This window comes from Neoroseomonas marina (assembly GCF_012927745.1).
GTDB classification, from domain to species: Bacteria; Pseudomonadota; Alphaproteobacteria; order Acetobacterales; family Acetobacteraceae; genus Neoroseomonas; species Neoroseomonas marina.
In genome coordinates this window covers 273,049-328,373 of sequence record NZ_JABBKX010000001.1, presented here as the reverse complement: position 1 = coordinate 328,373, position 55,325 = coordinate 273,049, and the positions used below count along the sequence as shown (strand labels likewise).

At 71.9% G+C, this 55,325-nt stretch carries 54 protein-coding genes and 1 tRNA gene (2 of these 55 only partly in view); 31 read left to right on the top strand and 24 right to left on the bottom strand.

Going from position 1 to position 55,325, the window contains the following annotated elements:
* Together GWK16_RS01635 and hydA are read left to right on the top strand one after the other, a co-directional pair.
* A protein-coding gene (locus GWK16_RS01635; RefSeq protein WP_170052226.1) for a cytochrome P450 crosses the window boundary here: on the top strand, positions 1-1,224 show its 3' portion. 129 nt of this gene lie to the left of the window's left edge; 1,224 of the gene's 1,353 nt are visible here — the last part of the coding sequence; its start codon lies off the left edge, out of view; it ends in the stop codon at positions 1,222-1,224.
* Positions 1,225-1,285: 61 nt separating this feature from the next.
* Positions 1,286-2,770, top strand: a complete 1,485-nt coding sequence (gene hydA / locus GWK16_RS01630) for a dihydropyrimidinase (protein ID WP_170052225.1) — start codon at positions 1,286-1,288, stop codon at positions 2,768-2,770.
* A 6-nt stretch (positions 2,771-2,776) separates the two neighbouring features.
* Here hydA and GWK16_RS01625 read toward each other — a convergent pair whose 3' ends face one another.
* From GWK16_RS01625 to GWK16_RS01610, 4 genes are all read right to left on the bottom strand, one after another.
* On the bottom strand, positions 2,777-3,322 hold the full coding sequence (locus GWK16_RS01625; RefSeq protein WP_170052224.1) for a glucosaminidase domain-containing protein: 546 nt from the start codon (positions 3,320-3,322) through the stop codon (positions 2,777-2,779).
* 141 nt (positions 3,323-3,463) lie between these two features.
* Positions 3,464-4,213 (bottom strand): hypothetical protein, encoded by a 750-nt coding sequence (locus GWK16_RS01620; RefSeq protein ID WP_170052223.1) that lies wholly within the window; start codon positions 4,211-4,213, stop codon positions 3,464-3,466.
* The gene (locus tag GWK16_RS01615; protein WP_170052222.1) at positions 4,210-5,364 is read right to left on the bottom strand and encodes an aminotransferase; all 1,155 of its coding nucleotides are present in this window, start codon (positions 5,362-5,364) and stop codon (positions 4,210-4,212) included. The genes GWK16_RS01620 and GWK16_RS01615 overlap by 4 nt, the downstream gene beginning before the upstream one ends.
* Before the next feature lie 34 nt (positions 5,365-5,398).
* The gene (locus tag GWK16_RS01610) at positions 5,399-6,052 is read right to left on the bottom strand and encodes a DNA-3-methyladenine glycosylase 2 family protein (protein ID WP_170052221.1); all 654 of its coding nucleotides are present in this window, start codon (positions 6,050-6,052) and stop codon (positions 5,399-5,401) included.
* 321 nt (positions 6,053-6,373) lie between these two features.
* Here GWK16_RS01610 and GWK16_RS01605 point away from each other — a divergent pair, with 321 nt between their 5' ends.
* On the top strand, positions 6,374-7,090 hold the full coding sequence (locus GWK16_RS01605; protein ID WP_170052220.1) for a response regulator: 717 nt from the start codon (positions 6,374-6,376) through the stop codon (positions 7,088-7,090).
* Positions 7,083-8,432: an ATP-binding protein gene (locus GWK16_RS01600; protein WP_338144370.1), complete on the top strand. Its 1,350-nt coding sequence runs from the start codon at positions 7,083-7,085 to the stop codon at positions 8,430-8,432. Before GWK16_RS01605 ends, GWK16_RS01600 begins: the two co-directional genes overlap by 8 nt.
* A 3-nt stretch (positions 8,433-8,435) precedes the next feature.
* Here the strand turns inward: GWK16_RS01600 and GWK16_RS01595 are convergent, their stop codons facing one another.
* The 3 genes from GWK16_RS01595 to GWK16_RS01585 are packed head-to-tail and all read right to left on the bottom strand — an operon-like array spanning position 8,436 to position 11,456.
* Positions 8,436-10,286 (bottom strand): TadE/TadG family type IV pilus assembly protein, encoded by a 1,851-nt coding sequence (locus GWK16_RS01595; RefSeq protein WP_170052219.1) that lies wholly within the window; start codon positions 10,284-10,286, stop codon positions 8,436-8,438.
* Positions 10,283-10,900 carry a TadE/TadG family type IV pilus assembly protein gene (locus GWK16_RS01590; RefSeq protein WP_170052218.1) on the bottom strand — a complete coding sequence of 206 codons (618 nt, stop codon included), beginning with the start codon at positions 10,898-10,900 and terminating at the stop codon, positions 10,283-10,285. The genes GWK16_RS01595 and GWK16_RS01590 overlap by 4 nt, the downstream gene beginning before the upstream one ends.
* Complete coding sequence (locus GWK16_RS01585) at positions 10,887-11,456, bottom strand: TadE/TadG family type IV pilus assembly protein (protein ID WP_170052217.1); 570 nt, start codon at positions 11,454-11,456, stop codon at positions 10,887-10,889. Before GWK16_RS01585 ends, GWK16_RS01590 begins: the two co-directional genes overlap by 14 nt.
* A gap of 201 nt (positions 11,457-11,657) precedes the next feature.
* On the opposite strand from GWK16_RS01585, the gene GWK16_RS01580 reads away from it, so the two are divergent.
* Entirely contained in the window at positions 11,658-12,221 is a 564-nt protein-coding gene (locus GWK16_RS01580; RefSeq protein ID WP_170052216.1) for a LemA family protein, read from the top strand.
* 7 nt (positions 12,222-12,228) lie between these two features.
* Entirely contained in the window at positions 12,229-13,401 is a 1,173-nt protein-coding gene (locus GWK16_RS01575) for a M48 family metallopeptidase (RefSeq protein WP_170052215.1), read from the top strand.
* Here GWK16_RS01575 and GWK16_RS01570 read toward each other — a convergent pair.
* The 3 genes from GWK16_RS01570 to GWK16_RS01560 form a co-directional block, all read right to left on the bottom strand.
* Complete coding sequence (locus GWK16_RS01570; protein WP_170052214.1) at positions 13,398-14,042, bottom strand: aspartate/glutamate racemase family protein; 645 nt, start codon at positions 14,040-14,042, stop codon at positions 13,398-13,400. The two genes, GWK16_RS01575 and GWK16_RS01570, sit on opposite strands and share 4 nt — an antisense overlap.
* A complete protein-coding gene (locus GWK16_RS01565; RefSeq protein ID WP_170052213.1) occupies positions 14,039-14,491 on the bottom strand; it encodes a hypothetical protein in 453 nt (150 codons plus the stop codon). The genes GWK16_RS01570 and GWK16_RS01565 overlap by 4 nt, the downstream gene beginning before the upstream one ends.
* Positions 14,492-14,563: 72 nt before the next feature.
* Positions 14,564-15,793 (bottom strand): MFS transporter, encoded by a 1,230-nt coding sequence (locus GWK16_RS01560; RefSeq protein ID WP_170052212.1) that lies wholly within the window; start codon positions 15,791-15,793, stop codon positions 14,564-14,566.
* A 138-nt stretch (positions 15,794-15,931) separates the two neighbouring features.
* Between GWK16_RS01560 and GWK16_RS01555 the strand changes: the two genes are divergently transcribed.
* The 4 genes from GWK16_RS01555 (at position 15,932) to GWK16_RS01540 (ending at position 18,147) form a co-directional block, all read left to right on the top strand.
* Positions 15,932-16,007: transfer RNA gene (locus tag GWK16_RS01555), tRNA-His, on the top strand.
* Between the two features lie 73 nt (positions 16,008-16,080).
* Positions 16,081-16,866, top strand: coding sequence for an SDR family NAD(P)-dependent oxidoreductase (locus GWK16_RS01550; RefSeq protein ID WP_170052211.1), 786 nt, complete (start codon positions 16,081-16,083; stop codon positions 16,864-16,866).
* Positions 16,867-16,969: 103 nt separating this feature from the next.
* Complete coding sequence (locus GWK16_RS01545) at positions 16,970-17,287, top strand: hypothetical protein (protein WP_170052210.1); 318 nt, start codon at positions 16,970-16,972, stop codon at positions 17,285-17,287.
* Positions 17,288-17,337: 50 nt separating this feature from the next.
* Entirely contained in the window at positions 17,338-18,147 is an 810-nt protein-coding gene (locus tag GWK16_RS01540) for an aspartate dehydrogenase (RefSeq protein WP_170052209.1), read from the top strand.
* Between the two features lie 85 nt (positions 18,148-18,232).
* On the opposite strand, the gene GWK16_RS01535 is transcribed toward GWK16_RS01540, so the two are convergent.
* The 3 genes from GWK16_RS01535 to GWK16_RS01525 are packed head-to-tail and all read right to left on the bottom strand — an operon-like array spanning position 18,233 to position 21,499.
* The gene (locus GWK16_RS01535; protein WP_170052208.1) at positions 18,233-20,593 is read right to left on the bottom strand and encodes a heavy metal translocating P-type ATPase; all 2,361 of its coding nucleotides are present in this window, start codon (positions 20,591-20,593) and stop codon (positions 18,233-18,235) included.
* A gap of 33 nt (positions 20,594-20,626) precedes the next feature.
* The gene (locus GWK16_RS01530) at positions 20,627-20,821 is read right to left on the bottom strand and encodes a DUF2933 domain-containing protein (RefSeq protein WP_170052207.1); all 195 of its coding nucleotides are present in this window, start codon (positions 20,819-20,821) and stop codon (positions 20,627-20,629) included.
* Between the two features lie 9 nt (positions 20,822-20,830).
* Positions 20,831-21,499, bottom strand: a complete 669-nt coding sequence (locus GWK16_RS01525) for a Spy/CpxP family protein refolding chaperone (protein ID WP_170052206.1) — start codon at positions 21,497-21,499, stop codon at positions 20,831-20,833.
* A 176-nt stretch (positions 21,500-21,675) separates the two neighbouring features.
* Here GWK16_RS01525 and GWK16_RS01520 point away from each other — a divergent pair, with 176 nt between their 5' ends.
* Positions 21,676-22,740 (top strand): DMT family transporter, encoded by a 1,065-nt coding sequence (locus GWK16_RS01520; protein WP_170052205.1) that lies wholly within the window; start codon positions 21,676-21,678, stop codon positions 22,738-22,740.
* A 47-nt stretch (positions 22,741-22,787) separates the two neighbouring features.
* Here the strand turns inward: GWK16_RS01520 and GWK16_RS01515 are convergent, their stop codons facing one another.
* The 7 genes from GWK16_RS01515 to GWK16_RS01485 all read right to left on the bottom strand — a co-directional run bounded on the left by GWK16_RS01515 (position 22,788) and on the right by GWK16_RS01485 (position 32,851).
* Positions 22,788-23,255 carry a DUF411 domain-containing protein gene (locus tag GWK16_RS01515; RefSeq protein WP_170052204.1) on the bottom strand — a complete coding sequence of 156 codons (468 nt, stop codon included), beginning with the start codon at positions 23,253-23,255 and terminating at the stop codon, positions 22,788-22,790.
* A 20-nt stretch (positions 23,256-23,275) separates the two neighbouring features.
* Positions 23,276-24,613: an ATP-binding protein gene (locus GWK16_RS01510; RefSeq protein WP_338144368.1), complete on the bottom strand. Its 1,338-nt coding sequence runs from the start codon at positions 24,611-24,613 to the stop codon at positions 23,276-23,278.
* On the bottom strand, positions 24,610-25,395 hold the full coding sequence (locus GWK16_RS01505) for a response regulator transcription factor (RefSeq protein WP_408903899.1): 786 nt from the start codon (positions 25,393-25,395) through the stop codon (positions 24,610-24,612). Before GWK16_RS01505 ends, GWK16_RS01510 begins: the two co-directional genes overlap by 4 nt.
* Before the next feature lie 13 nt (positions 25,396-25,408).
* Positions 25,409-25,798, bottom strand: a complete 390-nt coding sequence (locus GWK16_RS01500; RefSeq protein WP_170052203.1) for a hypothetical protein — start codon at positions 25,796-25,798, stop codon at positions 25,409-25,411.
* Between the two features lie 17 nt (positions 25,799-25,815).
* Positions 25,816-28,929, bottom strand: a complete 3,114-nt coding sequence (locus GWK16_RS01495) for an efflux RND transporter permease subunit (RefSeq protein ID WP_170052202.1) — start codon at positions 28,927-28,929, stop codon at positions 25,816-25,818.
* Between the two features lie 4 nt (positions 28,930-28,933).
* On the bottom strand, positions 28,934-30,628 hold the full coding sequence (locus GWK16_RS01490) for an HlyD family efflux transporter periplasmic adaptor subunit (RefSeq protein WP_170052201.1): 1,695 nt from the start codon (positions 30,626-30,628) through the stop codon (positions 28,934-28,936).
* Between the two features lie 618 nt (positions 30,629-31,246).
* The gene (locus GWK16_RS01485; protein WP_170052200.1) at positions 31,247-32,851 is read right to left on the bottom strand and encodes an alkaline phosphatase D family protein; all 1,605 of its coding nucleotides are present in this window, start codon (positions 32,849-32,851) and stop codon (positions 31,247-31,249) included.
* Positions 32,852-33,001: 150 nt separating this feature from the next.
* On the opposite strand from GWK16_RS01485, the gene GWK16_RS01480 reads away from it, so the two are divergent.
* From GWK16_RS01480 to GWK16_RS25665, 18 genes are all read left to right on the top strand, one after another.
* A complete protein-coding gene (locus GWK16_RS01480) occupies positions 33,002-33,976 on the top strand; it encodes a Bug family tripartite tricarboxylate transporter substrate binding protein (protein ID WP_170052199.1) in 975 nt (324 codons plus the stop codon).
* A 186-nt stretch (positions 33,977-34,162) separates the two neighbouring features.
* A complete protein-coding gene (gene rpsB / locus GWK16_RS01475; RefSeq protein WP_170052198.1) occupies positions 34,163-34,948 on the top strand; it encodes a 30S ribosomal protein S2 in 786 nt (261 codons plus the stop codon).
* 67 nt (positions 34,949-35,015) lie between these two features.
* Positions 35,016-35,954, top strand: a complete 939-nt coding sequence (gene tsf / locus GWK16_RS01470; RefSeq protein WP_170052197.1) for a translation elongation factor Ts — start codon at positions 35,016-35,018, stop codon at positions 35,952-35,954.
* Positions 35,955-36,067: 113 nt separating this feature from the next.
* On the top strand, positions 36,068-36,796 hold the full coding sequence (gene pyrH / locus GWK16_RS01465; protein WP_170052196.1) for a UMP kinase: 729 nt from the start codon (positions 36,068-36,070) through the stop codon (positions 36,794-36,796).
* 13 nt (positions 36,797-36,809) lie between these two features.
* Entirely contained in the window at positions 36,810-37,376 is a 567-nt protein-coding gene (frr, locus tag GWK16_RS01460; RefSeq protein WP_168041122.1) for a ribosome recycling factor, read from the top strand.
* A gap of 144 nt (positions 37,377-37,520) precedes the next feature.
* Positions 37,521-38,192, top strand: coding sequence for a polyprenyl diphosphate synthase (uppS, locus tag GWK16_RS01455; RefSeq protein ID WP_170052853.1), 672 nt, complete (start codon positions 37,521-37,523; stop codon positions 38,190-38,192).
* Positions 38,193-38,263: 71 nt separating this feature from the next.
* Positions 38,264-39,046, top strand: a complete 783-nt coding sequence (locus tag GWK16_RS01450; protein ID WP_338144366.1) for a phosphatidate cytidylyltransferase — start codon at positions 38,264-38,266, stop codon at positions 39,044-39,046.
* A complete protein-coding gene (dxr, locus tag GWK16_RS01445) occupies positions 39,043-40,224 on the top strand; it encodes a 1-deoxy-D-xylulose-5-phosphate reductoisomerase (protein ID WP_170052195.1) in 1,182 nt (393 codons plus the stop codon). Before GWK16_RS01450 ends, dxr begins: the two co-directional genes overlap by 4 nt.
* A gap of 29 nt (positions 40,225-40,253) precedes the next feature.
* Complete coding sequence (gene rseP / locus GWK16_RS01440) at positions 40,254-41,354, top strand: RIP metalloprotease RseP (RefSeq protein WP_211187022.1); 1,101 nt, start codon at positions 40,254-40,256, stop codon at positions 41,352-41,354.
* A 105-nt stretch (positions 41,355-41,459) separates the two neighbouring features.
* On the top strand, positions 41,460-43,772 hold the full coding sequence (gene bamA / locus GWK16_RS01435; protein ID WP_170052194.1) for an outer membrane protein assembly factor BamA: 2,313 nt from the start codon (positions 41,460-41,462) through the stop codon (positions 43,770-43,772).
* Between the two features lie 18 nt (positions 43,773-43,790).
* A complete protein-coding gene (locus tag GWK16_RS01430) occupies positions 43,791-44,552 on the top strand; it encodes an OmpH family outer membrane protein (RefSeq protein ID WP_170052193.1) in 762 nt (253 codons plus the stop codon).
* Positions 44,553-44,556: 4 nt separating this feature from the next.
* On the top strand, positions 44,557-45,603 hold the full coding sequence (gene lpxD / locus GWK16_RS01425) for a UDP-3-O-(3-hydroxymyristoyl)glucosamine N-acyltransferase (protein ID WP_170052192.1): 1,047 nt from the start codon (positions 44,557-44,559) through the stop codon (positions 45,601-45,603).
* Positions 45,600-46,070, top strand: a complete 471-nt coding sequence (gene fabZ, locus GWK16_RS01420; protein WP_170052191.1) for a 3-hydroxyacyl-ACP dehydratase FabZ — start codon at positions 45,600-45,602, stop codon at positions 46,068-46,070. Before lpxD ends, fabZ begins: the two co-directional genes overlap by 4 nt.
* A 2-nt stretch (positions 46,071-46,072) precedes the next feature.
* Positions 46,073-46,915 (top strand): acyl-ACP--UDP-N-acetylglucosamine O-acyltransferase, encoded by an 843-nt coding sequence (lpxA, locus tag GWK16_RS01415; protein WP_170052190.1) that lies wholly within the window; start codon positions 46,073-46,075, stop codon positions 46,913-46,915.
* Positions 46,912-47,766: a UDP-2,3-diacylglucosamine diphosphatase LpxI domain-containing protein gene (locus GWK16_RS01410; protein WP_170052189.1), complete on the top strand. Its 855-nt coding sequence runs from the start codon at positions 46,912-46,914 to the stop codon at positions 47,764-47,766. The genes lpxA and GWK16_RS01410 overlap by 4 nt, the downstream gene beginning before the upstream one ends.
* Positions 47,763-48,164, top strand: coding sequence for a lactoylglutathione lyase (gene gloA / locus GWK16_RS01405; RefSeq protein WP_170052188.1), 402 nt, complete (start codon positions 47,763-47,765; stop codon positions 48,162-48,164). The genes GWK16_RS01410 and gloA overlap by 4 nt, the downstream gene beginning before the upstream one ends.
* A gap of 12 nt (positions 48,165-48,176) precedes the next feature.
* Positions 48,177-49,565, top strand: a complete 1,389-nt coding sequence (locus GWK16_RS01400; protein ID WP_170052187.1) for a YcjX family protein — start codon at positions 48,177-48,179, stop codon at positions 49,563-49,565.
* Positions 49,562-50,431, top strand: a complete 870-nt coding sequence (locus tag GWK16_RS25665) for a DUF697 domain-containing protein (protein ID WP_170052186.1) — start codon at positions 49,562-49,564, stop codon at positions 50,429-50,431. The genes GWK16_RS01400 and GWK16_RS25665 overlap by 4 nt, the downstream gene beginning before the upstream one ends.
* 80 nt (positions 50,432-50,511) lie before the next feature.
* Here GWK16_RS25665 and GWK16_RS01390 read toward each other — a convergent pair whose 3' ends face one another.
* A complete protein-coding gene (locus tag GWK16_RS01390) occupies positions 50,512-51,495 on the bottom strand; it encodes a Bug family tripartite tricarboxylate transporter substrate binding protein (RefSeq protein ID WP_170052185.1) in 984 nt (327 codons plus the stop codon).
* A 27-nt stretch (positions 51,496-51,522) separates the two neighbouring features.
* On the bottom strand, positions 51,523-51,912 hold the full coding sequence (locus tag GWK16_RS01385) for a flagellar FliJ family protein (protein ID WP_170052184.1): 390 nt from the start codon (positions 51,910-51,912) through the stop codon (positions 51,523-51,525).
* 113 nt (positions 51,913-52,025) lie between these two features.
* On the opposite strand from GWK16_RS01385, the gene GWK16_RS01380 reads away from it, so the two are divergent.
* Positions 52,026-53,117 (top strand): isocitrate/isopropylmalate dehydrogenase family protein, encoded by a 1,092-nt coding sequence (locus GWK16_RS01380; protein WP_170052183.1) that lies wholly within the window; start codon positions 52,026-52,028, stop codon positions 53,115-53,117.
* Positions 53,118-53,124: 7 nt separating this feature from the next.
* On the opposite strand, the gene GWK16_RS01375 is transcribed toward GWK16_RS01380, so the two are convergent.
* Together GWK16_RS01375 and GWK16_RS01370 are read right to left on the bottom strand one after the other, a co-directional pair.
* Positions 53,125-53,601: a hypothetical protein gene (locus GWK16_RS01375; RefSeq protein ID WP_170052182.1), complete on the bottom strand. Its 477-nt coding sequence runs from the start codon at positions 53,599-53,601 to the stop codon at positions 53,125-53,127.
* A gap of 7 nt (positions 53,602-53,608) precedes the next feature.
* Positions 53,609-54,415: an SDR family NAD(P)-dependent oxidoreductase gene (locus tag GWK16_RS01370; RefSeq protein ID WP_170052181.1), complete on the bottom strand. Its 807-nt coding sequence runs from the start codon at positions 54,413-54,415 to the stop codon at positions 53,609-53,611.
* 115 nt (positions 54,416-54,530) lie between these two features.
* Here GWK16_RS01370 and GWK16_RS01365 point away from each other — a divergent pair, with 115 nt between their 5' ends.
* Positions 54,531-55,325 carry the 5' portion of a flavin-dependent oxidoreductase gene (locus GWK16_RS01365; protein WP_170052180.1) on the top strand. 453 nt of this gene lie beyond the right edge of the window, so 795 of the gene's 1,248 nt are visible here — the first part of the coding sequence; its start codon is at positions 54,531-54,533; its stop codon lies off the right edge, out of view.

Genomic DNA, 55,325 nt, shown 5'->3' with positions numbered 1-55,325 from the left:
CGCCAGGTCTTCACCTCGCGCCTGCCGGGCCGGTTGATCCTGGTCGCGAACGCGCCCGAGGTGGTGCGCGAGGTGTTCGTCACCAAGCACGAGACCTACCAGCGCAAATCCCGCTTCCTCGAGGATGCGCTGCGGCCCGTCATCGGCGGTTCCTGCTTCATCGCCTGGGGCGACGAATGGGCGGAACGACGCGAAGCGGTCTCGCCGCCGATCCACCCCTCGGGCCTCGCGCAGTTCCATTCCTGCTTCGTGCAGGCAGCGGAGGAAACGGCCGAGGAACTCGCCGGCGCCGAGGGGCCGGTGGATGTCGCCGCCGCCTTCGCCGCGGGCATCAGCCGCGTGCTCCTGCTGGCCGTCTTCGGCCCGGGCGCGCCGCGCGAGGAGGCCAGGATCATCGCGGAGACCTTCACCGCCTACCAGGATGCGGCGGAGGTGGTGGACGTGCTCGGGCTGATGGGCCTGCCGGACGTCGTCGGCTGGCTGACGCGCCGACGCGCGGGACGGCTGGCCGTGGCGCTGCGCGGGCGCGTCGCCCGGCTGATCGAGGCGGCGGGGCCGGAAGGCGGCACGCCGTTGCTTGCCGCCCTTCGCGACGCCCGGCGCCCGGACGGGTCGCGCGTGCTGACCGGCGAACGGCTGCTGGACGAGGTGGTGATGTTCCTCCTCGCCGGCGCCGAAGGGGCCGCGATCACCCTGACCTGGACGGCGATGCTCGCCGCGCTGCACAGGGAGACGGCGGAGCGCATGGCCGCCGAACTGCCGGATGTCGCGCCGGCCCATGCGGACCTCGCGAACTTCGCCTTCACCCGGGCCGTGATCCAGGAGGCGATGCGCCTCTACCCGCCGGTCGCCGTCTTTGCCCGCCAGGCCGTGAAGCCCGACCGCATCCGCCGCTGGGAGCTGGACGCGGGCGACATCGTCCTCGCCGTGCCCTGGCTGCTGCATCGGCACGAGGCCTTGTGGGAGGCGCCCCACGCCTTCCGCCCCGAGCGCTTCCTCGGCGACGCCGCGCGCCAGCGGCCCCGCTTCGCCTACCTGCCCTTCGGCATCGGACCGCGGATCTGCGCGGGGGCGGCCTTCGGCATGGCGGAGGTGTCGGTCTTCGCGGCGATCCTGTTCCGCCGCTTCCGCTTCGCCCTCGCGCCGGGCTTCGTGCCGCGGCCGAACTGCCGGCTCGCGTTGCGGCCCAAGGGTGGGATGCGGCTGGTCGTCACGCCGCGCTGACGCTGGACGCCCCCGCCGCATCGCAGCACTCTTCGCAGCGCGGCGGATGGGAGTGCAGGTGATGGCGGAATTCGACCTCGCGGTGCGCGGCGGCCAGGTGGCGACGGGCTTCGGCACGGTGCGCTGCGATGTCGGCGTGAAGGACGGGCGGATCGTCGCGCTGGCCGAACGCATCGCCGACGCCGCGCAGGTGGTCGATGCCGGCGGCCTGCTGGTGTTGCCCGGGGGTGTCGACAGCCATTGTCACATCGAGGAACCCGCTCGCGGCGGCTATGTCGGCGCCGGCGAGGGCGAGCCGCCGCTGACGGTCAACGAGGAGACCTTCGCGACCGCATCCGCCTCGGCGTTCGCGGGCGGCACGACCTCGGTCGTCTGCTTCATCCCGCAATGGAAGGGCTTCGGCGTCTGGGACCGCTACGTCGACTATCGGGCGCGCGCGGCGAAGGGGATGCTCGACCATTCCTTCCACCAGATCATCTCCGACCCGACCGACGCGGTGATGGATGAGGAAGTCCCGCGCGTGGTCGCCGAGGGCGTGCGCAGCCTCAAGGTCTTCCTTACCTACGAGCCGCTGCACCTGTCGGACGCCCAGTATCTCCGCGTGCTGACCAAGGCGCGGGAACTGGGCTGCCTGGTGACGGTGCATTGCGAGAACTACGCCGCGATCTCCTGGCGCACCGAGGAATTGCTGAAGCACGGCATGACGGCGCCGAAATACCACGCCTGGTCGCGCCCGCCGGTCGTCGAGCGCGAGGCGACGCATCGCGCCATCGCGCTGGCGGAACTGGTGGACCAGCCGATCCAGGTCTTCCACGTCTCCTGCGCCGAGGCGGCCGAGGAGATCGCCCGCGCCCAGGCGCGCGGGGTGAAGGTGTGGGGCGAGACCTGTCCCCAATACATCGCGCTCACCGCCGCCGACATGGACCGCCCGGGCTTCGAGGGGGCGAAGTTCATGTGCAGCCCGTCCCCGCGCACGACCGAGGAGCATGCGCGGATCTGGGAGATGATCCGCCGCGGCACGCTCGACGTCGTCTCCTCGGACCATTGCGCGTTCTCGTTCGCGGGCGACAAGGGCAAGGGGCAGAACGGCCGGTCGGCGCCCTTCCGCGACATCCCGAACGGCATTCCGGGCTTCGCCGCGCGGCTGCCCATCATGTTCAGCGAGGGCGTGTCGAAGGGCCGGATCAGCCTCGACGACTTCGTGCGGCTGACCAGCACCAACCCGGCGCGGCTGATGGGCCTCGCGCCGCGCAAGGGCATGATCGCGGTGGGATCCGACGCGGATCTGGCATTGTGGGATCCGGCGAAGAAGGTGACGATCACCAACGCGCTGATGCAGCACGCGATCGACTACACGCCCTATGAGGGGCTCGAGGTCACGGGCTGGCCGGTCACGACGATCCGGCGCGGCGAGGTGGTGATGCGCGAGGGCAAGGTGCAGGCCGAACCCGGCACCGGCCGTTTCCTGCCGCGTGCGCCCTACGACTTCATCCGTCCGCGCGGCGTTGTCCCGAACGGCTTCGATCCCGCGCCGGCGCCGCGCTGAATCGCATCAGGCGATCGTGCCGCTGTCGAAGCGGCGAAGATTCTCCTGGTCGATGATCTTCAGGACCGTCTTCGGATACTCGACCGCGTTGCCGGCGCCGAACAGGCAGCGGGTCGCCATGACCTTGGCGAAGGCGGCGGGGTCGTTCGCCGTGGCCTTCAGCGCCGCCTTGCCGCTGGCCGATTTCAGCATGGGGTGGTTCTCGATCAGGCCGCGGAAGATCGCGAAGGCGCCCTTGAGCGTGGGCGCGATGCAGAAGCGGTCCTGCACGATCGGCCCGTCCTTGATCGCCTGGGTCGGCAGGTAGACCCACTCGGTCCCGCGCACCTTGCATCCCGGCAGGTCCCACCCGTCCTTGTAGGGCGCGGTGATGCCGAACAGGATGTTGTAGTCGCGGTAATGGGCCGAGGTGCCGAAGCCGCTCTCGAGGCAGGCCATGCCGATGACGCCGGAGACCGGCAGGCTCATGGACATGATGTCGTAGCCGCATTCCTTGTAGAGCTGTTCCGCGAAGGCGCGGCGGACATGCGGGGGCGGCGCTTCCTTGGCCATGGGCTCTGCTCCGGTTGCCGGGACGGGCGATCGTTACGGAGCAGCATGCCATCTCCGCTGTCTGCTGCATCACCTTCCGCGCGGATGGCGTGGCAATGATCGCCAGGGGCCCTTTCGGCCGTGGGCGGGACGGCCGGCCGGTCAGCTGTCGGTCAGGACGTCGTAGATCCCCAGGGCGTCGAGATCGCCGTGGGTGACCTGCCGTCGCGGTTCGGCCGCGAGCCAGGCAAGGGTGCGTGCGCGCACCTCCTCGACACGACGCCGCGGCGCGGGGGCGTCCGGCACTCCGGACGGCGCGGTCATCACCCCGCGCCCGGACCAGCCCAGCGTGGTCGTCCAGGCGAGCCGCTGACTGCGCGGCCCGCCGCGATGAGGCGGACAATTCTCCTCCTGTCGCCGCCAGGTCTGGGCAAGGCGCAGCCCCTCGGCCTCGGCCGTGGCGCCGACGGCGAGCCAGGACCCGCCGCCGCACGGGCCGGTCATGCGGTAGTGCAGCGTCTCGAGCGCGAGGATGCGCGCGACGCCGTCGTCATCCTGGCCGATCACCGCCTGGAGTTCCTGGTAGGTGCCGGTCCCGGTGGAGCCTTCGAAGGCGGCAAGCACCACGTCGCGCCCGCGCAGCGTCCTCACCGCGAAGACGCGGGCGTAGCCATACCAGGAGGTGACGTCGAAGACCTCGGGCGGCGCGCCGGCGCCCTCGAACCGGATGGCGAGGGACTGGCCGCGCTCGGTGATGCGCGCCTGCAGGCGGACGGGCGCGGCACCGGGCCGCAGGCGGACCTGGCGCGGCGTCGCGATCCGCGGTGGCTGGCGGCCCGGTTCCGTCGCCGCCTCCGCGCGCGCGGACAGCAACAGGACGGGCGCGGCGAGGAGACTGCGGCGCGTCGTCACAGCCGGGACGGGACCTGCGCGATCACCTCCTCCGAGGCATTCGCGAAGGCGAGGCGCAGGTAACGCTCCTGCCCCGGCCCGAAGAAGGGGCCGGGCAGGCCGAGCAGGCCCCGCTCGACGGCCAGGCGCTCGGCGGTGGCGACGGCCTCGGGCGCGTCCTCGGGCAGGCGGAGATAGGCGAAGTAGGCGCCGAGCGCGTCGAGCCGCCAACCCGGCAACTGCCCGGCGGCGCGGCGGAAGGCCTCGGCGCGGCCGGCCATGATGGCGCGGTTGCCGACGCGCCAATCCCGCAGCGCCTCCACGCCCCAGGCGAGCGCCGTCTGCGCGGCGCGCGGGGCGCAGATCTGCATGGTGTCGAGCGCCTTCATCAGTTCGCAGCGGAAGGCGGGCCCGGAGGCAATGGCCGCGACCCGGTGCCCCGGCACGCAATAGGCCTTCGAGAAGGAATAGAGCTGCACGACGTTGTCCCGCCAGGCGGGGTCCTGGAACAGCGCGTGGGGCGGGGATTGCTCGGGGGAGAGGAAGTCGCGGTAGGTCTCGTCGAGCACCAGCCAGGCGCCGTGGCGGCGGGCAAGGTCCGCGAAACGCGCGATGATCTCGGGCGGATACACCGCCCCGGTCGGGTTGTTCGGCGTGACGAGCACGATGGCGCGCACGCCCTCCATCAGTCCGGCGGCGCGGTCGGGGTCGGGCACGAAGCCGTCCTCGGCGCGGCAGTCCAGCGGCACGCACGGGATGCCGAGCGCGGTCAGCGCCATGCGGTGGTTGAAGTACCAGGGGGAGGGCAGCATCACCGCCTCGCCCTGCCCGGCGAGGGTCGTCATCGCCATGGTGAAGGCCAGGTTGCCGCCCGAGGTGATGGCAATGTCGTCCGTGCCGATCTTGGCCCCGTAGAAGCGCGACATGTCCTCGGCCAGCGCCGCGCGCAGCGCCGGTTCCCCGTCGATCGGGCCATAGGAGGCGGTGGCGCGGCTGCCCGCGCTCTCGGCCAGCTTCGCGAGCAGGTCGGGATGCGGCGGATAACCGGGCACGGCCTGGGTCAGATCCAGCACCGGCCCGGCCGCGCCGGCATAGCGCGCGGCCCAAGCGCGGACGGAGGGTATGGGCGGGGTCTGCGTCGCGCGGATGCGCGGAGAAAGGGCGAAATCCATGGCGCGGCAAGGAACCACCGGGGCGCGCCGGCGTCTACGGCGCCTCCCCGGCGGGGCGGCCGGTGACGTGCCGCCAATGGTGCCAGAGCAGCCGTGCGGCGAGCGACCGCCAGGGCGCCCAGGCCAGCGCCATCTCCGCCAGCACCTTGGGCTTGGGGCGTTCGGGCAGGGATTTCAGGTCCGTGAGGCCGGCGGCGAGGGCGAGGTCCCCGGCCGGAAACACGTCCCGGCGTTCCTGCCCGAACAGCAGGTGGACCTGCGCCGTCCAGGGGCCGAGGCCGGGAATGGCGGCGATGGCGGCGACCGCCGCCTCGTCCGGCATGGCGCGCAGCAGGGTGAAGTCGAGCCGGCCATCCGCCACCGCTGCCGCCAGGGCGCGGACATGCAGCACCTTGTTGCGCGACAATCCGGCCCCGCGCAGCGCCTCCTCACTGAGCGCCAGCAGCCCCGCGGGTTCCAGCGCGCCGGGCAGGGCGGACAGCCGCCCCCAGATCGCCGCGGCCGCCTGGTTGGAGATCATCTGCCCGCAGATCGCCCGCAGCAGGCCGGGGAAGCCGGGATCCCGCCGCCGCCAGGGCAGCGGCCCGGCGCGCCCCTCGATCCCCGCGAAATCGGGGTCGAGCACGAGGAGGGCGGCGATGCCCTCCCGCGCCCAGTCGGGCGGGGCGTCCATGGCGGGAGAAGTCACGAAGCCGTCCTTGCTGTCCGTCGCGCTGCGGCGACGAGCGCCGACGCATAGATGACGCGGGCGCTGCCGGACGGAAAGAGGAGGGGGGAGGCGACGGGAACCAGGGGGAAGTCGGGGGTGGCCCCCGCCGCCTCGGAGGACCAGCGCCCGCTGGGGATGGGGGCAGGCGATGATCGTGAACAGGACATGGTGCGGTGACGGGCGGAACCCAGGCCGCGAGACGGCGATATTGCAACGCCCCGCAACGCAGGCGGTCCCCGCAACAAGACGAAACACGGATGCACCGTGAATGCCGGCGCCGATCCTCTATTGTAACAGGCCATGGAACCCGCTCCGCACATCCTCGTGGTCGATGACGACCGCGAGATCCGAGACCTCCTGTCCCGATTCCTGGAGAAACAGGGGATGCGCGTCACCGCCGCGCGGGACGCGAGGGAGGCCCGGAAGGCGTGGCCGCTCGGCCGCTACCACCTGGTCGTGCTGGACCTGATGATGCCCGGCGAACCGGGTCTCGACTTCGCGCGATGGCTGCGGTCGCAATCCGACGTGCCGATCGTGATCCTGACGGCGATGGGGGAGGAGACGGACCGTATCGTCGGCCTCGAGCTCGGCGCCGACGACTATGTCGCCAAGCCCTTCAATCCGCGGGAATTGCTGGCGCGCATCCGCGCCGTGCTGCGCCGCGCAAGCGGCGAGGGCGCCGCCAAGGAGCCGCCCGCCAAGGTGATCCGTTTCGCCGGCTGGACGCTGGAACCGGGCCGGCGACGCCTGCTCAACCCCGACGGCGCCGAGGTTTCGCTGACGGGGGGCGAGTACGAATTGCTGCTGGTCCTGGTCGAACGCCCCAACCGCGTCCTGACGCGCGACATGCTGATGGACCTGCTGCGCGGCCGCCAGGCCGGGCCCTTCGACCGGGCGATCGACGTCGCGGTGTCCCGCCTGCGGCGCAAGCTCGAGGATGACGGGCGCAACCCCACGCTGATCAAGACCGTCCGCGGCGGCGGCTACGTCCTCGCGGCGACGGTCGAGCGTGGCTGAGACCCGCCGGCGCATCGGCCTGCCCGCGACGCTGGGCGGCCGGACGGCCTTCTGGCTGATCCTCGCCCTGATGGCCGTGCAGGCGGCCGGGTTGACCATCCACGCGCTCGACCGCGTCGACCTGCAGCGATTCATCCAGGCGCGGGAGATCGCCGGCCGGGCGTTCGGGGCGTGGCGGGCGGCGGTGCTCGCGCCGCCGGAGCGGCGGGAGCAGGCGCTGGCCGACCTCGACCTGCCCGAAGGCCTGACGCTGTCGGTCGATCCGCAGCCCATCGTGCGGCAGGGCGCGCCGCCGCCGCCGCCCGAGATCATGCGGCTGTTCCGGCTCGACCTGTTGGGTGCCGGCCCGCAGCGGCTGCGCCCGCGGGAGGTGCGGCTCGGCCCGCCGGATGTGCCCGGTGGGTTCAATGCGTCCTTGCGCCTGCCCGACGGCGAATGGCTGAACATCCGCGTCAGCCTGCCGCCGCCCCGGCCGTGGCATTCGGCGACCTTCCTTGCGGCCTTCGTGGTGATGACGGGGGCGGCAGCGCTGCTGATCCTCTGGGCGGTGGCCCGGCTGATGCGCCCGGTCCGCCTTCTGGCCGCCGCCGCGGACCGGCTGGGACGCGACGTGAATGCCGCGCCGCTCGAGGAGACGGGACCCGAGGAAGTCCGCACCGCAGCGCACGCCTTCAACGAGATGGCCGCGCGCATCCGGCGCTTCGTGGCCGACCGGACCCAGATGCTCGCGGCCATCGGGCACGACCTGCGCACGCCGATCACCCGTCTGCGGCTGCGCGCGGAGTTCATGGATGACGACGAGCAGCGCCGGAAGATGCTCGCCGACCTCGACGAGATGGAGCAGATGATCGCCGCGACGCTCGCCTTCGCGCGGGACGACGCGGCCGCCGAGCCGGCCTCCCCGATCGACCTCGCCGCGCTGTGCCGGACGGTGGCGGACGAGGCGGCGGATGCGCGGCCCGAACTGGCCGAGGCGATCTGCTACTCCGGCCCCGAGCGGCTGGTGCTGCGCGCGCGGCCGGTCGCGTTGAAGCGGGCGATCGCGAACCTGGTGACCAATGCGCTGGCCTATGGCGGGGCGGCACGGCTCACGCTCTCGCCCCCCGAGGGCGGCGTGGTGCGCCTGGCGGTGGACGACGACGGCCCCGGCATCCCGGAGGCCGAGATGGAGAACGTCTTCGCGCCCTTCCGCCGGCTGGAAGGCAGTCGCAACCGGGAGACCGGCGGCACCGGGCTCGGGCTGACCATCACGCGCAACATTCTGCGCGCGCATGGCGGGGACGTGACGCTGCGCAACCGTCCGGGCGGCGGGCTGACCGTCGTGGCCAGCCTGCCGACCTGAGGGCTACTCCACGAGGCGCAGCGCGACGAGCTGGTTCGCGATCTCGCGGAAGGCGTTCGGGATGTCCTCGGCGACGCGTGCCCGGATGTAGGTCCGGCTGCTGCTCGCGCAGGTCGCGAGCATGGTGTCGATCGCGCTGCCCTGCGTCACCTCGAGGCCCACGACGTAGAGCGTGATGCCCTGCGCCTTCATCGCGCCGCAGATCGCGGCGAAGCGCTGGTCGAGCCGCGCATCGGCATTCGCCTGTTGCTGGCTGCTGCCGCTGGTCGTCTCGGCGATGTCGGCGGCCGGTTGCGCGACGTTCTGCGCGTTGAAGTCCATGACGTTGGTGTTGTAGTCGGTGCGGCGGCCATAGGCGTTGTACATCAGGTCAGTGTACCAGTTCGTGCCGCGTGCCGAATCCCGGACCGTCCCGCTGTTGTACTGGTAGGGCGGCTGCCAGTTGTTGTCGCCGTCGGTCAGGATGACCGCGACCTTCATCATGTTGCGCGTGCCGTAGTTCACCGGCAGCGCGCCGAGCTCGCCGCTGGTGGCGATGCCGTCCCAGCGGTTCCGCCAATCCGGGCTGAGGTTGTACCAGAGGCCCTGCATGCCGGTGACGACCGTGGTGCCGCCGCTCTTGGCCGGTGCGACGATGGCGTCGACCCGCTGCTGGATCGTCCTGCGGCTCGCCGTCAGCGGGAGCACGGGGGTCAGGGCGCAGAGCATGTTCGGACCGGCCGCGGATTCCTGCGTGAAGCCGTTCGCGCCGAAGCCCTCGTTCCGCAGATACGCGAACATGGGATTGTAGGCGGCATTGCCTGACGAGGTGGACAGCGTGCGGATACGCGTGGGGTTCAGGGTGTCCGACAGGTCGCGCCAATCATTCGCGCCGCGGCAGAAGCGGACGTTGTAGGTCGTGCGCGAATTGGTGCTCGTGTTGGCATAGAGGCTGATGGCGACGGGACCATAGGCATTGCCGCTCGTGCACAGGCCCTCGCCGTTGTACGCCGCCGCCCCGGTCACGCCCTGCCAGAACGCCGCGTTGCGGGCGAGGTTCGCGACCGTGTTGCTCACGTCCCCGCTCACCCAGCCGACCTGACGATAGGTCGTGTCCCAGTAGTAGGGCGGGAAGCGGGTCTCGTCCGAGGTCGGTGCGGTGTCCGTGACGTCGTGGCCGCCGCGACGGGCCTCGACGCAGCCGGCCCATTGGTTGCCGAAGCCGTTCCAGCTTGCCGGCAGGCCGCTGCCGCTGAGCAGCGAGGCATTCGCGGTGCCGATGTTGATGGTGCGCGCGAAGGGTACGACCGACACCCACATGTTCCGCTTGGTGTCCTCGGTGCCGTAGAGGATGTCGAGGAGCGCGGTCGTTCCTTCCTGCGCGAGCTCGAGCTTGGTCATTCCGCTCGAGCCGCGTTCTCTCATCGAGGAGGTCTGGTCGATCGCGATCGCAAGTTCGAGGCCGGTGCCCTCCCGCTCGGCGAGCGACGTCTCCACGAGCGGGGTCGTGTTGCGGGAGATGATGCCGAACAGCGTCGTCGGCACGTCGGCGCGCGCCGTGACGCGGATGCGCGTGGTGCCGATCGGGGTGATCTCGACGGTGGTGTTCGGCGTCGCGAGCATGTGGCTGCGCGCCGACCGACCGTTCATCGTGTAGTTGGCCCAGAAGATCGCGCGGGTATCCGCATCGCGCGTGGTGCTGGTCATGGTGCGCGCGGCGACGAGGCTCGCCGCGTCGACCGACGTCTTGAGCCTGGCACTCACCAGCCAGACGCGCGTGAGGTCGACGGCCAGTCCGGCGAAGCCGATCACCGGCACCATGACGACGGCCGAAAGCGCGGCGACCGCGCCCCGGCGGCTGCGAGGTCCGGTCATGCTGTGCAATCCGCATTGTTCGGGTTGGCGACGGTCGCGGGGTCGGTCTGCAGGATCGTGGGGTCGGGCGCGCGCGACAGGAACAGCGTCGTGCCGTTGAGCACGTTCGGCAGCACGGTGCCGATCAGCCCCGCGCTCAGGATCCAGGGCTGGACGACGGCGTAGACCTCGGTCACGAACAGCGTCTGGCCGGTGGGGACGACGAAGCCTTCGGCGATCGTCGCGGCGCCGGGCACCGTGGTCGCGACCGAACTCGCGATCGTCGTGTTGCCCGTGCGCTTGCGCCACAGCGCGCGGTTCGCGTTGTTGTTGCGCCCGACCGCGGTGACGATCACCGCGCCGCCCGTTCCGCTGTTCACGTCGACCACGCCGCCGGCGATGCGCGTCGCATGGTTCCAGAACTGGTTGACGTCGCCCGGATCCGTGATGCGGCGACATTGCGAGACGATCTGGCCGAGCTGGACAGCCACCGTTTCGACGCGGAGCTGCGCGCGGAAGTACCGGACGATGTCGGTCGTCGCCAGCGCGATGAGGAAGAAGATCGGCGCCAGGAGGACGAGCTCGAGCGCCGCCGCGCCGCGGCGGTCCTGCAGGACCTGCTCAGCAGGGTACATTGTCGAACGGCTCGTTCTTGACCATCAGGAAGGCTCGGTGCGTGAAGCCGTCGGTGCCCCAGAGCAGCCTGGCGATGCCCCCGGTCACGAAGGGCTGCCGGTAGGTGATGGAGTAGGAGACGATCTGCCCGCCGGCGCCGGCGCCGCTCGTCCCGCTGCCCGAACCAGCCCCGTTCACCCCGGTCCAGGCGGCGGTCGTGATCGTCAGGTCCGAATTGTCGCGGATCAGCCAGCCGGTGGACCGGGTGATGAGCCACCGGATGTTGTTCGACCGGCAGGTCGGCAGGTTCTGGCCCTGGCCCTGGGTCTGCCAGGCGGGCGGCGTGTTGGCGCCGGTCATGCCATAGCGGCTGGCGCGCAGCGCCGCGTGGTCGAGCCCCGCGCCGGTGGCGAGCTGCCAGGCGGCTTCCATCACGCCCATCAGCAGGACGAGGAGCGGGAAGGCGATGATCGCGAACTGCGCCGCCGCGGTGCCGCGGCGCCGGGCATCGCGGCGGGCACGGCGGACGGCGGCGACAGGACCGCGCGACGGAGGTCGCAGGCAGGCGGGGTTCATGCAGAAATCCGGCAGAAGGACCGAAATTGAGACCTGCCGGCAAAAACGCACGCGGGTGGAATGATGGCGAGTCAACGACTCGTGCAGCGTTACAAATCGCTGTGATGTGCGGCGCCGCACGCACCGGTGATGGCGGGGGTGCCGCGGTCCCCGCCGGCCCGCTAGTCTGGCGCGCGAGCGGATCGAAAGGGGTGCGTTTCCATGGAATGGGTGATCCTCGGGATCGTCGTGCTGGTGGTTGTATGGCTGGTCGTCGTCTACAACCGGCTGGTCGCCCTGCGGCAGGTGACGGGCCAGTCCTGGTCCGATGTCGACGTGCAGCTCAAGCAGCGGCACGACCTGATTCCCAACCTCGTGGAGACGGTGAAGGGCTACGCGACGCACGAGAAGTCGACGCTCGACGCCGTGATCCAGGCCCGCAACTCGGCGGTCACCGCCCAGGCGCAGGGGCCGGCCGCGGCGGGCCCGGCGGAAGGCGCGCTCGGCGCCGCGCTCGGCCGGCTGTTCGCGCTGTCCGAGGCCTACCCGGACCTCAAGGCCAACCAGAACTTCATCGCCCTGCAGGGCGAACTCTCGGACATCGAGAACAAGATCGCCGCGGCGCGGCGCTTCTACAATTCGTCCGTCGCGGAATACAACGCGATGACGGAAAGCGTCCCGGCGGTCTTCTTCGCCAAGTCGATGGGCTTCCAGCAGCGCGGCTTCTTCGAACTGCCCGAGGCCGAAGCGGCCGCGGTGCAGGCCGCGCCGCAGGTCCGGTTCTAGGCCCGCCATGCAGGCCTTCGGCCTGCGGACGCATGCGTGGAACACGGCCTGGCGGTCGATGCTGCTGCTGGCCGGGTTCCCGATGCTGCTCGCCCTCACCATGCTCGGCGTCGGGCTGTTCTTCGGGTCCGAGCAGCACGACCTCGCCCGCGCCTTCCGCAACGCGCTGTCCAACCTGCCGGGGCTCTACGTCGTCGGCTGCGGCATCTCGATCATCTGGTTCGCGATCGCCTGGCAGGCGCATGACCGCATCCTCGACTGGGCGACCGGCGCGCATCCCGTGACGCGGCAGGAGGAGCCGCGGCTGTGGAACCTGCTCGAGAACCTCTGCATATCGCGCGGGATGAAGATGCCGCGCCTCGCCATCATCGAGACGCAGGCGATGAACGCCTTCGCGTCAGGGTTGTCGCGCGAGACAGGGTCGGTGACCGTCACGCGCGGCCTCATGCAGGGGCTCGACGACCGGGAGTTGCGCGCGGTGCTCGCGCATGAGCTCGCGCATATCCGCAACGGCGATGCGCGGCTTGGCCTCGTCGCCGCGGTCTTCGTCGGGATCATCTCCCTCGGCTTCGACATGATGACGCGCACGCGGCGCGTCGCGCGGCACGACCGACGCACCTCGGACGACGATGGCGGCGGCTGGCGCGTGCGCACGGATTCGCGAAACGGCGGCTTCGCCGCGCTGGTCGGCGTGCTGATCATCGCCCTTGCCTGGGGCCTCGCGGCCGTCCTGCGCATGGCGTTGTCGCGGAACCGTGAGTATCTCGCCGACGCGGGCGCCGTGGAGCTGACCTCCGACCCCGATGCGATGATCTCCGCGCTGCGGAAGGTGGAGGGCAACGCCGACATGCCCGAGGTCTCGCCCCAGGTCCGCGCCCTGTTCCTCGAGGACGCGGCCGACAACGCCCTGTCCTCCCTGATGGCGACGCATCCGCCGATCGGCGACCGCGTGGCGGCGCTGGTGCGCTATGCGGGCGGGCGCGATCCCGGCCCGCTGGCCGTCGAGGCGCCTGCGGCCGCGGATGTCCCGGCCTGGGCGCAGCAGGAGGCTTCGGACGCGACGGTCAACCTGCCGGCCGCGCAGTCGGGCGGCGCGACGCCGTGGTGGCAGGGTCCCGCGCAGCCGGGACCGCCGCCGCCGGGCGGCGGTGCGCGGTCGCCCTGGGGGCCGCGGACCTAGGCGCCGAGCAGCCGCTTCAGCTTGAGCACCGCGCTGTCCGGCGTCGTCAGCACCGGCTTGCCGGTGGCGCGTTCCACATGCTGCTTCGCGCGCGCCAGGCTGAACTGGCCGAGCGCGACGGCATCGCAATCCGCAAGATCCCGCGCGGCTTCCTCCGCGAGGCGGTCATGCGTTTCGAGATCGCCCGCATCGAGGGCGGCGAGCGCGCCCTCCGCGACCTTCGGCACCACGGTGATGCCGGGCGGGAATTCCGGCGTCATGGACGGGATCGTGCCGGGGAAGGTGACCAGCAGGCCGATGCGCGTGCCGACCTTCACCGCCTCCTCGATCATCGCCTCGTTCGGCTTGAGCACGGGCAGCGGCGCGAGGTCGCGCGCGCAGGCCTCGATCGGCGGGCCGAAGGCCGAGCAGGTGAAGAGGATGCCGTCCGCCCCGGTGCCGGCGGCGTAGCGCGCGAGCGTCAGGAAGCGCTCGGTCATCCGCGGGGTCAGCTTCCCCTCCCGCGCCAGGTCGGCGGAGAGGCTGTCGTCCAGCAGGTTCATCAGCACCTGGCCCGGCCAGAGCCGGGCAAAGGCGGCTTCGATCGGTGGCGGCGAGTGGCGGAGCGCGTGGATCAGCGCGATGCGCCTCTGGCCGCTCACCGGTTCGGCGTCCCGCAGCGGCGCAGGGGCGAGGGCATCTCGCGGCAGCCGGGGAAGGTGATCTCGTCCGGTCCGACGCGCTGGACGATCAGTTCATCCAGCCCGCCCGGGCAGCCGAAGCCGAAATCGGCCGGCAGGCGGGAGGACATGCCGCCGGGGGCCGCCGGCGTGAAGCGGAAGGAGGCCGTGTCCTCCCGCGTCGCGACCGTCTCGATCAGCCGCTGCCGGTACGACGGATCGAGCAGCGCGGTCCGCATCACCACGTCGCGGGTGAAGATCACCGTCGGTTGGCCGAGGCAACGGGCGCCCTCGGTGTCGGCGGGGGGGAAGATGCCCCCGGTCCAGGACCCGAACAGCCATTCATGCGGGGCGGGCGGGCGTTCCTGCGCCGAGGCGCCGACGGCCAGCAGCGGCGCGGCGAGGAGGAGGCAACGGGCAAGGCGTCGCATGGTTCGGGGATTCCCTCTGCAGGCGTGTCCGGCCCGGTATGGCCCCGGGTGGTGGCCCGGGGCAAGCGGGGGTCAGGCGGTGGCCGGCGCCGTCCGCGGCCCGTCGCGCACCGGCAGGTGCACCATGGCCGCGAAGGCAGCCGCCGCGATGCCGATCGACCACATGAGGTCGTAGGACCCGGTCAGGTCGTAGACGAGCCCACCCAGATAGGCGCCGGTGAAGCCGCCGACCTGGTGGCCGAGGAAGACCAGGCCGAAGATCGTCGCGAGCCAGCGCGTGCCCCAGTTCCGCGCGCAGAGCGCGACGGTGGGCGGCACGGTGGACAGCCAGAGGATCCCCATCAGGGCCGAGAACAGCATGACGGTGAAGGTGGTCTTCTCGACCATCATGAAGCCGACCATCAGCACGCCGCGCAGGGCGTAGATCGCGACCAGCAATTCCCGCCGCCGCCACTTCTGCGTCAGCTCGCCCGAGATCAGCGAACCGGCGATGTTGAACAGCCCGATCAGCGAGATCGCGCCCGCCCCGACATAAAGCGGGAGCCCGCAGGAATGCACGAAGCCGGGCAGATGCACCGTCAGGAAGGACACGTGCAGCCCGCAGACGAAGAAGCCGAAGAACAGGCACCAGAAGGAGGAATCGCGGAAGGCGCGCGACAGGACCGCGCCGGCGGATTCGTCCGCGCCTTCGGCAGCCTTCGCCGGAACGGGTGCCGGCCGGTCCGACAACGGCAGCGCCAGCGGGACCATCAGCAGCGCCGCCGCGGCCATGGCGAACAGCGCGCCCTGCCAGCCGAAGCCCGCGATGCCCATCCCCGCCAGCGGCACCACCAGGAACTGCCCCGCCGATGAGCCCGCCGTGCCGAGGCCGACGGCCCGACCGCGCTGATCCTCGGGCAGAAGCCGCGTCAGGCTCGCGATGATGGTCGGCATGCCGGCGGCCGAAACGGCCGCGCCCATCACGATGCCGGCGAAGAAGGTGAAGAGCGGCAGGCCCTCGGACAGCGCCATGCCGACGATCCCCGCCGCGTAGAGCAGCGCGCCGCCGATGATGACGATCCGTCCGCCGAAGCGGTCCGCGAGCTGCCCCATGATCGGCTGGGTGACGCCGTTCAGCAGCACCTGCAGCGCGATGGCGAAGGCGAAACCCGAGGCGGTCCAGGCATGCGCCTCGGTCATCGGGGCCAGGAACAGGCCGAAGGATTGGCGCAACCCCATGGCCAGCATCGCGCCCGCGACGGCGCAGGCCATCAGGATCCCGACAGGCAGCGCCGCGCGGGAGGCGGCGGTGGACAGGCTCATGGGAGACTCCCGACTTTGCCGGGCAGCATGTCGTCCCGGCACCGGTACGGACAAGCGCCCGGCGGCCAGGGCAGCCATGCATCGGCGCGGGCGGTTGACGGCGGAGGGGTGCCGGCCGTATCTCCCGCGCCTCCGGTGGCGGCCATAGCTCAGTTGGTAGAGCGCCAGGTTGTGGTCCTGGATGTCACGGGTTCGAGTCCCGTTGGTCGCCCCACCCTGTCCTTTCCCCTTCCTTGCGCGCTGCGCGGTTCCCGGCAGGATGGCCGGCACCGAGAGGGGGATCATCCATGCAGATATCGCTGAACGGCCGCGCCGCGCTGATCACGGGCGGGTCCAAGGGACTCGGCCTCGCCATGGCCAAGGCCTTCGCCCAGGCCGGGGGCAACGTCGCCCTGGTCGCGCGCGGGGCGGAATCCCTCGCCCAGGCCGAGGCCGAGATCCGCGAGGCGGCCCCGACCGCCAAGGTCGCCGCCATCGCCGCCGACATCCGCACCGCCCAGGGCTGCGAACAGGCCCATGCCGGCGCGGTGCGCGCGCTCGGCCAGGTGGACATCCTGGTGAACAACGCCGGCACCTCCCAGCGCGGGCCCTTCCTCGAGGTGACGGACGCGCTCTGGCAGGACGACCTGGACCTCAAGCTGTTCGCCGCGGTGCGGCTCTGCCGCCTGGCGCTGCCCGGGATGCGGGACCGCAAATGGGGCCGCATCATCAATGTGCTCAACATCGGGGCCAAGGCGCCCAAGGCGACCAGCACGCCGACCTCCGTCAGCCGCGCCGCGGGCATGGCGCTGACCAAGGCGCTCGCCAACGAATTCGCGCCCCACAACGTGCTGGTGAACGCGATGCTGGTCGGCATCATCGAAAGCGACCAGTGGGTGCGCCGTCACGCCGCGGACAAGCGCAACATCACCTGGGAGGAATGGAAGGCCGAGCAGGGCAAGCCGGTCCCCCTGGGGCGCATCGGCAAGGCGGAGGAATTCGCCGCCATGGCGCTGCTGCTGGCCTCGGACATGGGCGGCTACGTGACCGGGACGGCGATCAACGTGGACGGCGGCGCGAGCCCCGTCGTCTGACGGCACCCAACGCCGCGGTGCCGGGCCGGCCCATCGGGTCTAGGCTGGCCGGCCTGAGCGTAGGCGCGGCGCCGGGTCGCGCCCTGACCGGGAAGGGCGCGACATGCTGGAACTCCTGGCCTTCGTCTGCGGGGTGGTCCTGATCGTCTGGATGCCCATCGAGGCCGGGCGGGTCGTGCGCGGCTGGGTCCGCCCGCGGCACCGGGGCACGCCCGAGGAATTCCGACGCAATCATCGTCGGCAGCAGACGCTCTTCATCTGGCTCGGGATCGTTCTGGGCCTGGCCAATATCGCGCTGGCCCTGGTGCTGGATGAAGACCGCGCGCGCAGCGTGGTGAAGCTGGCGCTGGGCGCGGTCTGGATCGGCGTCGGGATTTCCGCCTGGTTCGCGCGACGGCGCGTCGACGCCGCGGCGCGCTGACTTCCCCTCCCGCCTGTGCTACCCGCCGCGGCGATCATGCGGAGGGACACATGGCCAAGGAACTGACGGTCGGCATCGCGGGGCTCGGGGCGATCGGGCTGCATCTCGCGCGGCAGCTCGATGCCGGCGTGCAGGGGCTGCGTCTCGCGGCCGTCAGCGCGCGGGACCTCAAGAAGGCGCAGGCGAACATCGCGGGCTTCAAGGCACCGCCGATGGTGGTCCCGAACGCCGAACTCGCCGCCTGCGACATCGTGGTCGAGGCCGCGCCGGCCGCCGCCTTCGAGGAGATCGCGTCCGCCGCCATCGAGGCCGGGAAGATCTTCGTCCCGTCTTCGGTCGGCGCGCTGCTGCCGCGGATGCACCTGGTCGAGCGCGCGAAGCAGACCGGCGCGCGCATCATCGTGCCGACCGGCGCGCTGCTCGGCCTCGATGCCGTGCGCGCGGCCGCCGAGGGCGCGGTTGAGAGCGTGACCATCGAGACGCGCAAGCCGCCACGGGGGCTCGAGGGCGCGCCCTACCTCAAGCAGCACAACATCGACGTCGGCGCGATCACGACCGCGACGCGCGTCTTCAAGGGCAATGCCTTCGACGCGGCGCAGGGCTTCCCGGCGAATGTGAACGTCGCGGCGGCGCTGGCGCTCGCCGGCATCGGGCCGGAACGCACGATGGTCGAGATCTGGGCGGATCCGGGCGTGACGCGTAACACGCACACCATCCGCGTCGAGGCCGCCGCCGCGCGCCTGACGATGACGATCGAGAACGTGCCGTCGGAGGAGAACCCGCGGACGGGGAAGATCACGCCGCTGTCGATCGTGGCATGCCTGCGGGGCCTGACGAGCACGCTGAAGGTCGGGTCGTAAGGCGGCGGGAGAAGGGGCTTCTCCCGCTCCCCGTTTGTCGAACCTGCGGTCGCGGAAGGTCCGCGCGCGACGACGTCGGAACACTCTAGAGAAGGCGGGCTCGCCTCAACCGCAACGCATTCCCCACGACGCTGACCGAAGACAGGGCCATGGCCGCCGCGGCGATCGGCGGGGACAGCAGGATGCCGAAGAACGGGTACAGCAGCCCCGCGGCAAGGGGCACGCCCGCGGCATTGTAGGCGAAGGCGAAAAACAGGTTCTCCCTGATGTTCCGCATGACCGCACGCGACAGCCGCCGCGCGCGCAGGATGCCGGTCAGGTCGCCGCCGAGGAGCGTCACACCGGCGCTCTCCATCGCGACATCGGTGCCGGTCCCCATGGCTATGCCAACTTCGGCGGCCGCGAGCGCCGGCGCGTCGTTCACCCCGTCCCCCGCCATGGCGACGCGGCGCCCCTCCGATTTCAGGCGTTCCACGATGCGCTGCTTGTCCTCGGGCAGCACTTCCGCTTCGACTTCGCCGATACCGAGGCGGTGGGCCACCGCCCGCGCCGTCGTGCGGTTGTCGCCGGTCAGCATGACGACCCGAACCCCCTCCGCCGCGAGACCCGCAAGAGCGACGGGCGTGCTCTCCTTCACCGGGTCGGCGACGGCAATGAGGCCGGCGGCCTTGCCAGCCACGGCGACGAAGAACACCGTCGCGCCTTCTCCGCGCAGCCGCTCGGCCTCGCCCGCCAGGGCCGCGGCGTCGATCCCGGCTTCCGACATCAGCCGCGCATTGCCGACAGCGACGGCCCGGCCGTCGATCATGCCCGTCACGCCGCGGCCTGTGGGGGCGTCGAACGCCTCGACCCCGGGCAGCCGCAGGCCGCGCGCCTCGGCCGCCTTCACCACCGCCTCGGCGAGCGGATGCTGGCTCGGCCGTTCGAGCCCCGCGGCAAGGCGCAGGAGGTCCGCCTCGTCCATGCCCGCCACCGGGACGATGGCGACGACCTCCGGCCGTCCGCGCGTCAGGGTCCCCGTCTTGTCCACGACCAGCGTATCGATGCGTTCGAGCCGCTCGAGCGCCTCGGCGTTCTTGATCAGCACGCCCGCCTGCGCACCGCGCCCCACCCCGACCATGATGGACATCGGCGTGGCGAGGCCGAGCGCGCAGGGGCAGGCGATGATCAGCACCGTGACCGCGGCAACGATCGCATAGGCTGCGCGCGGCTCCGGTCCCCAGGCCAGCCAGCCGACCGCGGCGAGGACCGCGATCGCCACCACGCTCGGCACGAACCAGGCCGAAACCTCGTCGGCGAGCCGCTGGATCGGCGCGCGCGACCGCTGCGCCTGCGCCACCATCCGCACGATCTGCGCGAGGACGGTGTCCTGGCCGATGCGGTCGGCGCGCATGACGAAGGCGCCCTGGCCGTTCAGCGTTCCGCCGGTGACGCGGGCACCGGCTGCCTTGGCGACCGGCACGGGCTCGCCGGTGACCATGCTCTCATCGACGTTGCTGCCACCATCCAGGACTTCGCCGTCGAGCGGCACCTTGTCGCCGGGGCGCACGCGCAACCGATCGCCCACCGCGACGGCGGCGAGCGGCACCTCCTCCTCCGCGCCGTCGTCCCGGATGCGGCGTGCCACCGGCGGTGCCAGGTCGAGCAGCGCGCGGATGGCGCCGCCGGTCCGCTCCCGCGCGCGCAACTCGAGCACCTGTCCCAGCAGGACCAGGACGACGATCACCGCGGCGGCCTCGAAATAGACGGCGACGGAGCCATCCGCGCCGCGGAAGGTCGGCGGGAAGACCTGCGGCGCCGCCGTCGCGACGACGCTGAACACCCAGGCCACGCCCGTGCCGAGCGCGATGAGCGTGAACATGTTGAGGCTGCGGGTGACGACCGAGCGCCAGCCCCGGGCGAAGAACGGCCATCCCGCCCAGAGCACGACGGGTGTGGCGAGCAGCAGTTGCAGCCAGTTCGATGCGCCGCGCTCCAGCAGGTGATCGAGGCCGAGCAGATGCCCACCCATCTCGAGCACCACCACGGGCAGGGTCAGCGCGAGGCCGATCCAGAACCGTCGCGTGAAGTCGCGCAACTCCGGGTTCGGCGCCTCGTCGCCCGTCGCCACTTCGGGCTCCAGCGCCATGCCGCAGATCGGGCAGTTGCCCGGCCCGGCCTGCCGGATCTGCGGGTGCATCGGGCAGGTGTAGATCGTGCCGGGTGCCACGGCGTCGGCCTTCAGCGGCGTCGCTGCGCCGTGCACGTAACGGTCCGGTCCGGCGACGAACTTCGCGCGGCATCCGGCCGAGCAGAAATGATAGGCGTGGCCCGCATGTTCCGCGTGGTGCGGCGTGGCGCGGGCATCCACCTCCATGCCGCACACCGGGTCCTTCACCATCGAGGGTGCCGGAACTGCCGGCTGGTGGTGGTGGCCGTGATGGGCGTTGGCCGGCTCATCGCTCATGGCGGCTGCTCTCCAATCCGGGGTCTGCGGCACTCATCCGCCGTGGCGATGCCCGCGATGCATCAGCAGATGCATCAGCGGGCAGGCGAGCAGTACCAGGTAGGGCAGCGCGCCGAGTACGTGCCCGAAATCTTCCCGCAGCACATGGAAGATGCCAAGCAGCGCGATGCCGATCGCCGTGGCGCCGGTGGCCGTTCGCCACCACGATACCTGCGTGCGCCCATTCATCGCGTCGCCTCAGGGCATGCCCATGCGCATGCCGCGGAGATGCTCGCCCATCAGCTCGTCGGCGGTGCGCTTCTGCTCGTCGTTCAGCGCCGCATAGAGTGGTGCGAGGGCCATGGAGACCGCGCGCATCGCGTCGAGCTCGGCCGAACGCAGGGCGATGCGCCGCTCCAGCAGCTGCGGTGCCGTGGCGGGCTGGTCGGCACCCTGCATCGCCCGCGCGAAGGTCTCGCGCAGCCGCTGCGCCTGCGCGCGCACGGCCTCGGCGAAGGCATTCCATTGCGGCATCTGGGCGTCCGTGATCCGCAGCTCCGCCCGCAGGAAGGCGAGGGATCCCTCGATGCGATGGAAGGGCGCCATTCCGCCGCGGTGCATGCCCTCCATGCCTGGCATGCCGGCGCCCATGGGCCCCGCCTGGCCGCCCGCACGGCCGAGCATCATGGGCATCGTCTGGGCCGGGCCGCCCTGCATCATCATGCCGCCCGGGCGTCCCACGGCGGGCGCAGCAGGCGCGGCCGGCGCGGATGGCGGCGAGGCCTGCGCGGTCTGCTCGCCGCCGGGATGATGCGCCGCGTGGTCGTCGCTGTCCTGGCCCGGCGCCTGGGCGAAGGCCCCGCCGGCCATCGACAGGGCCAGGGCCAGTGCGGCGCCGCCGATGGTGGAGCGATGCTGGGTGCTCATTCTGTCCTCCGGTTCCTCGAACCTGCCGTGCCCGGGCCGTGGCGACGGGCGTCAGGCGGCTGGCCGCCGCGTCCGCGGGAGATCATGCGCTCGGCCGTCCTGCGGCAGCGTCAGCGGCTGATGACAAAGTGTGTCGGGGTGGAGGCGGCGCCGGCGGCGGCGCCGTAGTATGCCGCATGACCCGCACCGGCATCCTGCTCGCGCTGGCCTCCGCTGTCCTCTTCGGCGCCAGCACACCCTTCGCGAAGCTCCTGCTCGGCACCGTGGATCCGTGGATGATGGCCGCGCTGCTGTACCTCGCCTCCGGCATCGGCCTCGCGGTCGTCCATGGATCGCGCACTCTGCTCCGCATCCCGGCGGCGGAAGCCCCGCTCCGGCGCGCCGACGTACCGTGGATGGCCCTCGTGATCCTGTCGGGCGGCATCGGCGGTCCGGTTCTCCTGATGCTCGGCCTCAGTCAGACCGATGCTGCCAGCGCATCGCTGCTTCTCAACCTTGAAGGGCTGGCAACCATGGGCATCGCCTGGCTGGCATTCCGCGAGAACGTCGATCGGCGACTGCTGATCGGTGCGTTCGCGATCCTTGCGGGGGCGGTTGTTCTGTCCTGGCAGGGGGGTGCCACGCTTGACGCCGGCGCTGCGCTGATCGCCGCGGCGTGCCTCTGCTGGGGGATCGACAACAACCTGACGCGCAAGCTGTCCTCGGCCGACCCGGTGCAGATCGCCATGGTCAAGGGGTTGGTCGCCGGCGTGGTGAACCTCATCCTGGCCCTCATCGGCGGCGCTGCCCTGCCGCCCCCGGGGGTCCTCGCCTCGGCCGGTATCGTCGGCTTTCTCGGCTATGGGGTGAGCATCGCGCTCTTCGTGTTGGCGCTGCGCCACCTGGGCACGGCGCGCACCGGGGCGTACTTCTCGCTCGCACCCTTTGTCGGCGCGGCGCTGGCCGTCGTCATGCTGGGCGAACCGCTCTCCGGGCGCCTGCTGTTGGCCGGCGTGCTGATGGGCATCGGCCTCTGGCTGCACCTGTCGGAGCGCCACGACCACCTCCATACGCACGACGCCATGGAGCACGAGCACCGGCATCGCCACGACGAGCACCATCGGCACGTCCACGGCCCGGACGATCCACCCGGCGAGCCGCACACGCACTGGCATCGGCATGAGCCCATGACCCATCGGCACGCCCACTACCCGGATCTGCACCACCGGCACGGGCACGATGCGGGGCAGGCACGCGGCTGACGCCGGATCGCCCGCCTTGCGGTGGGCGGCCGTGTGGCACCGGGCCGTCAGGCGGGCTCGGAGCCTCGGAAGCGCATGAAGGTTCGATGCGCCCCTTCGCCGAAGGCGATCACCTCATAGGCGTCCGGCGGCTGGCCCGGTATCTCCATCCCGGGCGTGCCGACCGGCATGGCCGGCACGGCGATGCCACGGACCCCCGGCGGCCGCGTCGCCAGCAGGCGGCGCAGCGCGACGGCGGGCACATGCCCTTCGAGCACGAAGCCCGCCACCCGGGCCGCGTGGCAGGAAAGCAGGTCGGGTGGCGTGCCGAGCATGCGACGGGCGGGCGCGACCGAGCCGACCACATTGTCCTGCACCGCAAAGCCTTCCTGCCGCATATGGTTGACCCAGCCGCCACAGCAGCCGCAGGTCGCATCGCGCCAGACCTCGATCCGGCGCCCTTCGCCGGCCTTCGCCGCGGGCGTCAGGAACAGGCCCCCTGCACCCGCCAGCAGCAGCATCCTGCGAGAACGCATCCCTGTACTCCCTCCTTGCATCACGATGGCGACCGCGGGAGCCGCACCACCGCCGCCAAACCGCCCGTCGTTCGGGTCTCCAGGGTCAGCGTCCCGCCCTGCTGCTCCACCGCGCGCCGCGCGATCGTCAGACCCAGCCCCGATCCGCCGGTGCCACGGTTGCGGGAGGCCTCGAGCCGCCGGAACGGCTCGAAGACAGCCTCCATCTGATCCGCCGGGATCCCGGGCCCGTCGTCGTCGACGCGGACGACCAGGCCGGGGCCGTCTTCCTCCACGGTGACCCGTGCTCCGCCCCCGTACTTCACCGCATTGTCGATGAGGTTGGCGAAGGCGCGCTTCAGCGTGACCGGACGGCAGAGCAGGCGCGCCTGCGGAGGGGCCTGCAGCGTCACGGCCGCCCCCGCATCGGCTGCCGCATCGCACAACGTCCCGAGCATCGTCACGAGGTCCGCCTGGCGCCGCTCCTCCGTCTCGGCCTCGCCGCGGAGATAGGCGAGCGTCGCCGTGATCATCGCCTCCATCTCATCGAGGTCGGCATCGATGGCGCGTGCGACCTCGGCGTCCTCGACGAAGCCGGCGCGGAGGCGCAGTCGCGCGATCGGCGTGCGAAGGTCGTGGCTGACGGCGGCCAGCGCCTGGGTGCGATCGGCGATGAGGCGTTCGATGCGGGCCTGCATGCGATTGAAGGCCTGGGCGGCGTGACGGACCTCTTGCGGGCCGTCCTCCGCCACCCTCGCGGTCTGTCCCGGTTCGCCGATCCGGTCCGCCGCGCTGGACAACGCCCTCAAAGGTCGCCCGATCAGACGCACGACGATCAGGCCCAGCAGCAGGATGCCGGCCGCCATGGCGGTCGTGGAAGCGAGGGTCGCGTGCTCCGGGACCGCAGGCCTGAACAGCGCGGCCGAGAAGTTCAACCAGCTGTCATCGGGCAAGGGCAAGGCGCCGAGCAGCGCGTGCGGCGCGCTTCCGCTGTCCCCGGCGGCATAGCCAAGCCGCAGCCCCACCGTGTCGAGTTCGGGCACCAGTTCGCCCAGGCGGGCACGCACGGCCTCGATACGCGGGCTGGTTTCGTTTGCCAGGCCGACCGTCGGCGCCGGGGTCCAATGCAGGTCGAGGCTCGCGGAAGAGAGCGCATGGGCCATCCGGTCGCGCTCCTCCGCGGGCAGGGCCGCGATGCTGCGCTTGGCCGCGGCGAGGCGTTCCGCCAGCTGCTCCTCGCGCGTGCTGCCGAGCGTCGCCTCGGTGCCGATCTGGTGGAGCCACAGGCTCCCGAGGTGGAACACGATCAGGCCGACAAAGAGCACGACCATGATGCGCCCGCCGAGCGTGTCGGGGATGAGGCGCGACAGCCGCGTCACGTGGCGCGCTTCACGGCCGGCACCAGCATGTAGCCGGCGCCGCGGATCGTCTTGATGATCGGCGGACCGTCCTCGGTCGGCTCGAGCTTGCGGCGCAGCCGGCTGACCATCACGTCGACCGCGCGCTCCGTGCCGTTGAACGCCATCCGGTTGCGCGCCAGATCGAGCAGTTGCTCGCGACTGAGGACACGTTGCGGATGCTCGCAGAAGGCCAGCAGCATGTCGTACTCGCCGCCGGACAGATCGATCACGGTGCCGTCCGGCGCCGCCAGTTCCCGCCGGCGCGTGTCCAGCGTCCAGCCGGCGAAGACCAGGCGCTCGCCTGCCGTGCCGGCCACGGGCTGCCCGGCCTCGCCGCGCGACCGGCGCAGCAGGGCGCGCACGCGGGCGAGCAGCTCCGCCCGCCCGAAGGGCTTCGGGATGTAGTCGTCCGCCCCGAGTTCCAGGCCGAGGACGCGGTCCGTCTCCTCCCCGCGCGCGGTGACCATGATGATCGGCACGCCGGATTTCCCGCGCAGGGCCCTGCAGAGGTCGAGGCCCGACTGGCCCGGCAGCATCACGTCGAGCAGGACGAGATCGACCGGGCTGCCGGCGAGGGTGTCCCACATCTCCCGCCCGTCCCGCGCGCCCGTGACGCGGAAGCCGTTCTGGCGCAGGAACTTCGCGATCAGGGTGCGCATCTCCCCGTCATCCTCGACGACGAGGATGTGGGCTTCCGGATCGAGCAGGGAGCCGGGCTTCCCGCTCGTGTCGCCGTCCTGGTCCTTCATGGCGGCTGCCATGGTCGCGCGATGCCTATGCCGGGTCGAGCGGCGTGAAGCGCGCCTGCGTCGTCCGCTGGCCCGGCAGGGTCAATGTCACCACGGCCCTGATGCCGCGCGCCTCGGCGAGATCGCCCGTGCCTTGCAGGAGATTGCCTTCCTTCGGGGTCAGGGGGACCGTGGCTTGCCGGCCGTTCGCCAGAAGGACGGCCTGGGCCGTCGCGCCGGCGACGGGCACCGGCCGGTCGTTGTGGTCGAAGACGAAGACCAGGATGTCGTTGCCGCGCAGGACGAGCTCCGCGTGATAGGAGCCGATGTCCTGCACCTGCCCGCCATTGGGGCCGCGCGAACCTGAGGGCAGATGGGCGAGCGCGCGGCCCGGAATGAGCGGCAGGGCGGCGAGGATCAGGCGGCGGGTCGGCATGGTTGTCTCCGTCATGGTCAATAGGCCTCGGCCAGGCGCGTCCCGGCCTGGTGTGCGCGCAGGCGTTCCAGCGCCGGGCGCCCGAAGCGGTGGAACAGCAGCGGCGTCAGGAAGGTGTCGAGCAGGGTCGCGGTGACGAGCCCGCCGAAGATGGTGATGGCGACGGGGTGTAGGATCTCCTTGCCCGGCTCTCCGGCGCCGATCATCAGCGGCACCAGTGCGAAACCGGCGGACAGCGCCGTCATCAGCACCGGGGTCAGTCGCTCCAGGCTGCCGCGGACGACGAGGCCGAGGCCCCACGGCTCGCCTTCGAGCAGCGCCAGGTTCAGGTAGTGGCTGACCTTGAGGATGCCGTTGCGCGTCGCGATGCCGGCCAGCGTGATGAAGCCGATCATCGATGCGACGGACAGCGGCTGGCCCGCGATCCACAGCGCGGCGATGGCACCGACGAGCGCGAGCGGCACATTGCCCATGATGATGACGGCGAGCACCGCCGACCGGTAGCGGGCATAGAGCACGAGGAAGATCATCGACAGCGAGACGAGCGACAGGCCGGCGATCAGCCGCGAGGCCTCCTCCTGCGCCTGGAAGGTGCCCTCCAGCGCGAGGAAGGTGCCAGGCGGCAGGTCGGCCGCCGCCATCTCGGCCCGCACGCGCGCGACGATCTCCGCCATGTCCGAGCCGTCGGTATTGGCCAGGACGACGATCCGCCGGCGGCCATTCTCCCGCTGGATCTGGTTGGGGCCATCGGTGTCGCGAAGCTCCGCCAGCAGCGACAGCGGCACGCGCCCGGCGGGCGTCTCGATCATGACGGCGGCGAGGCCGGCGCCGGTCCGGTCCGCGTCGGCCAGGCGCAGCACCACCTCGAAGCGACGGGAGCGGTCCACGACCTCGCTCACCACCTGGCCGCCGGACAGGCTGCGCAGCACTTCGGCCACATGGGCCACCGAGACGCCGTAGAGCGCCGCCCGGTCATGGTCCACGACCACCTGCAGCTGCGGCACGCGCACCTGGCGTTCCACCTGCAGGTCCGTGAGGCCGGGGATCGAGGCGAGGCGCGCACGCATCCGGTCGGCCATGGCGCGCAGCGCGTCGAGGTCGTCGCCGTAGATCTTCAGCGCGAGTTCGGCTCGCACGCCGGAGAGCATGTGATCGAGCCGGTGGCCGATCGGCTGGCCGACATTGACGCTGCCCGGCAGCATGCCGAGGCGCGCGCGGATGTCGGCGGCGACCTCCTGCTTGCCGCGCGCGGACGGGGCGAGGGAGACGTCGATCTCGGCGGAATGGACGCCTTCGGCGTGCTCGTCCAGTTCGGCGCGGCCGGTGCGGCGACCGACGGTGCGGACCTCCGGGACCTGCAGGATCAGGTTCTCCGCGGCACGCCCGAGCCGATCCGCCTCCGCGAGGCTGATGCCGGGCTGGAACTGCAGGCTGATGGCAAGCGTCCCTTCGTTGAAGGGCGGCAGGAAAGCGCGAGGCAGGAAAGGCACGGTCGCCACCGCGCCGAGCACCGACGCACCGGCGAGCAGATAGACCAGCCGCGTCCGCGCGAAGGCCCAGAGCAGCGCCCGCTCATTCCACGCCTTCAGTCGCCGCACGAGCCAGCTGTCGCCGTGTTCCATGCGCTTCATCCGCGGCAGCAGCCAGGAGCAGAGCACCGGCGTGACGGTGATCGCGACCAGCAGCGACGCGAGGATGGAGACGATGTAGGCGACGCCGAGCGGGGCGAAGAGCCGGCCCTCGATGCCCGAGAGCGCGAACAGGGGGACGAAGACCAGCACCACGATCATCGTCGCGTAGACGATGCCCGAACGCACCTCCTGGCTCGCCCGCGCGATCACCAGCAGCACCGGCTGCGGGTCGGGGCGCTGACGGTTCTCGCGCAGGCGGCGATAGACGTTCTCCACGTCCACCACCGCATCGTCGACCAGTTCGCCGATCGCGATGGCCAGCCCGCCCAGCGTCATGGTGTTGATCGACAGGCCGAGCACCTGGAAGGCAACGACGGTCACCAGGACCGAGAGCGGGATGGCGGTCAGCGAAATGATGGTGGTCCGACCGTTCAGGAGGAACAGGAACAGCACCAGAGCCACCACCGCGACGGCCTCGAGCAGCACGCGCTCGACATTGCCGATGGACGCCTGGATGAAATCCGCCTGGCGGAACTGGACGTGGTCGGCGGACACGCCTGCCGGCATCGATCGCTGGAGTTCGGCAAGCGCCGCCTCGACCTGGCGCGTCAGCCTGACCGTATCCGCCGCCGGCTGCTTCTGGATGGAAAGGATGACGGCGGGGCGGCCCATGCTGCCGGCATCACCGCGCTTGAGGCGTGCGGCGTAATCCACTGTCGCGACCTGGCGCAGCAGGATCGGCTGTCCGGCGCGCCACGCGACGGGAGCATTGGCGAGATCCTCGAGCCTGGCCGTGCGGCCGAGGTTGCGGATCATGTACTCGCGGCCGGCCTGGTCCACGAAGCCGCCGCCGGTGTTGGTGCCGAACTGCCGCAAGGCCAGGACAAGCTGGTCCTGAGTGACGTCCAGCGCGTTCATGCGGACGAGGTCGGGCGTCACGCGGAACTGTCGGACCTCGCCGCCGATGGGTATGACCTGGGAGACGCCGGGGATCGTCAACAGGCGCGGGCGCACGACCCAGTCGGCCAGCTCGCGGAGCTCCATGGGGTTGGCGCGACCGTTGGAGGACATTGCCACCAGCATGATCTCCCCCATGATGGAGGAGACCGGCGCCATCTGCGGCTGCACGCCCGCAGGCAGTTGCGCCCGGACGAGGGAAAGCCGTTCGGCCACCTGCTGACGGTTGATCCAGATGTCGGTGCCCCAGTCGAATTCGACATAGACGATGGACAGGCCGACGCCCGAGACGGAGCGCACCCGCGCCACGCCGGGCATGCCATTCATCGCGGTTTCGATCGGGAAGGTGACCAGGAGCTCGACCTCCTCCGGCGCCAGGCCTTCCGCTTCCGTCATGAGCGTTACGACGGGACGGTTGAGGTCCGGGAAGACGTCGACCGGCAGGCGCTGCAGGGCGAGGGCGCCGTACACCATGAGCGCGATCGCCGCGGCGAGGACGAAGAGCCTGTTCCGCAGGCTCGCGGACACGATCAGGTTGAACACGGGGTCAGCGCACCTGCGAGACGAGGCCCGCGGCCTCCGTCACCACGCGCATGCCCGGCTCCAGCCCGGCGGTGACCAGCACGCGGCGGCCGTCGAGCGGCTGGACGCGCACCGGCCGCGGCACGAAGCGCTCGGCGCCGGGCATCTCGAAGACGATGGGCGGGCCCTCGGCGCTGCGCACCACGGCCTCGGCGGGCAGCACGATGCCGGCGAGGCGCCGGGGCGTCTGCACGGAGACGGTCACCGGCTGGCCGACGACGAGCCCCGCAGGCACCTCCTCGAGGCGGAACTGCAGCGGCAGGGCCTGCTGGCGCAGCGCGAGGCCGCGGCCGACGAAGGCCAGGCGCAATGCCTGGCCGCTCGCGGTGACCGCGGTGGCGCCGGCGATCTCCGTGACCGCCGCGGGGTCGAAGGCGATGGCCTCCACCCAGAGGCGCGCGGGGTCGACGATGTCGAAGAGCGGCTCGCGGGCGTCGACGACCTGGCCGGCGGCCACGCGCACCACGCTGATCACGCCGGAGGCCGGGGCGAGGATGGGCTCGCGCCCGACGACGGCCGGCAGGTTCGCGGCGCGCCGCTGGCGCAGGCCTTCGAGCTCCGCCCGCGCGTCGCTGATCTCCCGCGCCGCGACCGTGGATGCGATGGCCGTGAGGCGGCGCAGGCGCGCCTCGGTGATGACGATCTGCGCCTCGATGTCGGCGATGCTCGCGCGCACGCCGGCGCGGTCCTGGGCGGCGATGACGGGAACGGCGTAGGCGAGGCGTTGGCCGCGCGCGACCTGCTGGCCGATCACGGGGAAGCCGTCCTCGGGCGCTTCGATCCGGCTCGCCTCGGCAGACTGGACGCGGCCGGAAGCGTTGGGGTCGGCGATGACCTGGCCGACGAGTTGCAGGGAAACCGCGGCCTCGCTCCGCTCCGCGGCCACGGCGCGCAGGCCGAGAAGGTGCTGCGTCGGCTTGGGGACGAAGACGCTGCCATCCGGCTGGCGGCGCGGTGCATCGATCGGCTGGGCCTGCGCCAGCACCGGGAGGAGCAGCAGCGCGGCCAGCGCCGTCGTCCGTGCCGCCGCGCGGTCCGGTCGCAGGGAGCGAACGATGTCGCCCGCCCCCGGCAGAGGGTTGGAGACGGCCTGCGGCGGCAGTTGTCTCGGCGCCGTCACGCGGCCGATCGCGGCGCCGAGGAGGAGAAGCAGGAGGCCGGCTGTCCAGGCGAGCGGGTTCCTTGCGACGGCGCGCCACTCCGGCGCAGCCGGGGTGGCAACGCCGGCCGCCGCCGGGGCCGGCAGCTCCAGCGTGGCCGGAAGCAGGTCCATCTCGGCCCCGGCCGTCACGGTGAAAAGGAGGTTGCGGCGTCCCGCCTGCGTCAGTGCCGGGTGGCGGGCGACGTGGCTGTAGGATCCGTCGGCCGCGACATCTGCCGGGTCGCCGTCGACGGTGAGGGCGATGGTCGCACCCGGCACCGGCTCTGCCGTCGGGAAGCGGTCGAGATGGATGCGGAGGCGTCCGTCGGGTGCGAGGATCGCTACCACCTCGAAGAGGTCGGAGTGGGTCTCGGTGCGTGGTGCGGCCGCGGCGGGCGGGGATGAAGCGGCGCCGTGGTCGTGGCCTTCGTGCGCGGCCACCGGCGCGAACCGGCCGGTGGCCGCCAGGACGGTCAGCGACGCAAGCAGCATTGCCAGCATATGGAAAGGGCGGCGCACCCGTGTCTCCCCTCAACGCGAGAGGAGTGGTCTGCCGGGGTCGGACGTCAGGTGCGTTTCCTGATCGTGACAAAGCATTGCGGGCCGCCAGCTGCGGCGGGCGTTGTCGCGCCATGCGTCCTCCGAGGCAGATGCAGCTGCGCCCGGGCGCGTTCCGGGAGACGGCATCTGCCCGAAGGATCGAGGCGCCCTGGCAGTGCAGCCGAAACGGCCCGGATCGGGCGGCGGCCAAACGTCGGCGGCTGGGAGACGCACCGGCGCGCCCGCGCGGCTGATTGTGCCGGCCCGCCGATCGACCATGCCTTCGATGTGGTGGACGGCGGAGAAGCCATCCCGAAGCCTCGTTCTCTGCAGCGTGCGGGGACCCGCGGAGCGATCCCCGGGCGATCGGCCGCGCGTGACGCCGGCATCACGCGCGGAATCGAGCCCGGCACCTTGGGCGAGATCGCCCCTGGCACGCCGCCGCGCCGCCGAGATGGCCGCGTCGCCGTCGTCCCCGAGACGCCGGGCGACGGGATGGGCGTCTTCGGCCACGACACGGCCGGCGGCGACGAAGCCTCCAGCCATGCCGGCGAGATCGCCGGCCGCGCCGGGCCGTCGATCTGGCGCCGCGGCCGGTCAGCTGCGCACCACCTCGGCGCGCCCGGCTTCCACCACCATCCGCGCCGCCGTCTCCCGCGGCGCGCCTTCCCGCGTCACGAAGGGCAGGGCGACGAACTCGGTCGTCAGGCGCTGCGTCGTCGCCTCCGCCACGCAATAGCCGCGCCGCGCGTGGAACAGCGCGATGTCCGGGTTGCGGCGCAGCACCTCCTCGCCGCCGCGCGTCATCTCGGCGCCGTCGCCCTCGCTGGTGACGGAGGTCGCCGTGAATTCGGTCGCGACGGGCGCGCTCGACGCATCCTCGGGCCGGCGGCGGACGGTCGCGGCGAGGGCCACGTGCACGTCGCCCGACAGCACCACGGGATTGGGCGTGCGCCGCTCGGCGATGCCGTCGAGCAGCCGTTGCCGCGCCGCCGGGTAGGCATCCCACTTGTCCATCGAGATCGCGCCGTCGCGCAGTTCGCGCCGCATCAGCGGCACCTGCTGGGCGAGGATGTTCCACCGCGCCGGGCTGCGCGCCATGCCGTCGAGCAGCCAGCGTTCCTGCGCCGCGCCGAGCATCTGCGCCTCGGCGCGGAAGACCTCGGGGCAGGCGGGCTTCGCGCCGTCGCCGCAGGGCTGGTCGTCGCGGAACTGGCGGGTGTCGAGCACGTTCACCCGCATCAGCGTGCCGAAGTCGAGCCGCCGGTAGGCGGTGATGTCCGGCCCGCGCGGCAGGGCGGTGCGGCGGACCGGCATGTTCTCGTACCAGGCCTGGAAGGCGGCGGCCTTGCGCAGCGCGAAGACCTCGGGCGGCACGGCGACGGGGAAGCGGCCGCGGCCGTCCTCCTCGCTGAAGGGGCCGGCCCAGTTGTTGTCGACCTCGTGGTCGTCGTAGCTCGGCAGGAAGGGGTGCGCGGCGTGGGCGGCCTGCAGGTCCGGATCGGTGCGGTACTGGGCATAGCGCAGGCGATAGTCGGCGAGGCTCACCGTCTCCTCGCCCAGGTGCGAGCGCACGATGGGGCCCCAGCCGCGCTGGCCGGGCTGCCGGCCGGCGTATTCGTAGATGTAGTCGCCATAGTGGAAGACGAAGTCGAGGTCGGCTTCCTCGGCGATCTTCCGCCAGGCGGTGAAGTGGCCGTGCTCGTAGTGCTGGCAGCCGGCGAAGGCGAAGCGGATGCGCGGCGGGGCGGCGCCCGGGGCGGGGGCGGTGCGGGCGCGGCCCGTGGGGCTGGCCGCGTCGCCGGCCTGGAAGCGGTAGACGTAGGGGCGACCGGGCGCGAGGCCCGAGACCTCGACATGCACGGCGTGGGCGAGTTCCGGACGGGCGATGGCGCTGCCGCTCGCGGCGATCCGCGCGAAGGCCTCGTCCTCGGCGATCTCCCAGCTCACGGGTACGGCGCGTCGGGGCATGCCGCCGTCGGGCGCGAGCGGCTCGGGGGCCAGGCGCGTCCAGATCACGAAGCCATCCGGCGCCGGTTCGCCGCTGGCCACGCCGAGGGCGAAGGGAAAGGCGCGAAACGCCGGCTGGGCCAGGCCCTCGCGCACCGGCGCCCCGATCGCCGCGAGCGCCGCGAGCCCGGTGGACCCCCGCAACAGGCCGCGGCGCGACAGGTCGAGGATGTGGCGGCGGATGGTGTCCATCGGGTGACGTTCCAGGGCGTGGGCGAGAAGGGTGGCAAGGCGCGGGTCGGGGCGGGGTGAAGCCTGCGTGACGCCGCGGCGACGCGCCAGGGCCTTCCGGCCGCTCTGCCTGCATGCCCAAACTGCGCAAAATCCACGGGAGGACCAGGCATGACCCTCAGTCGACGCGCAGCGCTTGCCACGCCCGCCATCCTGCTGCTGCCGCGCGCGGCGCAGGCCGCCTTTCCGGACCGGCCTGTCCGCATCGTGGTCCCCTTCGCCGCCGGGACATCCTCCGACCTGCAGGCGCGCATGATCGGGGAACGGATGGCCCCGCTGCTGGGCCAGCCCGTGGTGGTGGACAACCGGGCCGGGGCCGGCGGTACCGTGGGCGCGGACGCGGTCGCGAAGTCGCCGCCGGACGGGCATACGCTGCTGTTGGGGTCGAACGGGCCGCTGACCAATGCGCCTGTGCTCCAGGCCCGTCTCTCCTACGACCCGGCCAAGGACCTGGCGGCCGTCGCGATGATCAGCCGCAGCCCGCTGACGCTCACCGTGAAGGCCGACAGCCCATGGCGCAGCCTCGCGGATGTGCTGGCCGCGGCGCGGGCCGCCCCGGGGCGGATCGCGATCGGATCGTCGGGGCAGGGCAGTGCGACGCATTTCCTGATCGAACAGGTGATGGCGGCGGCCGGCGTCCAGTTCACCCATGTGCCCTACCGGGGGTCGAGCGCCTCGGTCCCCGACGTGATCGCCGGCAACATCCCCCTCGTGATGGCCGAGGTCTCGACCGTCCTGCCCACCTTCCGGGGCGGACAGACGCGAATCCTGGCGATGACCTCGGCCGCGCGGATGCCGATCGCGCCCGAGGTGCCGACGCTGATCGAAGGCGGGCTGGACCTGACCGGTGGGTCCTGGGCCGGGCTTGTCGCGCCGGCCGGCACCCCCGCGGCGTCGCTCGCGGCGCTGGCCCAGGCGGTACGGACGGGGCTCGCGGACCCGACCTACCGCCAGCGACAGGCGGAGTTGGGGGCGGAGATCGTCGCGGCCCGGGAACAGACCCCCGAAGGCTTCGCCGCCTGGCTGGACCGCGAACGGGCGACGATCCGGGCCGTCGCGGAGCGGGCGGGGATCCGGCCGGAATAGCCGCGACCCCTTGCCCCCGCCCGCCGTTTCGGCCATATCCCCGCCCGCCGGACGGGGGCGACCCCGCCCGGTAATCCGCACGCGGCGCGCCCATCCTTCACCGAGGCTGGGTCCGGTCCCCGGGAGACATCCGGGGCATTGCACCGCGGAGGCTCAACCGGACTATTCGGAAAGGAGGCTCGCCCCATGGCGATGCGTGAAGTCACCCTGCGTGCCCTGCTCGAGGCGGGCGTCCACTTCGGCCACCATACGCGCCGCTGGAACCCGCGCATGGCGCCCTACATCTTCGGCGTCCGCAACCAGGTCCACATCCTCGACCTGCAGCAGACCGTCCCGATGATGGAGCGCGCGCTGCGCGCCGTGCGCGACACCGTCGCCGCCGGCGGCCGCGTGCTGTTCGTCGGCACCAAGAAGGCCGCCGCCGACTACGTCGCGGAAGCGGCGACCCGTTGCGGCCAGTACTACGTCAACCATCGCTGGCTCGGCGGCATGCTGACCAACTGGAAGACGATCACGGGCTCGATCAAGCGCCTGAAGCAGATGGACGAGCGTCTGGGCGGCGACACGGCCGGCCTGACGAAGAAGGAAGTCCTGATGCTGACGCGCGAGAAGGAGAAGCTCGACCGCGCGCTCGGCGGCATCAAGGAGATGGGCGGCCTGCCCGACATCATCTTCGTGATCGACACCGTGAAGGAGAAGCTGGCGATCGAGGAGGCCAACAAGCTCGGCATCCCCGTCATCGCCGTGGTCGACTCCAACGCGGACCCCGCGGGCGTGACCTTCCCGATCCCGGGCAACGACGACGCGATCCGCGCGATCACGCTCTACTGCGACATGGTCGCCTCCGCGGTGCTGGACGGCATCTCGGCCGAGCTCCAGGCGTCCGGCGTCGATGTCGGCTCGGCCGAGGAACTGGCCCCCGAGGCGCTGCCGGAAGCCCCGGTCGAGGCCGAGGCGCAGCCCCAGGCCTGAGCCTGACCTGCCGGGGCCCTCAGCGGCCCCGGTTCCTTTTCATCCCTGGCAACCACGGAGCACTCCGATGGCCGAGATCACTGCGGCGATGGTCCGCGACCTGCGCGAGAAGACCGGCGCGGGCATGATGGATTGCAAGAAGGCGCTCGTCGAAGCGAATGGCGACATGGAGGCCGCGGTCGACTGGCTGCGCAAGAAGGGCCTGTCGGCCGCCGCCAAGAAGTCCGGCCGCGTCGCCGCCGAGGGCCTGATCGCCGTCGCCTCCGCCCCGCGCACCGCCGCGATGGTGGAAGTGAACGCCGAGACCGACTTCGTCGCCCGCAACGAGCACTTCCAGGCCTTCTGCGCCGCGGTGGCCGAGCTCGTGCTGACGGTCGGCGACGACATCGAGGCGCTGAAGAACGCCCGCTACCCGGGCTCGATGGACCTGGTCGAGGGCGGCACCGCCCATCGCACGGTCGGCGAGCAGCTGACGCACCTGATCGCGACGATCGGCGAGAACATGTCGATCCGCCGCGCGAAGCGCCTGCACGTCTCCGAGGGCGCGGTCGCGACCTATGTCCACTCCGCCGTGAAGCCGGGAATGGGCAAGATCGGCGTGCTCGTCGCGCTCGAGGGCCCGTCGGAGATCGCCGCGCTCGAGACGCTCGGCCGGCAGATCGGCATGCATGTCGCCGCCGCCCGCCCCGAGGCGCTCGACGTCTCGGCGGTCGATCCCTCCGCGCTGCTGCGCGAGAAGGACGTGCTGTCCGAGCAGGCCCGCGCGTCCGGCAAGCCCGAGGCGATCATCGAGAAGATGGTCGAGGGCCGTATCCGCAAGTACTACGAAGAAGTGGTGCTGCTGGAGCAGGTCTGGGTGCATGACGGCGAGAGCCGCGTGAAGGAGATCGTGAAGAAGGCGGGTGCCAACCTTGCCGGCTTCGCCCGCTTCCAGCTCGGCGAGGGCATCGAGAAGCAGGCCTCCGACTTCGCGGCCGAAGTCGCCGCGGCCGCCGGCCAGGGCTGAAGCCCGGCCCGGGCGGGGGCCATCCCCGCCCGAACCGCCTTATTGATGCCTTGCGGGCGCGGTCTCTATGGTGCCGCGCCCCTCCCTCCCTTTCGGAAGCACGATTCCCGACCATGAGCGACAAGCCCGCCTATAAGCGCGTCATGCTCAAGGTGTCCGGGGAAGCCCTGATGGGCAGCCGGGACTACGGTCTCGACACCGCCGTCTGCCGCCGCATCGCGGAGGACGTGAAGGGCGTCGTGGACCTTGGCTTCGAAGTCTGCATGGTGATCGGCGGGGGGAACATCTTCCGCGGCGTCGCCGGCGCGGCCGCCGGCATGGACCGCGCGCAGGCCGATTCGATCGGCATGCTGGCCACGGTGATGAACGCCCTCGCGATGCAGTCCGCGCTCGAGAAGGTCGGCGTGTCGACGCGCGTGCAGTCGGCGATCCCGATGACCTCGGTCTGCGAACCCTTCATCCGCCGTCGCGCCGCGCGGCACATGGAGAAGGGCCGGGTGGTGATCTTCGCCGCCGGCACGGGCAACCCCTTCTTCACCACCGACACCGCCGCTGCGTTGCGCGCGGCCGAGATGGGCTGCGACGCGCTGCTCAAGGGCACGCAGGTCGACGGCGTCTATTCGGCCGACCCGCGCAAGAACCCCAACGCCGAGCGGTACGTCACGCTCACCTACCTCGACATGCTCGCGCGGGACCTCGCGGTGATGGACGCTGCGGCCATCTCGCTGGCGCGCGAGAACAAGCTGCCCATCATCGTCTTCAACATCCACGAGGCCGGTGCCTTCACCGCCGTGATGAAAGGCGAGGGCCGCTTCACCACCGTCCACGAAGACCAGCACTGAGGGAGACGGGCCCATGGCTGCCGACTTCAAGGCCCTGAAGCAGGACCTGACGCGCCGCATGGACGGCGCGATGGAGACGCTGAAGAAGGAGTTCGCCGGGTTGCGCACCGGCCGGGCGAGCCCCGCGCTGCTCGAGCCGATCCGCGTCGAGGCCTATGGCTCGATGACGCCGCTGAACCAGGTCGCGAACATCTCGATCGCGGGGCCGGGTCTGCTGTCCGTGCAGGTCTGGGACAAGGCCCTGACCAAGCACGTCGAAAGCGCGATCCGCGAGGCGAATCTGGGCCTCAACCCCCAGGGCGAGGGCCAGGTGATCCGCGTGCCCCTGCCCCCGCTGACGCAGGAACGGCGCAACGAACTCGCCAAGGCGGCCGCCCGCTATGCCGAGCAGACCCGCGTGGCGGTGCGCGGCGTGCGCCGCGACGGCATGGAGCAGGTCAAGGGCTGGGTGAAGAAGCACGAGTTCAGCGAGGACGAGGCGAAGCGCTCCGAGGAGGAGATCCAGAAGCTCACGGACCAGTACGTGAAGCAGGTGGACGCCGTGCTCGCGGACAAGGAAAAGGATATCCGCACGGTCTGAGCCCGTGCGGCGGACGGAGGCTGGCTTGCGCAAGGGCGCGGACGGAATGCGGCAGGCGAGGGGTCGGACGGCGTGAGTGCCGTCTCCGGGCCCGCCCGCCTGCCGGCCGAACCGGCGGCCGGCCCCACCCATGTCGCGATCATCATGGACGGCAACCGGCGCTGGGCGCAGGCCCGCGGCCTGCCGGTGGCCCTCGGCCACAAGGCGGGGGCCGAGGCCGTGCGCCGCACCGTCGAGGCGGCGGCGGACCAGGGCGTCACCTGGCTCACGGTGTTCGCCTTCTCCTCCGAGAACTGGCGCCGGCCGCTCGAGGAAGTCTCGGCGCTGACCGGCCTGCTGCGCCTCTACCTCCGTTCGGAGGTCGCCAACCTCGTTAAGGAAGGCGCCCGGCTGCGGATCATCGGCGACTATCAGCGCTTCGGCCCCGAGATGGCGCGCGCCATCCGCTCGGCCGAGGAGGCGACGGCCGGGGGCACGCGCATCAACCTCAACGTGGCTTTGTCCTATGGCGCGCGGGACGAGATCCTGACCGCGACCCGCGCCGCCGCCCGGGCCATCGCCGAGGGCCGCCTCGCCCCCGAGGCGCTGGACGAGGCCACCTTCGGCGGCTTCCTCCAGACCGCGGGCATGCCGGATCCGGACCTGATCATCCGCACCTCGGGCGAACAGCGGCTGTCCAACTTCCTGCTCTGGCAGGCGGCCTATGCCGAGTTCGTCTTCCAGGACGTGCTCTGGCCGGACTACGGCGCCGACCACTTGGCCGCGGCCCTGGCCGATTTCCGGCGGCGCGAGCGCCGCTACGGGGCACGTCCCTGAGCCAGGCGGCCGCATCGGGCGGCACGCCCAAGCGCTGGCGGGACCTTCGCAAGCGCTTCCTCTCGGCCGTGGTGCTGGGGCCGACGGCGCTCGCCTGCATCTGGCTCGGTGCCGAGCCCTGGACCTTCCTCATCGCCGTGGCGGTCGCCGTGCTCGCCTGGGAATGGGTGCACCTGTGCGGGCTGCGCACGCGGGTGCTCCCCGGGATGGCGGTGCCGGTCGCCGTGCTCGCCGCCGGCATCCTGGCGGTGGAGGAGCATGTCCGGGCCTCGCTCGTCGCCCTGCTGATCGGCTGGGCGCTGACCTGGTGGACGGCGGCGCGGATGCGCGGCGCCGGGCAGCCGGGGCAGTCCGCCGGCTGGCTCGCGGCGGGCGTGCTCTACATCGGGTTGGCCGGCATCGCCCTGATCGAACTCCGTCACGACAACTATGCCGGACGGGTGAATGTGATCTTCCTGTTCCTGGTCGTGTGGGCCTCCGACATCGGGGCCTACATGGCCGGGCGGGCGTTCGGCGGGCCGAAGCTCGCGCCGGCGGTATCCCCGAACAAGACGTGGTCCGGCGCGGCCGGCGGGCTGGCGTCCGCCATCCTGGTCGGCGTCGCCGCGGCGGCTGCCCTGTATCCCGGAGGGGCTTCCCGTGCCGCGGCCGTCGCGGCCATGCTCGGGGTGATGGCGCAGGCGGGTGACCTTCTGGAAAGCTGGATCAAGCGTCGTTTCGACGTGAAGGACACGTCGAGCCTGATCCCCGGCCATGGGGGGCTGCTCGACCGGCTGGATGGCGTGATGGCCGCGGCGCCCGTGGCGGCGCTGCTCGCCTTTGCCCTGGGCCAGGGCCAGCCGCTCTGGCGATGACGCGCTCGGTCACCATCCTCGGCTCCACGGGCTCCGTCGGGCGCAGCACCGTCGCGCTGCTCGAGGCCGCCTGCGAAGGCGATTTCCAGGTCGAGGCGCTGGTCGCCAACCGGGATGCGGCCGGGCTCGCGACGCAGGCCCGGCGACTTGGGGCGCGGCTCGCCGTGGTGGCCGACCCCGGGTATTTCGGGGCGCTGCGCGACGCCCTGGCCGGTTCGGGCATCGAGGCTGCCGCGGGGCCGGAGGCCGTGATGGCCGCCGCCGCCCGGCCGGTCGACTGGACCATGGCGGCGATCGTCGGCGCGGCTGGCCTGCCGGCGACGCTGGCAGCCCTTGGCCGCGGCGGGGTGGTGGCGCTGGCCAACAAGGAATCCCTCGTTTGCGCCGGGGACATCGTGCTGGCGACCGCGCGGGCGGCCGGCGCGACGCTGCTGCCGGTCGATTCCGAGCACAACGCTATCTTCCAGGCCCTGGAGGCCCGCGGCGGCGGGGCCGACCCCTTCGCGACCGTCGAGAAGATCGTCCTCACCGCGTCCGGCGGGCCGTGCCGGACCATGACGGTGGCCGAGATGGCGGCGATGACGCCGGAGGCGGCGGTGAAGCACCCCGTCTGGTCGATGGGCGCGAAGATCTCGATCGACTCCGCCACCATGATGAACAAGGGGCTGGAACTGATCGAGGCGGTGCGCCTGTTCCCCGTGCCCGAACCGCGGGTCGAGGTGCTGGTCCACCCGCAATCGACCGTTCATGGCCTGGTCCAGTATGCCGATGGCTCCGTCATGGCGCAGCTCGGCTCGCCGGACATGCGCACGCCGATCGCCCACGCGCTGGCCTGGCCCGCGCGGATGGCCGCGGCGGTGCCGCGGCTCGACCTGGTCGCCCTCGGCCGGCTCGAGTTCTTCGCCCCCGATCCCGTCCGCTTTCCGGCGCTGCGCCTGGCGCGGGAGGCCTTGCGGGCCGGCGGCGGGGCAACCACCATATTGAATGCGGCGAACGAGACCGCGGTCGGGATGTTCCTCGACCGGCGTCTCGGCTTTCTCGACATCGCTGCGGTCGTCGAGGAGGCCTTGAGCCGCCTCGGTGCGCCCGAGGCGGCCGACCTCGACGCGATTCTCTCGCTCGACGGCGCGGCCCGGATGGAAGCGGCGCGGATCGCCGCGGAACGGGCGGCGGCCTGACGGCCTGCGCGCCAGACGGATTGGAGCGAATGGACTTCCTGCCCGACCCCCTGCGCACCGTGCTCGCCTTCGTGGTCGTGCTGGGCGTTCTGATCTTCGTGCACGAACTTGGCCACTACCTCGCCGCCCGCTGGCGCGGCGTCCATGTGGAGCGCTTCTCGATCGGCTTCGGCCGGGCGATCGCCTCCTGGCAGGACCGGCGGGGCTGCGAATGGCGGATCGGCTGGATCCCGCTCGGCGGCTACGTGAAGATGCACGGCATGGAGCATCCTTCGGACGTGGTGCCGGAGGACGGGTCCTATCGAAAGGGCGAGAGCTTCCACGAGAAGCCCGTCCGGGACCGCGCCATCGTCGTCGCCGCCGGGCCGATCTTCAATTTCCTGCTCGCGGCCCTGATCTTCGCGGCGATCTTCGCGACCTACGGCCAGCCCACCGGGTCGACGGCCGTGCAGGCGGTGGTGGCCGGGTCGGCCGCGGAGCGCGCGGGCATCGCGCCGGGCGACCGCATCATCGCCCTCGACGGACAGCGCGTCGCGCGGTTCGAGCAACTCCAGCAGCATGTGCAGCCGCGCGCGGGGCAACCGATCGAGATCCTGCTGCGGCGCGGCGATTCCGAGATGAAGGTGATCGCGACGCCGATCGCCCGGCCCGAGGACGGCCGGGGCCTGCTGGGCATCTCGGGCGGGGCGGTGGAGCGTACGCGCCTCAATCCCGTCTCGGCCCTGGTCGAGGGCACCGGGCACATGGTCGCGGTCTCCGGCCAGACGCTGGCCGGCGTCTGGCAGATGATCAGCGGCCAGCGCGGGGCGGAGGAGATCGGAGGCCCCCTCCGGATCGCCCAGCTGTCCGGCGAGGTGGCCGATCTCGGCCTGCTCCCGCTCCTGACGTTCATCGCGCTGTTGTCTGTCAACCTTGCGTTGATAAACCTGTTCCCCATTCCGATCCTCGACGGCGGGCACCTCGTCTTCTACGCGGCCGAGGCCCTGCGGGGCCGTCCGCTCACCCAGCGGGCGCAGGAATATGCCTTCCGGGGCGGCTTCGCGCTGCTGCTGACCCTCATGCTGCTGGCGACCTGGAACGACCTGACGCATCTCGGCATCGTCCGCTGGGTGACGGGCCTGATGGGCTGACGTGATCGGCACCTGGCTGGCCGGGGCCAGCCGGGGGTGGCAGGGGGGTGACGCCTCGGTTAGTGTGCGGCCCCCTCGACCGCCCCAAGATCAGGTGTCGATTCGTTGTCCAGGCTGCGCATTCTCCTTCTCGTCGTCGCCGCGCTCGCGTTGGCGCTCCCCTCTTCCGCGCAGGCGCCCGGGCGCATTGCCGCGATCGAGATCCAGGGGAACCAACGCATCGAGGCGGACACCATCCGCTCCTACATGCTGGTGCAGCCCGGTGAGCCGGCCGACGCCGATCGCCTGGACCGCAGCCTGCGCGCGCTGTTCGCGACAGGCCTGTTCCGCGACGTCGAGATCCGGCCCGAGGGCACGCGCGTCATCGTGCGCGTGGTCGAGAACCCGATCGTGAACCGCGTCGGCTTCGAGGGAAATCGGCGCATCACCTCCGATACCCTGCGTGGCGAGGTGCAGCTTCGGCCGCGGTCGGTGTTCACGCCCGCCGCCGCCCAGGCCGACCGGCAGCGCATCCTCGAGATCTATGCGCGCCGCGGCCGCTTCGGCGCCTCGGTCGAACCCAAGATCATCGAGCTCGACCAGAACCGCGTCGACGTGGTGTTCGAGATCACCGAGGGCGAGGTCGCGCTCGTCTCCCGCATCAGCTTCATCGGCAACGAGAACTACTCGGACAGCCGGCTGAAGGAGATCATCGCGACGCGCGAGCAGGCCTGGTACCGGCTGCTCTCGACCTCCGACACCTACGATCCCGACCGCCTCGCCTTCGACCGCGAGCTGCTGCGCCGCTTCTACCTGCGGCAGGGCTATGCCGACGTCGAGATCACCGGCGCCACGGCCGAGCTCGCCCCCGACCGCAGCGGCTTCTTCCTGACCTACACGATCAACGAGGGGCCGCGGTACCGCGTCGGCAGCATCGAGTTCCCGAGCACCATCCGGGGCATCGACACGACAGGCCTGATCAACGAGATCCCGATCTCCGTGGGGGACTGGTACGACGGCGACGCCGTCGAGCGGTCGGACAACCTGCTGACGGACCTGCTGGCGTCCCGCGGCTTCCCCTTCGTCGCGATCGAACCGCGCGTCACCCGCGACCGGGATGCGCGCCGCGTCGACCTCAAGTTCGAGATCAACGAGGGCCCGCGCGCCTACGTCGAGCGCATCGAGATCACCGGCAACAGCCGTACGCAGGACCGCGTCATCCGCCGCGAGTTCCGCCTGGCGGAAGGCGATCCGCTGGTCGCGCAGCAGGTGCGCCGTTCGCGCGACCGCATCCGCAGCCTCGGCTATTTCTCGGACGTGCAGATCAACACCTCGCCGGGCTCGGCGCCGGACCGGGTGATCCTGAACACCCAGGTCGCGGAACGCGCCACCGGCGAATTCACCCTGGGCGGCGGCTACTCGACCGACGCCGGCTTCCTCGTCGATGTGGGCCTGCGCGAGCGCAACCTCCTCGGCACCGGCATCGACAGTCGCGCCAACGTCACGCTCGCCCAGCGGCGCAGCCAGGTGGACATCTCGGTCACCGACCCGCAGTTCCTCGACCGCAACCTCGCGGCCGGCGCCGACGTCTTCCTGATCCAGCGCAACCTGACCGACACCTCGGGCTATCGCGAACGGCGCGCCGGCTTCGCGCTGCGCATGGGCTACGAGATCAACGAGCACCTGCGGCAGTCCTGGTCCTACTCGCTGGTCGATCGCGACATCTACGACGTGGCGGCCAACGTCTCCCGCTTCATCGCGGAGCAGGAAGGCAAGACGCTGCTGAGCCAGGTGTCGACCACCGTCACCTATGACCGCCGCGACAGCCGCATCGAGCCGCGCCAGGGCTATGTCGCGCGCGTCGGCGCCGACTTCGCCGGCCTCGGCGGCGACGTGTCGTATGTGCGCGCCCGCGCCGACGGCCAGTATTACATTCCGTTCGAGCGGCTGCTGGGCGATCCGGACTACGTGCTGGTCTTCGCCGCCGGCGGCGGCTACCTCGCCCCCTATAGCGACAACCAGTCCCGTATCGTCGACCGGTTCTTCCTGGGCGGCGAGAACCTGCGCGGCTTCGCCCTCGGTGGCGCCAGCCCGCGCGACGTCTCGACCAATGACAGCCTTGGCGGCGAGATCATCTGGACGAGCTCTGCCGAGTTCCGCTTCCCGCTCCCGGTGCCGTCGGAACTCGGCTTCATCGGCCGTGCCTTCGTCGATACCGGCGGCAACTGGCGGCTGCCGTCTTCCGTGAACAACTCGGGGTGCCCTGCCACCTTCCCGAACTGCCTGCGCGACGATTCGACGCCCCGCGTCGGCGTGGGTGTCGGCCTGTCCTGGCGTAGCCCGATCGGCCTCATCAACATCGACCTCGCCCAGGCCGTCGTGAAGCAGGACTACGACCAGACTCAGGTCTTCCGCCTCGGCTTCGGCACCCGTTTCTGAACCAGGATATCGTCTGACATGTCCCGACTCCTCACCTTCGCCCTGGCGGGCGCCATGTTCGCCCTGCCGGCCGCGGCGCAGCAGCAGCAGTGGTTCGTCCCCGGTCAGGGTCAGCAACAGCAACAGCAGCAGCCGCAGCGTCCGGCGCAGGCCCAGCAGCGCCCGGCGCAGGGCCAGGCCCAGCGGCCGACACCGACCCCGCCGCCGCTGCCCCCCGGCCAGTCGCCGCCCGCCCCGGTGATCGCCATCGTGGACGTGCCGGAGATCCAGCGCGTCTCGACCGCTTTCACGCAGGTTCGCGAAGCGATCGAGCAGCGGCGCGCCCGCCTGAATGACGACCTGCAGCGCGAGCAGCAGCGGTGGCGGGACGAGCAGCAGCGCCTCGCCAATGAGCGCGCCGGCCTGACGCCGGAGCAGCTCCGCACTCGCGAGCGCGACCTGCAGGACCGCATCACCGACAGCCAGCGCGTCCTGCGCGACCGCGCCCGCGACGTCGAGCAGCTGGCCCAGACCTCGCTGCGCGAGATCGAACAGGCCCTCGGCATCGTGATCCGGCAGGTGGCGACCAGCCGCAACGTCAACATCGTGCTGCCGCGCCCGCTCGTGATCTTCAACGAGCCGCAGTTCGACCTGACGGAGGAAGTGGCGGCGCAGCTCAACCGCATGCTGCCGAGTGTGAACCTGCCGGCCGAAGGCGCCGGGGAGCAGCCGCCCGCGCGCCCGGCGCAGCAGCAGCCCCAGCAGCGTCCGCAGCAGGGCCAGCAGCCGCGCCGGAACTGAGGCCGTGGGGGCCGATCCGCGTTTCTTCCCCTCGGCCGGGCCCCGCCGCCTGGCCGAGATCGCGGCGGCCGCCGAGGCGCGCTTCGCGGGCGAGGCGGAGCGCATCTTCACCGACGTCGCCCCGCTGGCGCTCGCCGGTCCGGAGGACGTCGCCTTCTATGAAGGCCGCCGCCATATCGCGGCGCTGAAGGCGACGCGCGCCGGCGCCGTGTTGTTGCCGGCCGGCACCGAGGGCGATCTGCCTGCGGGGACCATCGCGCTGATCTGCGCCGCGCCGCAGCTGGCCTATGCCCGCGTCGCCGCCCTGTTCCACCCCCGGCCCAGGCCTGTGCCGGGCATCCACCCGACCGCCGTGGTGGGGGAGGGCGCGACGATCGAGGAGGGGTGCGAGATCGGGCCCTTCGCCGTGATCGGCGCGCGGGCGGAGATCGGTCCCGGTTGCATCATCGGGCCGCACGCGGTCGTCGGGGACGGGTGCGTGCTGGGCGCGGGGTGCATCCTGCGATCCCACGCCTCCTTGCTGCACTGCCTGGCCGGCGTGGCGGTGGTGTTGAATGAAGGCGCCCGCGTCGGCGGGGAAGGCTACGGCTTCGTCACGACGCCGATGGGCGAACACGTGACGGTGCCGCAGATCGGCCGGGTCATCCTGGGCGACGCGGTCGAGATCGGCGTGAATGCCTGCGTCGACCGCGGGGCCGGCGGGGACACGGTTCTCGGGCCGGGGACCCGCCTCGACAACCTCGTGCAGATCGGACACAACGTGAAGACGGGGCGCGGCTGTGTCATCGTCGCCCAGGTGGGCATCGCCGGCTCGGCCGAACTTGGCGACTTCGTGGTCGTAGCGGCGCAAGCCGGCGTTGTCGGTCACATCACGGTCGGGTCCAAGGCGCGGGTCGGCGCCCAGGCTGGCGTGATGAACGACGTGCCGCCCGGCACCGACGTGGTCGGCAGCCCCGCCTGGCCGGCGCGCGAGACCATGCGCGCCTTCGCCCGCCTGCGTCAGCTGGCGGCGGCGCCGAAAAAGGACGGAACATCGGGCGGATCGCCATGAACGACGAACAGACCACGCCGGCCGAGGTCGGCACCCTCCAGATCGCGCAGATCATGCACGCGATCCCGCATCGCTACCCGTTCCTGCTGGTGGATCGCGTCGTCGAGCTGGTGAAGAACGACAGCTGCATCGGCATCAAGAACGTCACGATCAACGAGAACTTCTTCCAGGGCCACTTCCCGACCATGCCGGTGATGCCCGGCGTGCTGATCATCGAGTGCATGGCCCAGACCGCGGCGGTGCTGGTGGTCGAGACGCTCGGCCCCGACTGGGCCGGCAAGCTCGTCTATTTCATGACGGTGGACCAGGCGAAGTTCCGCAAGCCGGTGGTGCCCGGCGACCAGATGCGCGTGCACGTGAAGAAGGAACGCCAGCGCGGGAACATCTGGAAGTTCAACGCCGAGGCGAAGGTGGACGGCAAGGTCGTGGCCGAGGCCACCTATGCCGCGATGATCCTGGACAAGTGAGCATGGCCGAAATCCATCCCACCGCGGCGGTCGCCCCCGGCGCCGTCATCGGTGCGGGCTGCCGCGTCGGCCCCGGTTGCGTCGTCGGTCCCGACGTCGTGCTCGAGGACGATGTCGAACTGATCGCCCATGTCGTGGTCGACGGGCATACGCGGCTCGGCAAGGGCGTGCGGGTCTTCCCCTTCGCGACCATCGGCATGGCGCCGCAGGACCTGAAGTACAAGAACGAGCCCACGCGCTGCGAGGTCGGCGCCGGGACGCTGGTGCGCGAAGGCGCGACGATCCATCGCGCCAGCGTCGGCGGCGGCGGCGTCACGGTCGTCGGTGCCGGCTGCATGCTGATGGCGACCGCCCATGTCGCGCATGACTGCGTGCTCGGCGACGGCGTCATCCTCGCGAACAACGTGATGCTCGGCGGGCATGTGCGTGTCGGGGCCGGCGCCTTCATCGGCGGCGGCGCAGCGGTGCACCAGACCGTGCGCGTCGGGCGGCTCGCGATGGTCAGCGGGCTGGCCGGCGTGACCAACGACATCCCGCCCTTCGGCTACGTCTTCGGCCTGCCGGCGCGCCTCGTCGGGTTCAACAAGATCGGTCTGCTGCGCCGCGGTGCGTCGCGCGACCAGCTGCGCACCCTGCGGTCGGTGCACAACCTGCTGTTCAAGGATGCCGGCGAGTTCGCCGCGAAGCTCGCCGAGGTCGAGACCCGCTTCGGCGCCGATCCGCTGGTGCAGGAACTCATCGTCTTCGTGCGCGACCCCTCGCGCCGCCGCCAGCTCGTCCGGCCGGGCCGCATGGCGGCGCCGGAGCTCGGCGGCACGGATGAGGAGAACGGGGAGGCGTCGTGACCCCCCCCGAGGGCCCCCTCGGCATCATCGCGGGCGGCGGCGGGCTGCCCGTCCGCGTGGCGGAGGCGGTCGCCGCCTCCGGCCGGCCCGTGGCGGTCGCCGTGCTGGACGGACATGGCGATCCCGCGGCCTACGGGGCTTTCGCGCATGCTGCCTTCCGGTGGGGCCTCGCGGCCCAGATGCTCGCCTGGCTGAAGGGGCATGGCGTGCGGCAGGTGGTGCTGGCGGGGACCGTCTCGCGGCCGTCGCTGCTCTCGCTGCGGCCCGATGCGGCGGGGGTGAAGCTCCTCGCGCGCATCGGCCGGGCTGCCTTCACGGGCGATGATTCGATCCTGCGCGCGGTGATGACGGTCCTGGCCGAGGACGGGTTCGAGGTGGTCGGCGCCCAGCAGGTCCTGGCAGGGCTGCTGCCGGCGGCCGCGCTGCTGGCCGGGCCGGCCCCGGACGACCTCGCGCGCGCGGACATCCAGCGGGGCCTCGCGGTCTGCCGGGCGCTCGGCGCGGCGGATGTCGGGCAGGGCTGCGTCGTCCAGCAGGGGCTGGTGCTGGCCGTCGAGGCCATCGAGGGCACCGACGCCATGCTCGACCGCTGTGGCGCGCTCCGGCGCGATGGGCCGGGCGGCGTGCTGGTGAAATGCGTGAAGCCCGGCCAGTCGCGCCTGGCCGATCTCCCGACCATCGGCCCGCAGACCGTGGAGGGCGCCCTCGCCGCCGGGCTTCGCGGCTTGGCCTTCGAGGCCGACGGCACCATCCTTCTGGATCGCGAGACCACCATCGCCCGGGCGGCGGCAGCGGGGCTGTTCCTGCTGGCTTTCGACCCGGCCGAATTCACCGAAGGAACCACAGCATGAGCCAGGGCCGCTTCCTGCACACGATGATCCGCGTGGGCGAGATCGATCGCAGCGTGAAGTTCTACACCGAGCTCCTCGGCATGAAGGAGCTGCGTCGGAACGACGTGCCGGCGGGCAAGTATACGCTCGTCTTCCTCGGCTACGGCGAGGGCAACAAGGAAGGCCAGGGCGAGATCGAGCTGACCTACAACTACGGCGTCGAGAAGTACGAGCTTGGCAATGCCTTCGGCCATCTCGCGGTCGGCGTGCCGGACGTGGCGGCCGCCTGCGAGAAGGTGCGCGCCGGTGGCGGCAAGGTGACGCGCGAGGCCGGGCCGGTGAAGCACGGCACGACCATCATCGCCTTCGTCGAGGACCCCGACGGCTACAAGATCGAGCTGATCCAGCGCATGTCCTGACGCGGGGCGGGGGTGGACCCGCTGTCGCTGCTGCGCGGCGTCCTCGACACCACCGAGGATGCCGCGCGCGCCCTGGTCGGCCGCGAGCGCATCCGGCTCGCGGTCACCGGCCTGTCGCGCGCGGGCAAGACGGTCTTCCTCACCTCGCTGATCGCGAACCTGATCGCCGCGGGGCGCGGCGCGCGCACCCTGCCGGCGCTGTCGGACGCGACCGGCGGGCGCATCCGCCGCGTCTTCGTCGTGCCGGCCGGCACGGAGACGGTGCCGCGCTTCGACCCGGAGGCGCATCTCGGCGCGCTCGCCGCCGATCCGCCACGCTGGCCGGAACGGACGGAGGACTTCTCCACCCTGTCGATCGCGATCGACGTGGAGCGCCGCACCTCCCTCGGCGGCCTGTTGCCGGAACGGCGGCTGACGCTCAACCTCATCGACTATCCGGGCGAATGGCTGCTCGACCTGCCGATGCTGCGGCAGGACTACGCCACCTGGTCGGCCGAGACGCTCGCCCGCTGCCGGCGCGGGGTCCGCGCCACGGCGGCGGCCGGGTTTCTCGCTTTCCTCGATGCCTTGCCGGCCGACGCGCCGGCCGAGGACGCACTCGCCAAGCGCGGCTACACCCTCTACCGCGATGCGCTGCGCGCCTGCCGCGACGCGCATGGGCTGCGCTTCCTGCAGCCCGGCCGCTTCCTCAATCCGGGGCCGCGCGGGGAGGCGCCGCTGCTGTGGTTCTTCCCGCTCCCTGAAGGCGCGCGGGGCGGCCTCGCCGATCTCTGCGCACGGCGCTACGCCGCCTATCTCGACGACCAGCGCAGCACCTTCCTGGATCCGTATTTCTCGCGCTTCCATCGCCAGGTGGTGCTGGTCGACGTGCTCGGCGCGCTGCACGCGGGGGAGGAAGCCTTCCGCGATACGGGCGATGCGTTGTCCGCCGTCGCCGCCATCGTCTCGGGGGCCAACTGGCTCGAACGGTTGCTCGGGGCGGCGCCGACGCGCGTCGCCTTCGCCGCGACCAAGGCCGACCACGTGCCGACGCGCGCGCGGGATGCGCTGGCCGCGCTGGTCGAGCACATCGCCTTCGGCGCGCGCGGTCGGGCGGCGCAGTCGGGCGCGTCGGTGTCCTGCCACGCGGTGGCCGCCATCCGCTGCACCGAGGACGCCGTCGCGCGCCTCGACGGGCAGGCGGTGGCGGCGGTGCGCGGGGTGCTTTTGCAGGATGGCCGCGGCGCCACCATCTATCCGGGCGAGGTGCCGATGAAACCGCCCGAACCCGATTTCTGGGATGCCGGCCTGTTCAGCATGCCGGAGTTCCGCCCGCCCCGCCTCGATCCGGCGGGAAGTTCCGGCATGCCGCATCTCGGCCTGGATGCGCTGCTGGCCTGGCTGATCGGGGACCTGCTGTGAGCGGTCGCCCGCCCCCGCGCGTCATCCTGGACGAGGGCACGTCGCCGGCGCCGCGTCTCGATTTCGGCTGGGAGGTGCAGGTGGCGCCGCCGATGCCGCCTGCGCGCGGCTGGTCGACGATGGCGCTGATCGGCCTCGGCGCCGCGGTGCTGGTGCTGGGCTTCTCGCTGCTCGAGGCCGGGAACTTCGTTGCGGCGCAATTCGCCCAGGCCGCCTGGCTCGGTTGGTTGACCCTGGCCGTCGCGACGGCCGGGTTCGGTCTGGTCTTCGCGGCGATCGGGCGGGAATTGCGCGGCTATCTGGCGCTGGGCACCGTCGATCGCGCCCGGGCCGCCGTGGCGCGCGGTGATCCCCCGGCGCTGCGCTCCGCACTTGCAGCGTGGCAGGCGGGCCTGCCGGAAGGCCGCGCGAAGCCCGGCGATCTCGGGGACATGCCGATCGACGCGGCCTGCGCGCTGGTCGAAGCCAAGACGCTCGCCCCCATCGCCCAGGATGCGGCGGCATTGGGCCGCGCGGCGGCGGTCCAGGCCTTTGCCGTGACGGCGGTCAGCCCTTCGCCGGCGCTCGACGCGCTGGTCTTCGCCTGGCGCGGCATCCGCCTCGTGCGGCAGGTCGCGGCGCTGCACGGCTTCCGGCCCGGGATCGCGGGCACCGTCTCCCTGCTGCGGCGCGTCGCCGTCGATGCCGCGACGGTCGCGGCGACCGATGTCGCCGTCGATGCCGCGGTCCGCGGGCTGCTCAGTTCCAGGCTGGCGGAGCATGTCGCCGGGGAGGCGGCGGCGGGCGCCGTCGCGGCGCGCCGGATGACGCTGCTCGCCCGCGCCGCGGACGAAGCCTGCCGCGTGCTTCCCCGCACGCGCGGTTGAGGCCGGCCGCGCCCTCACGCACGAAGCTGATCTTCGTCCATGGCCCGATCGCCGCCGCCGGCGCCTGACGGCGGCGCGCGTCAGCCTTCCAGCCGCACGTTCGCGGCCTGCGCCACCTCGCGCCACTTGGCGATCTCGGAGCGGATGAAGGCGGCGCATTCCTCGGGCGTCTGCGGGTCGGCGACCGCGCCCATCTGGGTGATGCGCGCGACGATGCCCGGATCGCGCAGCACCGCGACGACGTCGCCGTTGATCTTGCGCACGACGTCGGCCGGCGTCCCGGCGGGGGCGACCAGCGCGCTCCAGCCCGCGGCGGAATAGCCCGGCACCAGCGTCTCGGCGATGGTAGGCACCTCGGGCAGTTGCGGCACGCGCTGCGCGGCGCAGAGCGCGATCGGCTTCACCCGGCCCTCGCGGATATGCGGCAGGGAGGACGCGACGGAATCCGTCATCAGCTTCACGTTGCCGGCGATGACGTCGGCGATGCCGGGCCCGCTGCCGCGGTAGTGCACGATGTTGAAGCGGATGTTCGCGCGCAGCATCAGCAACTCGGCCGCCATGTGCTGGCTCGTCGCCGGGCCGGCGGAGGCCATGTTCAGCATGCCCGGCTGGGCCCGCGCCGCGGCGGCCAGTTCCTGCATCGTGTTGTAGGGCAGGGAGGGATGCGCGACGACCAGCAGCGGCACCATCGCGACGTTGCTGATGCCGGCGAAGTCCTTTTCCGCGTCATAGGGCAGACGCGGCAGGACGGAGGGATTGATGCCGAGCGGCCCGGACGATCCCGCGATCAGCGTGTAGCCATCGGCCGGGGAACGTGCGCCCGCTTCCATCGCCGGGACCGAGGCGCCGCCGCCGCGGTTCTCGACGACCACGCGCTGCGGCCAGCGCTTCGACAGCTCGTCCGCGACCAGCCGCGTCAGGATGTCGGCCGCCTGGCCCGGCGGGAAGGGCACGATGATCTTGACCGGGCGGTTCGGCCAGTCGGACTGCGCGCTGGCCAGGACGGGCAGCAGGGGCAGGCTGGCGGCGCCGAGCAGCGCCCGGCGGCGGATGGTACGGGACATGGGGGTTTCCTCCGGAACGGCCGGAGACTAACCCCGCGGGATCGCATCCTCCAACCGCGCCTGTTCGCGGCGCAGCCCGTCGCGGCGTTCGGCGGCGGCGCGGCGGTCGCGCAGCGCGTCCAGCACCTTCTCCTGCGTCCGGGCCGCGACGAGCGCGTCCCGCTCGGCGTCCAGTGCCGCGCCGGCGCGTGCTAGGGCGGCCGCCTGCTGGTGCCGCGCGGCGAGCATGCGGGCGAGGAAGTCGCCATAGGTCCGCGGCGCGTCCTCCGGATGCTCGGCGCGAAGCTCGCGCTCGATCGCCGCCACGGCGTCCTGCTGCGCGGCCAGGTGCGCCTGCGCCCCGGCGAGGCGCAGCCGGGCGGCGTCCGTGTCGATCCGGCGCAGCCGGGCAAGGATGGCGAGGGGGTCTCTGGGCATGCCTTCGTGCTTCGTCTGTAGCGGGCGAAAGTTGCGGCCCGGTGAAGCCGCGACCCTGGCGTGGGGGCGACACGCATGGGACAAGGCCGCAAAGCCGTCCCGAGGAAGCGCCCATGCCCACGCCGTCCAACACGCTCCGCATCGCCGTCCTGCCCGGCGACGGCATCGGCACGGAAGTGACGCAGGCGACGCTCGCGGTGCTCGAGCCGCTGGCGAAGCGGCACAATCTCGGCCTCGACTTCGAGCATCTGCGCGCCGGCGCCTTCTGCTACCGGGACACCGGCACGGCGATGAGCGAGGAGACCTTCGAGAAGGCCGCGAAGGCCGACGCCATCCTGCTCGGTGCGATGGGCTGGCCCGAGATCCGCACCACCGACGGGACCGAGATCGCACCGCAGCTCGACCTGCGCTTCCGCCTCAATCTCTATGCCGGCGTGCGACCCTTCCGCGCGCTGCCGGGCGTGCCCGTGGCGCTCGCCGATCCGCGTGCGCGCGACATCGACCTGGTGATCGTGCGCGAGAGCACCGAAGGCCTGTTCTTCTCCCGCGACCGCGGCACCGTCACGCACGACATGGCCGAGGAGACGCTGCGCATCACGCGGCCGGTGACCGAGAAGCTCGCGCGCTTCTCCTTCCGCCTCGCGCAGCAGCGCGCCGCGCGGCGCGGCCGCAAGGGCACGGTGACGCTGGTCGACAAGGCGAACGTCTTCCGCGCCTTCGCCTTCATGCGCGGCATCTTCAACGAGGTCGCGACGGAATTCCCCGACGTCGCGCATGGCGCGCACTACGTCGATGCCATGGCGCTCGACCTGGTGCGCAAGCCCTGGGCCTTCGACGTGCTGCCGACCGAGAACATGTTCGGCGACATCCTCTCCGACCTCGGCGCTGGGCTTGTGGGGGGCATGGGCTTCGCGCCATCCGCCGACATCGGCGACACCCATGCGGTGTTCCAGCCGGCGCACGGCACCGCGCCCGACATCGCGGGAAAGGGGCTGGCGAACCCAACGGCGACGATCCTGTCCGCGGCGATGATGCTGGACTGGCTGGCCGGGAAGGGTGCGGGCCAGGCCTATGCCGATGCGGCGGCCGAACTCGACGCGGCGGTGGATCGGGCCTTCGCGGACGGGCTGCGCACCCCCGATATCGGCGGCAGCGACGGCACGGCGGCGGCCGCGCGGGCCGTGGCGGCGCGTATCGGCGGCTGACGACGCGTCACGGCTGCAGCGGGGTGATGTGCGGGCCGCGCACCCCATCATCCAGCGCCCGCAGCACCTCGGGGAACAGGGCGACGAGTTCGGCGGCGACCTCCGTCGCCGGGCGCAGCGCGCCGCGGCCGAGCAGCCGCTGCAGCAGCGGCCGGTCCTGGCGGAACCAGGCACCCGGCCCCAGGCCGCGGCCTGGCTTCAGGCGCCCGGACGCTGGCAGCCAGCCGGCGAAGACTTCCTCGGGCGGGAAGACGCGGCCGTCGATCGCGAAGCCCCCGCCAGGGCAGGCGCCGTAGTCGAGGACGAAGCGCGGACGGCCGTACTTCTCCCACTGGATTTCGAGGATCTGCACCTGACCGCCGACGCTCCGGCGGAAGGTCAGCGTGGTGGGCATCCGGCGGTGGTCGGGACGGAACCCGGCCGCCTCGGCCACCGGCACGAAAGCGTCGGCGACGGCCCGGCGCAGCTCCGTCGTCCGGCCCATCGCCGCGTCAGCGCTTCGCCTGCAGCCAGACCGCGTCGGCGGCGAGTTCCGGCCAGCCGATCGGGCGCATCGCCGTTGCGGCCTCGGGCGCCGCCGCATCCCACCGCCCGGCGGTGATCCGCTGACCCGTGATGCCCTGCGCGGCGTCCGACAGCAGCCAGGCGAGCGGCGGGCCCATCACGGCCGGGCGCAGCATCTGCTCGCGCGGCCAGGTCGCCCCGGCGCCGATGAAGGGCGTATCGGTCGGCCCGCCCGGGATGAGCACGTTCACGGTGATGCCGGTGCCGGCCAGTTCCTCCGCCCAGACCGCCGAGGCCGCCTCCAGCGCCGCCTTGGTCGATCCATAGGGCAGGACACGCAGCATGGTGCGGAAGGAGGTCGTGTTGTTCACCACGCGCCCCCAGCCCGCGGCGCGCATCATCGGCAGCGCTTCCCGCAGCAGCAGCATCGGCGCGCGGACGTTGATGGCGAAGAAGCGGTCCCAGGTGGCGGCGTCGAGCTCCTCGATGGAGGGCAGCCGCGTCTCGGCATCGGGTCGCAGGCTCGACACGCCGATGCCGGCATTGTTCACCACCGCATCGACGCGGCCGAAGCGCGCGGCGGCGGCAGCCAGGCCCTCCCGGCAGCCGGTCTCGGTCCCGAGGTCGGCGACGATCGGGTGCAGCGCCGCGCCAGGATGCGCCGCGGCCAGGGCATCGAGCCCCACCCGGTCGCGGTCCAGTGCCGCGACGGCGTGCCCGGCCGCCAGCGTCGATTCCACCATGGCCTTGCCGATGCCGCCCGCGGCGCCGGTGATCAGGACGACACGCCCCATGACCCTTGCTCCCTCCGCAATCCACCCCAGCCTGGATCAGGCGTGGCGATCGGGCCAGGGCTGACCCGGCGCGGCCGCGCGGCTATTGTCCGGCGCGAAAGGGAAGAGGCCGATCATGCGCGTACTCATCGCCGGTGGCGGTATCGGGGGGCTGACCCTCGCGCTGTCGCTGCACCAGGCCGGGATCGATTGCGAGGTCTTCGAGCAGGCGCCGGAGATCCGCCCCCTGGGCGTCGGCATCAACGTCCTGCCTCATGCGATGCGGGAACTGACCGAACTCGGCCTGCAGGAACGCGTGGCCGGCGCGGGCATCGTCACACAGGAACTCGCCTACGCCAATCGCCTCGGCCAGATGATCTGGTCCGAGCCGCGCGGGCGCCTCGCCGGCTATTCCTGGCCGCAGGTCTCGATCCATCGCGGCTACCTGCACCTCGAATTGCTCGCGGCGGCGCAAGAGCGGCTGGGCGATGCGCGCATCCATCTCGGCGCGCGGATGGCCGGCTTCGAGCAGGACGCGGCGGGCGTGACGCTGCGCCTCGATGACGGGCGCGCGGTGCGCGGGGATGTGCTGATCGCCGCCGACGGCATCCATTCCGCCGCGCGTGCGGTGTTCTACCCGAACGAGGGCCCGCCGATCTGGAACGGCGCGATCCTGTGGCGCGCGACCAGCATCGCCGATCCCTTCCTGACCGGGGCGACCATGGCGGTGGCGGGCAACCGCAACGACAAGTTCGTCGTCTATCCCATCAAGGACCTGCCCGACGGGCGGAAGCTGACCAACTGGATCGCCGAGCGCCGCGTCGACCCGAACCAGGAATGGAAGCGGGAGGACTGGAACCGCCCCGGCCGAATCGAGGATTTCCAGCAGACCTTCGCCGACTGGCGCTTCCCCTGGCTCGACATCCCCGCG

Excerpts from the sequence above, each read along its gene's own strand:
- hydA (WP_170052225.1), top strand. The coding sequence starts at position 1,286 with ATGGCGGAATTCGACCTCGCGGTGCGCGGCGGCCAGGTGGCGACGGGC.
- GWK16_RS01625 (WP_170052224.1), bottom strand. The coding sequence starts at position 3,322 with ATGGCCAAGGAAGCGCCGCCCCCGCATGTCCGCCGCGCCTTCGCGGAA.
- GWK16_RS01615 (WP_170052222.1), bottom strand. The coding sequence starts at position 5,364 with ATGGATTTCGCCCTTTCTCCGCGCATCCGCGCGACGCAGACCCCGCCC.
- GWK16_RS01605 (WP_170052220.1), top strand. The coding sequence starts at position 6,374 with ATGGAACCCGCTCCGCACATCCTCGTGGTCGATGACGACCGCGAGATC.
- GWK16_RS01595 (WP_170052219.1), bottom strand. The coding sequence starts at position 10,286 with ATGACCGGACCTCGCAGCCGCCGGGGCGCGGTCGCCGCGCTTTCGGCC.
- GWK16_RS01590 (WP_170052218.1), bottom strand. The coding sequence starts at position 10,900 with ATGTACCCTGCTGAGCAGGTCCTGCAGGACCGCCGCGGCGCGGCGGCG.
- GWK16_RS01585 (WP_170052217.1), bottom strand. The coding sequence starts at position 11,456 with ATGAACCCCGCCTGCCTGCGACCTCCGTCGCGCGGTCCTGTCGCCGCC.
- GWK16_RS01580 (WP_170052216.1), top strand. The coding sequence starts at position 11,658 with ATGGAATGGGTGATCCTCGGGATCGTCGTGCTGGTGGTTGTATGGCTG.
- GWK16_RS01575 (WP_170052215.1), top strand. The coding sequence starts at position 12,229 with ATGCAGGCCTTCGGCCTGCGGACGCATGCGTGGAACACGGCCTGGCGG.
- GWK16_RS01565 (WP_170052213.1), bottom strand. The coding sequence starts at position 14,491 with ATGCGACGCCTTGCCCGTTGCCTCCTCCTCGCCGCGCCGCTGCTGGCC.
- GWK16_RS01560 (WP_170052212.1), bottom strand. The coding sequence starts at position 15,793 with ATGAGCCTGTCCACCGCCGCCTCCCGCGCGGCGCTGCCTGTCGGGATC.
- GWK16_RS01550 (WP_170052211.1), top strand. The coding sequence starts at position 16,081 with ATGCAGATATCGCTGAACGGCCGCGCCGCGCTGATCACGGGCGGGTCC.
- GWK16_RS01545 (WP_170052210.1), top strand. The coding sequence starts at position 16,970 with ATGCTGGAACTCCTGGCCTTCGTCTGCGGGGTGGTCCTGATCGTCTGG.
- GWK16_RS01540 (WP_170052209.1), top strand. The coding sequence starts at position 17,338 with ATGGCCAAGGAACTGACGGTCGGCATCGCGGGGCTCGGGGCGATCGGG.
- GWK16_RS01535 (WP_170052208.1), bottom strand. The coding sequence starts at position 20,593 with ATGAGCGATGAGCCGGCCAACGCCCATCACGGCCACCACCACCAGCCG.
- GWK16_RS01530 (WP_170052207.1), bottom strand. The coding sequence starts at position 20,821 with ATGAATGGGCGCACGCAGGTATCGTGGTGGCGAACGGCCACCGGCGCC.
- GWK16_RS01525 (WP_170052206.1), bottom strand. The coding sequence starts at position 21,499 with ATGAGCACCCAGCATCGCTCCACCATCGGCGGCGCCGCACTGGCCCTG.
- GWK16_RS01520 (WP_170052205.1), top strand. The coding sequence starts at position 21,676 with ATGACCCGCACCGGCATCCTGCTCGCGCTGGCCTCCGCTGTCCTCTTC.
- GWK16_RS01515 (WP_170052204.1), bottom strand. The coding sequence starts at position 23,255 with ATGCGTTCTCGCAGGATGCTGCTGCTGGCGGGTGCAGGGGGCCTGTTC.
- GWK16_RS01505 (WP_408903899.1), bottom strand. The coding sequence starts at position 25,395 with ATGGCAGCCGCCATGAAGGACCAGGACGGCGACACGAGCGGGAAGCCC.
- GWK16_RS01500 (WP_170052203.1), bottom strand. The coding sequence starts at position 25,798 with ATGCCGACCCGCCGCCTGATCCTCGCCGCCCTGCCGCTCATTCCGGGC.
- GWK16_RS01485 (WP_170052200.1), bottom strand. The coding sequence starts at position 32,851 with ATGGACACCATCCGCCGCCACATCCTCGACCTGTCGCGCCGCGGCCTG.
- GWK16_RS01480 (WP_170052199.1), top strand. The coding sequence starts at position 33,002 with ATGACCCTCAGTCGACGCGCAGCGCTTGCCACGCCCGCCATCCTGCTG.
- rpsB (WP_170052198.1), top strand. The coding sequence starts at position 34,163 with ATGGCGATGCGTGAAGTCACCCTGCGTGCCCTGCTCGAGGCGGGCGTC.
- tsf (WP_170052197.1), top strand. The coding sequence starts at position 35,016 with ATGGCCGAGATCACTGCGGCGATGGTCCGCGACCTGCGCGAGAAGACC.
- pyrH (WP_170052196.1), top strand. The coding sequence starts at position 36,068 with ATGAGCGACAAGCCCGCCTATAAGCGCGTCATGCTCAAGGTGTCCGGG.
- frr (WP_168041122.1), top strand. The coding sequence starts at position 36,810 with ATGGCTGCCGACTTCAAGGCCCTGAAGCAGGACCTGACGCGCCGCATG.
- uppS (WP_170052853.1), top strand. The coding sequence starts at position 37,521 with ATGGACGGCAACCGGCGCTGGGCGCAGGCCCGCGGCCTGCCGGTGGCC.
- dxr (WP_170052195.1), top strand. The coding sequence starts at position 39,043 with ATGACGCGCTCGGTCACCATCCTCGGCTCCACGGGCTCCGTCGGGCGC.
- rseP (WP_211187022.1), top strand. The coding sequence starts at position 40,254 with ATGGACTTCCTGCCCGACCCCCTGCGCACCGTGCTCGCCTTCGTGGTC.
- GWK16_RS01430 (WP_170052193.1), top strand. The coding sequence starts at position 43,791 with ATGTCCCGACTCCTCACCTTCGCCCTGGCGGGCGCCATGTTCGCCCTG.
- fabZ (WP_170052191.1), top strand. The coding sequence starts at position 45,600 with ATGAACGACGAACAGACCACGCCGGCCGAGGTCGGCACCCTCCAGATC.
- lpxA (WP_170052190.1), top strand. The coding sequence starts at position 46,073 with ATGGCCGAAATCCATCCCACCGCGGCGGTCGCCCCCGGCGCCGTCATC.
- gloA (WP_170052188.1), top strand. The coding sequence starts at position 47,763 with ATGAGCCAGGGCCGCTTCCTGCACACGATGATCCGCGTGGGCGAGATC.
- GWK16_RS01390 (WP_170052185.1), bottom strand. The coding sequence starts at position 51,495 with ATGTCCCGTACCATCCGCCGCCGGGCGCTGCTCGGCGCCGCCAGCCTG.
- GWK16_RS01385 (WP_170052184.1), bottom strand. The coding sequence starts at position 51,912 with ATGCCCAGAGACCCCCTCGCCATCCTTGCCCGGCTGCGCCGGATCGAC.
- GWK16_RS01380 (WP_170052183.1), top strand. The coding sequence starts at position 52,026 with ATGCCCACGCCGTCCAACACGCTCCGCATCGCCGTCCTGCCCGGCGAC.
- GWK16_RS01375 (WP_170052182.1), bottom strand. The coding sequence starts at position 53,601 with ATGGGCCGGACGACGGAGCTGCGCCGGGCCGTCGCCGACGCTTTCGTG.
- GWK16_RS01370 (WP_170052181.1), bottom strand. The coding sequence starts at position 54,415 with ATGGGGCGTGTCGTCCTGATCACCGGCGCCGCGGGCGGCATCGGCAAG.